Source organism: Escherichia sp. WS3063 (assembly GCF_046486595.1).
GTDB classification, from domain to species: Bacteria; Pseudomonadota; Gammaproteobacteria; order Enterobacterales; family Enterobacteriaceae; genus Escherichia; species Escherichia coli.
In genome coordinates, this window is the sequence record NZ_JBJQKY010000013.1 from 1 (window position 1) to 57,671 (window position 57,671).

53 protein-coding genes (1 of these 53 running past the window's edge) are annotated in these 57,671 nt (G+C 52.1%); 17 read left to right on the top strand and 36 right to left on the bottom strand.

The window, feature by feature from the left end:
• Positions 1-332: 332 nt before the first annotated feature.
• The 17 genes from wzxC to wza all read right to left on the bottom strand — a co-directional run bounded on the left by wzxC (position 333) and on the right by wza (position 18,985).
• Complete coding sequence (gene wzxC / locus ACJHYW_RS13925) at positions 333-1,811, bottom strand: colanic acid undecaprenyl disphosphate flippase WzxC (RefSeq protein ID WP_000058487.1); 1,479 nt, start codon at positions 1,809-1,811, stop codon at positions 333-335.
• A gap of 1 nt (position 1,812) precedes the next feature.
• A complete protein-coding gene (gene wcaJ, locus ACJHYW_RS13930) occupies positions 1,813-3,207 on the bottom strand; it encodes an undecaprenyl-phosphate glucose phosphotransferase (protein WP_000183108.1) in 1,395 nt (464 codons plus the stop codon).
• A 54-nt stretch (positions 3,208-3,261) separates the two neighbouring features.
• Positions 3,262-4,632, bottom strand: coding sequence for a colanic acid biosynthesis phosphomannomutase CpsG (gene cpsG / locus ACJHYW_RS13935; RefSeq protein ID WP_061092866.1), 1,371 nt, complete (start codon positions 4,630-4,632; stop codon positions 3,262-3,264).
• A gap of 192 nt (positions 4,633-4,824) precedes the next feature.
• The gene (gene cpsB / locus ACJHYW_RS13940; protein ID WP_000079256.1) at positions 4,825-6,261 is read right to left on the bottom strand and encodes a mannose-1-phosphate guanyltransferase; all 1,437 of its coding nucleotides are present in this window, start codon (positions 6,259-6,261) and stop codon (positions 4,825-4,827) included.
• A 2-nt stretch (positions 6,262-6,263) separates the two neighbouring features.
• On the bottom strand, positions 6,264-7,487 hold the full coding sequence (gene wcaI, locus ACJHYW_RS13945; RefSeq protein WP_000699686.1) for a colanic acid biosynthesis fucosyltransferase WcaI: 1,224 nt from the start codon (positions 7,485-7,487) through the stop codon (positions 6,264-6,266).
• Complete coding sequence (gene gmm, locus ACJHYW_RS13950) at positions 7,484-7,963, bottom strand: GDP-mannose mannosyl hydrolase (protein ID WP_012602261.1); 480 nt, start codon at positions 7,961-7,963, stop codon at positions 7,484-7,486. The genes wcaI and gmm overlap by 4 nt, the downstream gene beginning before the upstream one ends.
• Before the next feature lie 2 nt (positions 7,964-7,965).
• Positions 7,966-8,931, bottom strand: coding sequence for a GDP-L-fucose synthase (fcl, locus tag ACJHYW_RS13955; protein ID WP_000043606.1), 966 nt, complete (start codon positions 8,929-8,931; stop codon positions 7,966-7,968).
• A 2-nt stretch (positions 8,932-8,933) separates the two neighbouring features.
• A complete protein-coding gene (gmd, locus tag ACJHYW_RS13960) occupies positions 8,934-10,055 on the bottom strand; it encodes a GDP-mannose 4,6-dehydratase (RefSeq protein ID WP_000048190.1) in 1,122 nt (373 codons plus the stop codon).
• Between the two features lie 26 nt (positions 10,056-10,081).
• Positions 10,082-10,630, bottom strand: a complete 549-nt coding sequence (gene wcaF, locus ACJHYW_RS13965; protein ID WP_001153594.1) for a colanic acid biosynthesis acetyltransferase WcaF — start codon at positions 10,628-10,630, stop codon at positions 10,082-10,084.
• 15 nt (positions 10,631-10,645) lie between these two features.
• Entirely contained in the window at positions 10,646-11,392 is a 747-nt protein-coding gene (gene wcaE, locus ACJHYW_RS13970) for a colanic acid biosynthesis glycosyltransferase WcaE (protein ID WP_000927083.1), read from the bottom strand.
• A 10-nt stretch (positions 11,393-11,402) separates the two neighbouring features.
• The gene (wcaD, locus tag ACJHYW_RS13975) at positions 11,403-12,620 is read right to left on the bottom strand and encodes a colanic acid polymerase WcaD (RefSeq protein ID WP_000107778.1); all 1,218 of its coding nucleotides are present in this window, start codon (positions 12,618-12,620) and stop codon (positions 11,403-11,405) included.
• Positions 12,595-13,812 (bottom strand): colanic acid biosynthesis glycosyltransferase WcaC, encoded by a 1,218-nt coding sequence (wcaC, locus tag ACJHYW_RS13980; protein WP_001023885.1) that lies wholly within the window; start codon positions 13,810-13,812, stop codon positions 12,595-12,597. The genes wcaD and wcaC overlap by 26 nt, the downstream gene beginning before the upstream one ends.
• Positions 13,809-14,297, bottom strand: a complete 489-nt coding sequence (gene wcaB / locus ACJHYW_RS13985; protein ID WP_000888740.1) for a colanic acid biosynthesis acetyltransferase WcaB — start codon at positions 14,295-14,297, stop codon at positions 13,809-13,811. Before wcaB ends, wcaC begins: the two co-directional genes overlap by 4 nt.
• A gap of 2 nt (positions 14,298-14,299) precedes the next feature.
• Positions 14,300-15,139 (bottom strand): colanic acid biosynthesis glycosyltransferase WcaA, encoded by an 840-nt coding sequence (gene wcaA / locus ACJHYW_RS13990; RefSeq protein WP_000654489.1) that lies wholly within the window; start codon positions 15,137-15,139, stop codon positions 14,300-14,302.
• Between the two features lie 92 nt (positions 15,140-15,231).
• Entirely contained in the window at positions 15,232-17,394 is a 2,163-nt protein-coding gene (gene wzc / locus ACJHYW_RS13995; protein WP_000137179.1) for a tyrosine-protein kinase Wzc, read from the bottom strand.
• 2 nt (positions 17,395-17,396) lie between these two features.
• Complete coding sequence (wzb, locus tag ACJHYW_RS14000) at positions 17,397-17,840, bottom strand: low molecular weight protein-tyrosine-phosphatase Wzb (protein WP_000482901.1); 444 nt, start codon at positions 17,838-17,840, stop codon at positions 17,397-17,399.
• 5 nt (positions 17,841-17,845) lie between these two features.
• Entirely contained in the window at positions 17,846-18,985 is a 1,140-nt protein-coding gene (wza, locus tag ACJHYW_RS14005; protein WP_000978094.1) for a polysaccharide export protein Wza, read from the bottom strand.
• 308 nt (positions 18,986-19,293) lie between these two features.
• Between wza and ACJHYW_RS14010 the strand changes: the two genes are divergently transcribed.
• From ACJHYW_RS14010 to ACJHYW_RS14025, 4 genes are all read left to right on the top strand, one after another.
• Complete coding sequence (locus tag ACJHYW_RS14010) at positions 19,294-19,443, top strand: hypothetical protein (protein ID WP_162829205.1); 150 nt, start codon at positions 19,294-19,296, stop codon at positions 19,441-19,443.
• A gap of 200 nt (positions 19,444-19,643) precedes the next feature.
• Complete coding sequence (locus tag ACJHYW_RS14015; RefSeq protein WP_001361575.1) at positions 19,644-21,227, top strand: TerC family protein; 1,584 nt, start codon at positions 19,644-19,646, stop codon at positions 21,225-21,227.
• Between the two features lie 74 nt (positions 21,228-21,301).
• Complete coding sequence (locus ACJHYW_RS14020) at positions 21,302-21,640, top strand: type II toxin-antitoxin system RelE/ParE family toxin (RefSeq protein WP_001227700.1); 339 nt, start codon at positions 21,302-21,304, stop codon at positions 21,638-21,640.
• On the top strand, positions 21,630-21,920 hold the full coding sequence (locus tag ACJHYW_RS14025) for a helix-turn-helix domain-containing protein (RefSeq protein WP_000687871.1): 291 nt from the start codon (positions 21,630-21,632) through the stop codon (positions 21,918-21,920). The genes ACJHYW_RS14020 and ACJHYW_RS14025 overlap by 11 nt, the downstream gene beginning before the upstream one ends.
• Before the next feature lie 52 nt (positions 21,921-21,972).
• Here the strand turns inward: ACJHYW_RS14025 and asmA are convergent, their stop codons facing one another.
• The 3 genes from asmA to udk all read right to left on the bottom strand — a co-directional run bounded on the left by asmA (position 21,973) and on the right by udk (position 25,162).
• The gene (gene asmA, locus ACJHYW_RS14030; RefSeq protein ID WP_001252295.1) at positions 21,973-23,826 is read right to left on the bottom strand and encodes an outer membrane assembly protein AsmA; all 1,854 of its coding nucleotides are present in this window, start codon (positions 23,824-23,826) and stop codon (positions 21,973-21,975) included.
• Between the two features lie 21 nt (positions 23,827-23,847).
• A complete protein-coding gene (dcd, locus tag ACJHYW_RS14035; protein ID WP_001234777.1) occupies positions 23,848-24,429 on the bottom strand; it encodes a dCTP deaminase in 582 nt (193 codons plus the stop codon).
• 91 nt (positions 24,430-24,520) lie between these two features.
• Positions 24,521-25,162, bottom strand: a complete 642-nt coding sequence (udk, locus tag ACJHYW_RS14040; protein WP_001295424.1) for a uridine kinase — start codon at positions 25,160-25,162, stop codon at positions 24,521-24,523.
• 317 nt (positions 25,163-25,479) lie between these two features.
• Between udk and ACJHYW_RS14045 the strand changes: the two genes are divergently transcribed.
• On the top strand, positions 25,480-28,797 hold the full coding sequence (locus ACJHYW_RS14045) for a diguanylate cyclase (protein ID WP_000043669.1): 3,318 nt from the start codon (positions 25,480-25,482) through the stop codon (positions 28,795-28,797).
• A gap of 37 nt (positions 28,798-28,834) precedes the next feature.
• Here the strand turns inward: ACJHYW_RS14045 and alkA are convergent, their stop codons facing one another.
• The gene (gene alkA / locus ACJHYW_RS14050; protein WP_000288344.1) at positions 28,835-29,692 is read right to left on the bottom strand and encodes a DNA-3-methyladenine glycosylase 2; all 858 of its coding nucleotides are present in this window, start codon (positions 29,690-29,692) and stop codon (positions 28,835-28,837) included.
• 133 nt (positions 29,693-29,825) lie between these two features.
• Between alkA and yegD the strand changes: the two genes are divergently transcribed.
• Positions 29,826-31,178: a molecular chaperone gene (yegD, locus tag ACJHYW_RS14055; protein WP_000469680.1), complete on the top strand. Its 1,353-nt coding sequence runs from the start codon at positions 29,826-29,828 to the stop codon at positions 31,176-31,178.
• 12 nt (positions 31,179-31,190) lie between these two features.
• Here yegD and yegI read toward each other — a convergent pair whose 3' ends face one another.
• The 7 genes from yegI to ACJHYW_RS14090 form a co-directional block, all read right to left on the bottom strand.
• Positions 31,191-33,131: a protein kinase YegI gene (gene yegI / locus ACJHYW_RS14060; RefSeq protein WP_061092865.1), complete on the bottom strand. Its 1,941-nt coding sequence runs from the start codon at positions 33,129-33,131 to the stop codon at positions 31,191-31,193.
• Positions 33,128-33,889: a protein-serine/threonine phosphatase PphC gene (pphC, locus tag ACJHYW_RS14065; protein ID WP_000119093.1), complete on the bottom strand. Its 762-nt coding sequence runs from the start codon at positions 33,887-33,889 to the stop codon at positions 33,128-33,130. The genes yegI and pphC overlap by 4 nt, the downstream gene beginning before the upstream one ends.
• Complete coding sequence (locus ACJHYW_RS14070; RefSeq protein ID WP_000003164.1) at positions 33,886-34,545, bottom strand: vWA domain-containing protein; 660 nt, start codon at positions 34,543-34,545, stop codon at positions 33,886-33,888. Before ACJHYW_RS14070 ends, pphC begins: the two co-directional genes overlap by 4 nt.
• A gap of 220 nt (positions 34,546-34,765) precedes the next feature.
• A complete protein-coding gene (gene ibsA, locus ACJHYW_RS14075) occupies positions 34,766-34,825 on the bottom strand; it encodes a type I toxin-antitoxin system toxin IbsA (protein WP_010723109.1) in 60 nt (19 codons plus the stop codon).
• A 272-nt stretch (positions 34,826-35,097) separates the two neighbouring features.
• Entirely contained in the window at positions 35,098-35,154 is a 57-nt protein-coding gene (locus tag ACJHYW_RS14080; RefSeq protein WP_100792650.1) for a type I toxin-antitoxin system Ibs family toxin, read from the bottom strand.
• A gap of 271 nt (positions 35,155-35,425) precedes the next feature.
• Positions 35,426-35,482, bottom strand: coding sequence for a type I toxin-antitoxin system Ibs family toxin (locus ACJHYW_RS14085; RefSeq protein WP_012767741.1), 57 nt, complete (start codon positions 35,480-35,482; stop codon positions 35,426-35,428).
• A gap of 271 nt (positions 35,483-35,753) precedes the next feature.
• Positions 35,754-35,810, bottom strand: coding sequence for a type I toxin-antitoxin system Ibs family toxin (locus ACJHYW_RS14090; protein WP_001386901.1), 57 nt, complete (start codon positions 35,808-35,810; stop codon positions 35,754-35,756).
• Positions 35,811-36,088: 278 nt separating this feature from the next.
• Between ACJHYW_RS14090 and mdtA the strand changes: the two genes are divergently transcribed.
• The 10 genes from mdtA to yegQ all read left to right on the top strand — a co-directional run bounded on the left by mdtA (position 36,089) and on the right by yegQ (position 49,850).
• Positions 36,089-37,336, top strand: a complete 1,248-nt coding sequence (mdtA, locus tag ACJHYW_RS14095) for a multidrug efflux RND transporter subunit MdtA (protein WP_000679017.1) — start codon at positions 36,089-36,091, stop codon at positions 37,334-37,336.
• Positions 37,336-40,458, top strand: coding sequence for a multidrug efflux RND transporter permease subunit MdtB (gene mdtB, locus ACJHYW_RS14100; RefSeq protein ID WP_061092864.1), 3,123 nt, complete (start codon positions 37,336-37,338; stop codon positions 40,456-40,458). The genes mdtA and mdtB overlap by 1 nt, the downstream gene beginning before the upstream one ends.
• Entirely contained in the window at positions 40,459-43,536 is a 3,078-nt protein-coding gene (gene mdtC, locus ACJHYW_RS14105) for a multidrug efflux RND transporter permease subunit MdtC (protein WP_061092863.1), read from the top strand.
• Complete coding sequence (locus ACJHYW_RS14110; RefSeq protein WP_000130881.1) at positions 43,537-44,952, top strand: MFS transporter; 1,416 nt, start codon at positions 43,537-43,539, stop codon at positions 44,950-44,952.
• The gene (gene baeS, locus ACJHYW_RS14115) at positions 44,949-46,352 is read left to right on the top strand and encodes a two-component system sensor histidine kinase BaeS (protein WP_000675162.1); all 1,404 of its coding nucleotides are present in this window, start codon (positions 44,949-44,951) and stop codon (positions 46,350-46,352) included. The genes ACJHYW_RS14110 and baeS overlap by 4 nt, the downstream gene beginning before the upstream one ends.
• The gene (gene baeR, locus ACJHYW_RS14120; protein ID WP_000137877.1) at positions 46,349-47,071 is read left to right on the top strand and encodes a two-component system response regulator BaeR; all 723 of its coding nucleotides are present in this window, start codon (positions 46,349-46,351) and stop codon (positions 47,069-47,071) included. Before baeS ends, baeR begins: the two co-directional genes overlap by 4 nt.
• Before the next feature lie 179 nt (positions 47,072-47,250).
• Positions 47,251-47,583, top strand: a complete 333-nt coding sequence (locus ACJHYW_RS14125) for a YegP family protein (RefSeq protein WP_000929408.1) — start codon at positions 47,251-47,253, stop codon at positions 47,581-47,583.
• A gap of 208 nt (positions 47,584-47,791) precedes the next feature.
• Entirely contained in the window at positions 47,792-48,088 is a 297-nt protein-coding gene (locus tag ACJHYW_RS14130) for a type II toxin-antitoxin system ParD family antitoxin (protein ID WP_001329834.1), read from the top strand.
• Position 48,089: 1 nt separating this feature from the next.
• On the top strand, positions 48,090-48,386 hold the full coding sequence (locus ACJHYW_RS14135) for a type II toxin-antitoxin system RelE/ParE family toxin (protein ID WP_001259171.1): 297 nt from the start codon (positions 48,090-48,092) through the stop codon (positions 48,384-48,386).
• Positions 48,387-48,488: 102 nt separating this feature from the next.
• Positions 48,489-49,850: a tRNA 5-hydroxyuridine modification protein YegQ gene (gene yegQ / locus ACJHYW_RS14140; RefSeq protein WP_000476012.1), complete on the top strand. Its 1,362-nt coding sequence runs from the start codon at positions 48,489-48,491 to the stop codon at positions 49,848-49,850.
• 329 nt (positions 49,851-50,179) lie between these two features.
• Here yegQ and yegR read toward each other — a convergent pair whose 3' ends face one another.
• Positions 50,180-50,497, bottom strand: a complete 318-nt coding sequence (yegR, locus tag ACJHYW_RS14145) for a protein YegR (protein ID WP_001361579.1) — start codon at positions 50,495-50,497, stop codon at positions 50,180-50,182.
• Between the two features lie 415 nt (positions 50,498-50,912).
• On the opposite strand from yegR, the gene yegS reads away from it, so the two are divergent.
• Positions 50,913-51,812 carry a lipid kinase YegS gene (gene yegS / locus ACJHYW_RS14150; RefSeq protein ID WP_000807362.1) on the top strand — a complete coding sequence of 300 codons (900 nt, stop codon included), beginning with the start codon at positions 50,913-50,915 and terminating at the stop codon, positions 51,810-51,812.
• An 81-nt stretch (positions 51,813-51,893) separates the two neighbouring features.
• On the opposite strand, the gene ACJHYW_RS14155 is transcribed toward yegS, so the two are convergent.
• The 7 genes from ACJHYW_RS14155 to gatY all read right to left on the bottom strand — a co-directional run.
• The gene (locus ACJHYW_RS14155) at positions 51,894-52,667 is read right to left on the bottom strand and encodes a DeoR/GlpR family DNA-binding transcription regulator (protein WP_001295426.1); all 774 of its coding nucleotides are present in this window, start codon (positions 52,665-52,667) and stop codon (positions 51,894-51,896) included.
• Between the two features lie 105 nt (positions 52,668-52,772).
• Positions 52,773-53,813 carry a galactitol-1-phosphate 5-dehydrogenase gene (gene gatD, locus ACJHYW_RS14160; RefSeq protein ID WP_000844229.1) on the bottom strand — a complete coding sequence of 347 codons (1,041 nt, stop codon included), beginning with the start codon at positions 53,811-53,813 and terminating at the stop codon, positions 52,773-52,775.
• Between the two features lie 47 nt (positions 53,814-53,860).
• Positions 53,861-55,216, bottom strand: coding sequence for a PTS galactitol transporter subunit IIC (locus tag ACJHYW_RS14165; protein ID WP_000490678.1), 1,356 nt, complete (start codon positions 55,214-55,216; stop codon positions 53,861-53,863).
• Positions 55,217-55,219: 3 nt separating this feature from the next.
• Positions 55,220-55,504 (bottom strand): PTS galactitol transporter subunit IIB, encoded by a 285-nt coding sequence (gene gatB / locus ACJHYW_RS14170; RefSeq protein ID WP_000823289.1) that lies wholly within the window; start codon positions 55,502-55,504, stop codon positions 55,220-55,222.
• A gap of 30 nt (positions 55,505-55,534) precedes the next feature.
• Positions 55,535-55,987 (bottom strand): PTS galactitol transporter subunit IIA, encoded by a 453-nt coding sequence (gene gatA, locus ACJHYW_RS14175; RefSeq protein ID WP_000182899.1) that lies wholly within the window; start codon positions 55,985-55,987, stop codon positions 55,535-55,537.
• Between the two features lie 9 nt (positions 55,988-55,996).
• The gene (gene gatZ, locus ACJHYW_RS14180; protein WP_000853841.1) at positions 55,997-57,259 is read right to left on the bottom strand and encodes a tagatose-bisphosphate aldolase subunit GatZ; all 1,263 of its coding nucleotides are present in this window, start codon (positions 57,257-57,259) and stop codon (positions 55,997-55,999) included.
• A 28-nt stretch (positions 57,260-57,287) separates the two neighbouring features.
• A protein-coding gene (gatY, locus tag ACJHYW_RS14185; protein WP_000289802.1) for a tagatose-bisphosphate aldolase subunit GatY crosses the window boundary here: on the bottom strand, positions 57,288-57,671 show its end. The gene runs 471 nt beyond the window's last position; the window shows 384 of its 855 coding nt (coding positions 472-855); its start codon lies off the right edge, out of view; the stop codon is at positions 57,288-57,290.

The following is a 57,671-nucleotide window of genomic DNA, read 5'->3' on the forward strand; positions in this document are numbered from 1 at the left end:
CGCCGCATCCGGCATTCAGTGCCTGATGCGACGCTGGCGCGTCTTATCAGGCCTACAAGACCCGAGCACAGCCCCCCAGGACGGATAAGGCGTTTTACGCCGCATCCGGCATTCAGTGCCTGATGCGACGCTGACGCGTCTTATCAAGCCTACAAGATCCGAGCACAGAACCGTAGGCCGGATAAGGCGTTTTACGCCGCATCCGGCATTCAGTGCCTGATGCGACGCTGGCGCGTCTTATCAGGCCTACAAGACCCGAGCACAGCCCCCCAGGACGGATAAGGCGTTTTACGCCGCATCCGGCAACCGTTGCCGGAACCGAAAACAGCCATTCACCCCGCCCGTAAAAGCATTTTCATTTTTTCGCTGCGACAAAACTGACGCTTCACTTCCACTACCAGCGGATGGCGTGACAGCACAATCATCACCACAAACGCCAGCACGCCCGCGGCTATTTGCACCGCCAGCAGCATGCCCAGAGCCATTTGCCCTTTCAGTACAATGCCCAGCGCATAACTGACCACCAGCGTCGGCAGCGAGAGATAAAACGGCAGCCATAAACTGAGGATGTACTGGCGATAACTGGAACCAAGAACCGGTTTAATCATCACGAAGTAACTCAGAATGGTGTTGATAATCTGCACCAGCAGGAAACCGAGCGTGACGCCGATTGCGCCCGCCATCTGCCCACCAATAACAATCGCCGGAATAAACAGAAAGGTTTTGAATACGTTGAATTTAAAGCTGATATCGACCCGCGCTTTCGCCATCAGCAGCGAACCAATCGGGTTCCCTACTGAGCGCAGCAGCCCCACCACACACAGCAATTGCAGCACCGGAATAATGCTGCTCCACTTCTCACCAAAGACCAGCGGTACAAAGTTATTCGACACCACCATCAGCCCCAGCAGCGCCGGAAAGTTGATAATCCCCACCACCGACAGCAGCTTGTAGAAGTTGATGCGCAGCTTTTCGGTGTCGTCCTGAATTTTGGCAAATGCCGGAAACAACACGCGGGTGATGATCGGATTCAGCTTCATCGGCGGCACAACGGCCACGTTGTACGCCAGGTTGTATCCCCCTGCCACGCCCGCACCGAGAATACGCGCCAGCACCAGCGTTGAAAGGTTGGTGTTGAGATAGTTGATGATGCTGTCCGCCGTCAGCCAGGCACCAAAGCGTAAGTTCGGTGCCACCGACGCCAGCGAGAAGTGCAGACCGGGGCGATAAATTTTGCGGCCAAAGTAGCCAAACAGCAGCGTTCTTACCGCACTATTGACCAGATAACCGAGGATCGCGGTCATCGCCAGTGGCCAGAAATGGGCGCTAACCACCGTAAAAGTGAAGCCCGCCAGCACCGCGCTGGTTTCGATCATGCCGATTTTGTTGAACTCCAGCTCTTTTTGCATCAACGCGCGGAACTGCTGCCCGTGGGGGATCACCACAAACGCCAGCGACAATGTTTTAATCAACGGTGCCAGGTCTGGGTTGTTCAGCACGTCACCAATGAGATCACTCAACAAAAACACCGCCACGCACACCACAAGCCCCAGCCCGACGTTCAGCCAGTACAACGTGGTAAGTTCCAGGTGACTGATTTCTTTTCGCTGAATAATCGAGTTAGCGATACCGAAGTCAGAAAGCGTATCTGCCAGCGCGATGATCACCAGCGACACGGTAAGCAAACCGAACTGGTGGTTGTCGATAATCCGCGCCAGCACGGTCATCTGCACCAGCCCGAGGCCGATGATGATCACCGTGGCAATCGCCGACCACTTCGCGCCGCTGATGGTTTTTTCACGTAAGCTCATATCAATATGCCGCTTTGTTAACGAAGCCCTTGAATACCGTCAGGAAAACGATTTTGATATCGAACCAGACGCTCCATTCGCGGATGTACTCAAGGTCGAACTCGACGCGTTTTTCCATTTTCTCCAGCGTGTCGGTTTCGCCGCGCCAGCCGTTAATCTGCGCCCAACCGGTAATGCCCGGTTTCACTTTATGGCGCAGCATGTAGCCTTCAATGAGCTGGCGATACTGTTCGTTATGCGCCACCGCGTGCGGACGTGGACCGACAATCGACATCCCCCCGGTCAGCACATTGATAAACTGCGGCAATTCATCCAGCGAGGTGCGGCGCAGAAAGTTCCCCACTTTGGTGACGCGCGGATCGTTCTGCGTCGCCTGGGTCACCACTTTGTCGTTCTCCATCACTTTCATGGAACGGAACTTCCACACTTTGATCGGCTTGCCATCCATGCCGTAGCGAGTCTGGCGAAAAATAACCGGCCCTGGTGAACTGAGTTTTACCGCCAGCGCAATACAGCACAGCACCGGGGAGATCAGCAGCAGAATAAGCGTTGCCAGCACAATATCTTCCGCACGTTTGAGCAGGCGGTTTACCCCGGAAAGTGGCGTGTCATACAGCGGCACCACCGGAACGCCGTTCATCTCTTCGAGACGTGAATGGAGAATGTTGAAGGTAAAGACATCGGGGATCAGCAGCACCGAACAGGTGGTGTCCGCCAGTTGATGGACCAGTTTTTTTACTCGTGCGCCGTCGCACATCTGCATCGCGATATAGACGTTATGAATCTTGCCCGCTTTCGCATCCTCGACCAGCTGTTGCAGATTGCCCGCCCAGTCGTTAGAAACGCCGCCCGGTTTTGGGTCGTGGTAAACGCCCACCACTTCAAACCCTAACCACGGCTGATTACGGAAGCTCTCAAGCAGCATTTGTCCGGCGGCTAAATCCCCCGCCACCGCGACCATGCGCTTGTTATAGCCATGATTACGCAGCCAGCCCGCCCCAATGCGAATACATGAACGGCAAACCACCAGTCCGATACTGGTCAGCCCATACCACGCCAGCCAGATTTTCAGTTGCGTGTCGAAATCATTGTTGAACGCCACCAGTCCAGCGCTGAAAATCACGCTTAAGGTCCAGTTTTGTAGCAACAGGGCAAATTCTGTCGCTGCCCGAACACCGCGCCATGAGCGATAAAAATCGGTGATGCCGCCCAGCATCTGGAACACCACCAGCGTAATCAGTGCCACCAACAGGTGCATGTAGAGGAATGACAGTCCGCTGACTTCGCAAACCAGCCATAGTCCGGCAAACATGATGGTGATATCTGAAAAGCGTTGCACCATAGAGATTAACGATGCATTGGTTTTCGCTCGCTCGCGCTTTTTTAGATTTGTCATCGTTGTTCCTGTTATTAGCCCCTTACCCGCAGTGTGGTAAGGGAAGATCCGACATTACTCGTTCAGCAACGTCAGCAGAGTTCGCGTTCGCGCTTCCATCAGCGGCACATCACCGCGCGATTCCACATTCAACCGCACCACCGGTTCGGTGTTGGAGGAGCGCAGGTTAAAGCGCCAGTCGGCAAAGGTCATGCTGATGCCATCGGTGCGATCCACCGCCAGCGCCTCACGGCTAAAATGCTGTTCCACGCGGTTAATCGCCTCAACGGGTTGCGCCAGTTTGCTGTTGATCTCACCGCTTGCCGGAAACGCGGCCATCCGGTCGCGCACCAGTTCGCCCAGCGTTTTTCCTTTCAGGCACACCAGTTCGGCGACCAGCAGCCACGGGATCATGCCGCTGTCGCAGTAAGCGAAATCACGGAAATAGTGGTGGGCGCTCATTTCGCCACCGTAGATGGCGTCTTCCTTGCGCATCCGTTCTTTAATAAAGGCGTGTCCGGTTTTCGACATTACCGGCGTACCGCCTGCGGCAGTCACCACATCAACGGTGTTCCAGGAGAGACGTGGATCGTGGATGATCTTCGCGCCGGGATTTTTTTCGAGGAACGCTTCTGCCAGCAAACCGACAATGTAGTAACCCTCGATAAACTGCCCTTTTTCGTCAAACAGGAAACAGCGGTCAAAATCGCCATCAAAAGCAATGCCCATATCCGCGCCGTGTTTGATGACCGCATTGCGGGTGTCGTCGCGACATTCTGGCAGCAGCGGGTTAGGAATACCGTTGGGGAAATTGCCGTCCGGCGTGTTGTGCACTTTGATCAATTCCACAGGTGCGCCGAGGGCGTTAAAGCGGGCTTCGATGGCGTCCACCACCGGACCCGCCGCTCCGTTCCCGGAGTTAATCACCAGCTTGAGCGGCGTGAGGTTTTTGACGTTGATATAACCGAACAGGTGATCAACGTAAGCGTCACGCAGATTGATTTGCTGATAGCGACCGCGTTTGGTTTCATCGACGGGAGGGAAGTCGTTGGCTTCTGCCAGACGCTGGACATCGCGCAGTCCGGTATCACCGCTGATCGGGCGGGCCCCCTCGCGCACCAGCTTCATGCCGTTATAATCCATCGGGTTATGGCTGGCAGTAACTTCAATGCCACCATCCACACCAAGATGGAACGTGGCGAAATAGATCTCTTCGGTGCCGGACATACCAATATCCAGCACGTCGACGCCCGCATCCTGTAAACCTTTCGCCAGCGCCAGTTTTAAGGTTTCGCTGGTGAGGCGGACATCACCGCCTAACACAATGGTTTTCGGTTTGAGAAATTCGCCATAAGCGCGACCAATGCGCCAGGCAATATCCTCATTCAGTTCTTCGCCTAATTTCCCGCGAATATCATAGGCTTTAAAGCAGGTTAATTTTTTCATATCGTTACCCTTTTTCAGGCAATAGTTGGCCCTGACCGAAACGGCCAATTTTGTTTTTGTCGTTATTTACATCGCGGTTTCGCATTCATTGCCTGATGCGACGCTGCCGCGTCTTATCAGGCCTACAAACCCGAACCGTAGGTCGGATAAGGCGTTCACGCCGCATCCGACAAACAGCGCCTGATGCGAGGTTTACACCCGTCCGTAGCGATCCGCGAAGCGCACCACATCATCCTCTTCGAGATAAGAGCCGGAGCGCACTTCAATTAAATCGAGCGGAATTTTCCCCGGGTTTTCCAGGCAGTGCGTCGCCCCCAGCGGAATATAAATGGACTCGTTTTCACCAAGCAGCTTGATATCACCGTCGATGGTGACTTTTGCCGTTCCTGCGACCACTACCCAGTGTTCCGCGCGGTGATGGTGCATCTGTACCGACAAACCTTCGCCCGGTTTCACGGTGATGCGTTTCACCTGATAGCGGTCGCCCGCGTCGATAGAGTCATATTTGCCCCACGGACGATACACTTCGCGATGCACCCGATGCTCATGGCGACCATCAGCTTTGATCTGCTCGACCACTTTTTTCACATCCTGCACCGCATTACGGTCGGCAATCAGCACCGCATCTTTGGTCTGCACTACCACCAAATCTTTCACCCCGACGGTGGTGACCAGGCCAGATTCGGCATACACATAGCTGTTTTCAGTTTTGTGATTAATCACATCGCCATGGCAAACGTTGCCCTCGGCGGTGTGGGCGCTGATCTCCCATAAAGAGGACCAGGAGCCGACATCGCTCCAGCCTGCATCCATCGGCACCACAACGGCATCTGCCGTGCGTTCCATGACCGCGTAATCCACCGACTCTTCCGGGCAGGCCAGAAACGCTTCTTCATCCACACGAATAAAATCGAGATCCGGATCGACGGCGCTCATCGCTTTTTCGCAGGCATCGAGAATATCCGGGCGATATTTTTTCAGTTCTTCGAGATAGCGTCCGGCACGGAACAGGAACATACCGCTGTTCCAGTAATATTCGCCACTTGCCACATAGGCCTGGGCGGTTTCCAGATTCGGTTTTTCGACAAACTGCGCCACTTCAAAGGCCACCGCATCCTGCTCACCCGCCGACACTTCACCGCGACGAATATAGCCATATCCGGTTTCAGGTAGATCCGGCACAATGCCGAAGGTCACCAGCTTGCCCGCTTCGGCATACGGCATGGCATTACGCACGGCGGCACGGAACGCGTCTTCATCGGCAATCACATGATCCGCCGCCAGCACCAGCATTAATGGGTCGTTCTCCGGGCTATGACGTTTTGCCGCCAGCGCCGCCAGCGCAATGGCCGGTGCAGTGTTACGCCCTGCCGGTTCGAGAATAATGTTCTCGGTGAGTTTGTTCAGTTGACGCAGCTGTTCCGCGACAATAAAGCGGTGCTGCTCATTGCAAATCACCACCGGGCTTTCGCACTCCACGCCGTTCAGGCGGCAGATGGTGGTTTGCAGCATGGTGAGATCGCCTTTCAGGCATAAAAACTGCTTGGGGTAAAGTACGCGGGAAAGCGGCCATAAGCGGCTACCGGAGCCACCTGCCATCACAACTGGATAGAGTTTCGACTGCGCCATAATTATCCCCGAATATCATTTATAAATTGACGTAACACGTTCTCTTTATCGAGCGTGCGTTCGGCATATTCACGTGCCACCGTGTTGTGTTTGGGCAGCAGGAGCGCCTGACGAATCCCCGCCACCAGCGCCTCGACCGATTCCGGTTCCACGCAAACCGCAATGCCCGGAAAGGTTTCGCAAAGCTGTCCCAGTTCTGTGTGGGCTTCAGCAGTAATCACCGCGTTACCGCCTACCGCCAGAATATTGGTCAGTTTCGACGGCAATACGGCATCTGCCGCGCCGCGTTTTTGCACCACCAGATGGCAATCCCCCATCTTCAGCAGTGCGGGTAAAGCGTCATATGATTGCAGCGGAAAAAATTGCATGTTGCGCAGTCCACGCTGCTGCGCCATTTTTTCCAGCCGCGCTTTGCCGCCGCCCTGCCCGACAATGGCAAAAATAAGCGGTTCATCGCGCAGGCGATCGGCAGCTTCAATAACGTTTTCCAGCCCCTGCTTTTCACCAATATTGCCGGAGTAAAGAACGATTTTTTTGTTATCCGGCAGGGCAAGCTGGTTACGAAGGTCGTCAACATCGGCGTCTGCAACATGTTGAAAACGGGCGATTTCCGACCAGTTGGGGAAGAAGATGACGTTTTCCGCCGCCACGCCTTTTTCGATAGCTTTATTCATCATCGAGCGCGAAATCGTGGAGACGTTATCGACGTTATGCAGTCCGCTACGTTCGAACGCCGTCGCCAGCTGTGCCACTTTGCCGCCTTTACTTTTTCCGGCAAGGCCCAGCCCCAGCATGGCGTCCACTTCGTAATCCTGAATATGCAGCACCGTGCGCGCACCAGACAGTTTCGCCAGCAGGCGCATTCCCGGCGTGCAAAACAGCGTTGGCACCACGCCGATAATGCGATCCGGCTTCCAGCGACGTTGCGCCATCAGCGGAAAGAAACTGCTGGCGGCAAAACTGCCGAGATGCAACAGGCGTTTCAGGGTGCTCGGCTGTTTTGGCACGTACAGCGGGCAGCGCCACACCGTGGCGGCCCCCTCTTCTCGTTTGTACCGCCAGGCGGAATAGTTCTCGCCCACCTGCCATTGCGGGTAGTAAGGCGGTGCGGTAATAACCCGCACCTCATGACCTTGTGCCGCCAGCCATTCCACCATCTCGCCGGTGTACTTGCCGATGCCGGTTAACTCCGGCGAGTAGTTAATGCCGTAGACCAGTATTTTCATAATCCGGGTACTCCGGCACGCTTCTCAGCGAGAAAATAGGCGCGGCTGTTAGCGTGAACATTGTCACTGGCGAGCAACGCGTCCGGCGTCAGCCAGCGGTAATCGTCATGCTGCTCATCCGGCAGTAACAGATCTTCTTCAGCGACTCTGAAGCGAAAACCGAGCACCACATAGTGAGTGGTGAAATCCGTGTCGGAGAAGTTATCGTCATAAAAGTGCTGCCAGACACCGTAAAACTGGCCTACTGTTATCGGCAGACGCAGCCCCAGTTCCTCCATCGTCAGCCGCTCAAATGCGGCTTCCAGCGTTTCGTCTTTCTGCACGCGCCCTCCCGGCACAAACCAGTAACCCTGCGCCGGGCGGTTGGTTCTTTTGCCAAGCAGAAACTCGCCGCGACTGTTCTCGACAATAAAGTCGAGAGAGACAAGCGGAGTAGAGCGCACTACCGTGGCAAAGTCTTCCTGACGTAAAAACATCATTACCCCCGAAAGCGGTCTTGATTCTCAAGGAACCACTGGTAAGTGCTGGCGAGCCCCGCTTCCAGTGAGATTTCGTGATACCAGCCAAGCTGATGCAGGCGTGTCACATCCAGCAGTTTGCGCGGTGTACCATCCGGTTTACTGGCATCAAAAACCACCCGACCTTTGTAACCCACCACTTTGGCGATGGTTTGCGCCAGCTCGCGGATAGTGCAGTCAACGCCCGTGCCGACGTTAATGTGCGACAGCATCGGTTGGGTGTTCTCCAGCCAGACTTCGTGCGCCAGCTCCATCACATGAATGCTCGCCGCCGCCATATCATCGACGTGCAGAAATTCGCGCATCGGTGTACCGCTGCCCCACACCACCACGTCCGGTGCATTCTGTGCCGTCGCCTCGTGGAAGCGACGCAGCAATGCAGGGATCACATGCGAATTACTCGGGTGGAAGTTGTCATGCGGGCCATACAGGTTGGTCGGCATGACCGAGCGATAATCGCGTCCATACTGGCGGTTGTAAGATTCGCACAGTTTGATCCCGGCGATTTTGGCAATAGCATAAGGCTCGTTAGTCGGCTCCAGCGTACCCTGCAATAACTCGCTTTCTGCCATCGGCTGTTTTGCCAGTTTCGGGTAGATACAGGACGATCCGAGAAACAGCAGTTTGTTCACGTCGTTCTGATGCGCGGCGTGAATGATGTTGCTCTCAATCATCATGTTCTGGTAGATGAAATCTGCCGGATAGGTGTTGTTGGCAACAATGCCGCCCACTTTCGCCGCCGCCAGATAGACCTGGTCAATACGTTCGCTGGCAAAGAAATCATGCACCGCGCGGCTGTCCAGCAGGTTCAGCTCGTCGCGGGTGCGTAATACCAGTTCCACATCACCGCGCTGTTCGAGCTGCCGCCTGATGGCGGAACCGACCATCCCGCGATGGCCAGCGATAAAAATGCGTTGTTTACTCATGCTTATGACTCCAGCGCGATCGCCACGTCGTAGCCGTGAGATTTCAGCAGAGAGTGTTTTTTCGCCGCTTCAAGGTCATTAGCCACCATTTCAGACACCATCTCTCTGAGGGTGATTTCCGGTTTCCAGCCCAGTTTTTCGTGCGCTTTGGTCGGGTCGCCGAGCAGCGTTTCAACTTCAGCCGGACGGAAGTAACGCGGATCAACGGCGATAATCACATCACCCGGTTTAACGCCCGGCGCGTCATGCCCGGTGACGGAAACCACAATGCCCTTCTCTTCAACGCCCGTACCTTCAAAGCGCAGTTTGATGCCCAGTTGTGCTGCCGCCATTTCCACGAACTGACGCACGGAGTACTGAACGCCGGTGGCAATAACGAAATCTTCCGGTTGTTCCTGTTGCAGCATCATCCACTGCATTTTTACGTAGTCTTTGGCATGGCCCCAGTCACGCAGGGAATCCATATTGCCGAGGTACAGGCACGATTCCAGCCCCTGGGCGATGTTGGCGATTGCGCGGGTGATTTTGCGGGTAACGAAGGTTTCGCCGCGGCGCGGGGATTCATGGTTGAAGAGAATACCGTTACAGGCGTACATGCCGTAGGATTCGCGGTAGTTAACGGTGATCCAGTAGGCGTACAGTTTGGCGACCGCATACGGAGAGCGTGGATAGAACGGCGTGGTTTCTTTCTGCGGAATTTCCTGCACCAGACCATACAGTTCAGAGGTGGAAGCCTGATAGAAACGGGTTTTCTTTTCCAGACCGAGGAAGCGGATCGCCTCCAGCAGACGCAGCGTACCCATCGCGTCGACGTCAGCGGTATATTCCGGTGACTCAAAAGAAACCGCAACGTGGCTCATTGCGCCCAGGTTGTACACTTCATCCGGCTGCACTTCACGCAAAATGCGCGTCAGGTTGGAGGTATCACTCAGGTCGCCATAATGCAGATGGAATTTCGGGTTGCAGGTGTGCGGATCCTGATAAATGTGATCCACGCGCTCGGTGTTGAATGACGATGCGCGACGCTTAATACCATGCACCTCGTAACCTTTTTCCAGCAGAAACTCTGCCAGGTAAGAACCGTCTTGTCCGGTTACGCCGGTGATGAGAGCGACTTTTGACATGTCTTATTCCTCTGTATTTTTTGAATTTATTCAGTTTCAACGCGTTTGCGTATCACCACTGCGGGGTTCCCCCGGCAAACCACATTTGCCGGAAGCGATTTAAAAACACTGCTTCGCGCACCCACGACGGTGCCGTTGCCGATCGTGACGCCAGGGGCAACAAAAACATCTGTCGCCAGCCAGCATTTCTCGCCAATCACAATAGGCGTGGCGTTAATGGTGAAATGTTGACTTGCATGGTCGTGGCTCCCGGTGCATAAATAACTTTTTTGCGATATCACCGAATGTGCGCCAATGGTTATTTCACCGAGGGTATATAAATTGACCTCATCGCCGACCCACGCGTAATCACCTAAGGTTAATTTCCACGGATAGGTAATTTTTACTGACGGACGAATAACTACGTTTTTTCCTATTTTTGCGCCGAATAAACGTAATAAAAATGCCCGCCAGCGATACAATACTTGTGGCGACCAGGCAAATATTGTTGCCTGTACCGCCCACCATAATTGCACTTTAATAGCATTGCTGCCCCGGAACCCTTTCGGCACCGAGAACCCACTTAAATCCTGCATCGTTTTCCCTTATATTCAGCTTTTGTTATATAAGGCTTTCGTCTTTGAGGTAGTACGCTGGCGTAAATGCCAGGATAATTCTGCCCAGAAGCCAGGCACATGTAATATTTGCCGTTGGACTTTTTTGGCATCAGCACACAATTCCATATTATTGGTGGTAGATACCCCACCCATGGAAAATTCAGACACCAGGCCATTGAGTTTTTTAAATGCATAACCGGCTTTATACATTTTGGCCGCCAGCGCGTAGTCGGAAGAAACTTTATATTCCAGGTCATAACGCCATTTCTTCAAGCCGGACACCGGGAAAAATATCGCCTGATGACTGGCGGGCAGGCTGTGGTAAATATACCAGCCCGGTTTGGCGCTACGTTTAATTTTATGCCCGTCGCCAAAATCCAGCAGCGCATCGCCGGTGATCATCACGTTATCTTTTTGCACTTTTAACTTACGGACAAAATTTGCGGCATCCTGATGAAAAATATCGCCCGAGTTGAGAAACAACGCGAACTTGCCTTGTGCCATCGCAATGCCCTTGTTCATGGCGTCGTAGATACCGTTATCTGGCTCGCTGACAAAGCGTAGGTTATAGATACCCTTGAGATTTTCCAGATACTCACGGGTACCGTCGTTGGAACCGCCATCGACAACAATCCATTCGAAGCTGATATCGTCCACCTGCGCTAGATGCGCCAGCGAGGCATGTGTTTTGACTATCCCTTCGAGGTTACGAAACGCGACAGTGATTATGCTAAGCAACATGTTCTTATTCTTACCTCGTAATATTTAACGCTTTTCGCAAAATAAACGGACAGACGATTAAAAATGCATATTCCGGGCTAAATATCGAACCGGTAAAAAACAGCGATACCGGAGTAAAAAGATATAATTGCACGCGAAAATTGCGGTTATCACCAAAAGCGTTGATCATCATTTTTATCACTTTCCCCATGTACCACAGCGATAAAAACACTGCGAACCAGGAAAAATAAATAATCAGCAGATACAAACCATTGTCTATGGTTTTTCCGACATCCGCACCGTTAAATATTCCGAATGATGCGACATATTCATAAAGTGAGCCAAATCTGACTACACCGTCAATATGGGTCAAAGAATAACCGACCATCACCAGCGGACCGACAATACGATAATACGATGACGAACCTTCCGTGCCTAAATCACCCAGACGGGTGGAAATATAAGGAAACGCGATTACCACACCAACCAGGAATACAGCCAGAGAAACCAATGCTAACGGTAACTTTTTCTTAATCGCCTCTTTATTCAGATATTGAAATGCCCACTCCAGCAAATAAAAAAGGATAAAGGTCATAACCCCTGAAAACGATCCGGATAATATTATCCCTGCGAGAATCATAGCATCGGTTTTAGGCGTTTTGATACCAAACTGTTTGATGCTGAGCCAAATTGAGATTAATGCCAGAGCGAAAAATGCCGGTTCGAAATAAAGTGCTGTCGTGCGCTTGCCGCCGAATTTAATGAAATTCAGCACATAGCTGTTGCTGTAAATCAGATATTTCGAAATCGACTCCATAATACTGCTACCGCCGGTGAGGATAATTTGCGCCATCTCCACCGCCGCCAGCGCCACCACCAGCCCGACCACCAGATAAAAGAAACGTAATATCTTGCGATGGTTGTGTGGCGAAATTGTTTTAAAACGAATACTCCACACCATGCCAATAATGATCACAATATAGACAAACAGCATGGTTGAAGTGACGTATTTACTGGCATCCAACGACTGACCAAACAGGTAGTTAAACGCCGTGAGTCCCGCACCAACCCCTAAGGCAATCATCAATTTTTTAACGTTGATGCGCTCTAAAAACAGCAGTAACAAGACGGGTAAAAAAGTGACGATGGTAATGGGGAAACTTTCGCCAAGCTGGGCGATTTTGACGTTAACCAGCAGGTAAATCAGCGGCAGCAGTAGGTAGCTACAGATTCTGATAGAAGTTGACATACTCCTCCAGCATCTGTTGTCCACTGTAGGCGGCGCGGCTGCGTTGGCTAAACCCAGCCAGCGTGGTACCAAATATCGCCTGCGCGATTTCCGGTTTGCTTAACTGCACCAGTTGCAGCACGTCTTCTTCGCTGACGGTTTTACCGCCGGATTTTTGCAGAACTTCCCGCGCCGCGTCGCTATGGGTGGCAATCACCGGCACGCCAATCGATAGCGCCTCACACAAAATCAGCGGGTAGTTATCGACGCGAGAACTGAATACCAGCGCATCCATCTGATTGAGCGCGCTCATCAACTTGCGCTTGTCAGTTTCAAAGCCGTGATTAACCACGTTGCCAGCGGTGAACGGCGAGAACTTACCAAAGGTATGCAGTTCAATTTTGTCGCCCAGCGCCATCATCTCACGTACCAGTTGCTGGTTAGTTTTGCCGTCGTAACGCAGATCATGCGCCACCACCGCGATTTTCGGCTTGTCCTGGGTTTCGCGCACCGGAGGCAAGTCCGCCAGAATCGCTTCGGTTGCCATATCAATACCGTTATTGATAATCCGGCAACGCCCTGGACCGTACAGACTATTGAAAGCATCAGCCACATGCTGGCTGGGGGAAATAAACTGACAGCCCAGTGCCAGCATCTCGCGGAATAACTGGCGTTTACCCGCCACCAGCTGGTGCGCGCGATCAATCTTCACCGGTGGATAGTTATTTAAGGTCGGGCATTTCTGGCAGCCCGTTTTCCAGCCTTCGCAACCGTCGGTAAAGGCGCAGCGTCCGGTAACGCTCCAGTGATCGTGTAACGTCCAGACCAGAGTGATATCCGGTTTATGGTTTTTCACTTTTTCGCAAAAGCGCACCACGCTCTTAAGATTCAACCAGTAGCTGTGCAGCACATGAAAATGCAGGACCACCGGACCCGGTGTGCGAGTAATGGTGCGATATAACTCATTGAAATTGCCGAACAGATCGCGATTAAACAGACGAAACAACGCAATGTTCGCCATCGCGGTCATCCGCGGCGTATGTTTGATGACCTGCGGATAGTTTTGATGACTGACGCTCTCTTTGCCGCCTTTGCCGTAGCCGTAGACAAAATGTGACGCCAGCCCCTGTTGCAGCGCGCGCTGGTGGAGATCTAACGCCACACCTGCTGCCCCGCCTTCCGCCAGTCGCACATTGAATTGCAGAATATTCATTTAATTACCTTCACTCGCGCTTTTTCTCCCACCACCAGCGCGTTGTCCGGGACAGAGTCGAGCACCACGCTGCCCGCGCCCACGGTGACGTTGTTACCAAGCGTGATATCACCAAGAATAATGACGTTGGCACCGAGTTCGACGCCGTTGCCAATGTGTGGACATGCCATGTTATCGGCACCACGATTGCCGATAGTGACGCCGTGACGAATGGTGAAATCATCCCCCGCGACCACGTTTTTATTGATCACCACGGCGTAACCGTGATGGATAGTGAAACGGCGGCCAATGGTCGCGGCGGCCTGGATTTCATAACCGAAAAAGCATTCGGTGATAATGCGATACAGCACCAGCAGCGGGGCCGCCCACAGATTGTTGAGGACGTTCTTTTTGCGCCACACCGAACAAAAATGAGCGACGCGATAGGCAAGAACCATGCAGCACGGACGTAAACTCCAGCTGTTGGCGCGCAGATCTTCCAGCATCTTTAGCGCCCCCGAATACCATCAGCCAGACGTTTGCCGTTACGCACCGACAGCAGCGTCAGCAAAGTGCGCCAGGTCATGCGTTTATTGCGGATCTGGTAGAGGGTAAACAGCTGATATTTTTTGCTGGCGCGGTCGAATTTGTCTTTGTGCTTGCGGTAAAAGTGGAAGTATCCGGAGAATTTTTTCGGTGACGATGTGATCTGCATTTCACCATGATTGATATGCAGGATCTGCGTCGCCTCTTCCACTTTCCACGGTTCGCCGTACTCCACCACCATCCGCAGGAAGATGTCGTAATCCTGTGCCGCTTTCAGTTTGGTATCGAACAAGCACTCTTTGAAACGCCACGCCCAGGTAAAGACCTGATTGCCAATAATATTGCGTTTGTAGAACAGGCGGCGTGAATACGGCGATTTGGGATACAGCGGCAAGCTTGCCGGTTGGGAATAGACTTCGCCCTGGCAAACGTAGTCGTTAGCGTACAAAAAGGCGTGAGTGACCAGTTGCTGTTTATGGGCGAGGAAGACGCTCAGGCGGTTGGGTGTCCATTCATCATCATCATCGATCCCGGTGATGTATTCCCCTTGCGCCAGCATAATCGCCTGGTTACGTACCGCGCACGCCCCGCTGTTAATGTCGTTGTGAATGTAGGTAATACGCGGATCGTTGAGGGCGGTGACGTATTGTTGTAGTTGTTCCCAGGAGGTGGAGCAATCATCCACGATAATCATCTCCCAGTTGTTGTAGTCCTGGCGCAGGACCGATTTTATCGCCCGAATAGCCAGTTGTTGGCGGTTCCAGGTCGGCATATAGATTGAAATCAGCGGATTGTCTTTCATAGGTTGTTCTCCCGGCTTATGAGCTGGTTTGCTTGCCGGATGCGGCGTGAACGCCTTATCCGGCCTACGGGGCGGTGCGAATGCAGGCGTCGTTATTTCGCATCCGACTTATATTCGTATTCGTAATAGCCATAATCCTGATACGCGCTGGCGCGGCGGAAGATGGAGTTCAAAATCACCCCTTTCACCGGAATACCGTTTTGCTCAAAGCGGCTCAGACTGGTTTCCACTTCTTTCAAGGTGTTGACCGCATAACGCGCCACCATTAACGTGGTTTCGACATGACGACCAACAATTGCCGCATCGGTCACTGCCAGAATCGGCGGCGTATCAATCAACACCAGGTCATAGTTTTTACTCGCCCACTTCACCAGTTCGGCAAAGCGTTCGCTCATTAACAGTTCTGAAGGATTTGGCGGCACCTGACCGCGCGGGATCAGGTCAAATTTGGCAATAGAGGTCGGTTTAGCAGCGGTAGTAATATCGCCCTGTCCAATCAGAATTTCCGACAGGCCATTAACGTTATTAGTGCCCAACAGCTCGTGGGTGTAGCCTTTGCGCATATCGCAGTCGATCAACAACACCCGTTTATTGGTCTGGCTAATCACCGCCGCCAGGTTGGCGCAGACAAAGGTTTTACCGATTGACGGGCTAACCCCGGTCATCATCAACACATTGTTCTGCGCCTGCATCATCGCGAAGTGCAGACTGGTACGCAGACTGCGGATGGCTTCAATCGCCAGATCGGTTGGATTCCCCACCGCCAGTAGCTGGCTCTGTTTATAGCGTTTAATCCCTTTGATGGTTTTGACGCTATCGCGCGCTTTCTGCCATTCCGACAACGGGATGCTGGCATAGACACTGATACCGTGTTCTTCCAGCACCTGCGGGCTTTCGATGCCGCGATTAAACAACGAGCGCAGCAGCACACCCACGATAGAGAGCATCAGGCCAAGGATAATCGCGCCGAGGATAATCAGCCCTTTCTTCGGTTTTAGCACGCCAGGCTGGGTGATTGCCGGGTCAACAATGCGCACATCGCCGACGGTGCTGGCTTCGGTGATTTTCAGCTCCTGCTCTTTATTCAGCAGTTGCATATAGACCTGTTGACCAGACTCGACATCGCGGGTCAGACGGACAATTTCCTGCTGGGTTTTCGGCATCGCCGTTACGCGACCGTTAAGTTTGGCTTTCTCTTCTTCCAGCGCCTGCCGTTTCTCCAGCAGCGTGCGATACGCCGGGTGAACTTTGGTGTACAGCTTGGAGATTTCCGCTTCTTTAAAGGTCAGTTCGTTCAACTGCGCGTCGATGTTCACCATCGAATCGAGCACCGCTTTTGCTTCCAGCGGCAGATCAACAGAATCTTTATCCTGACGGAAGGCATTCAGTTTGTTTTCGGCAACATCGAGGCGGCTACGTACTTCCGGTAACTGTTGCGCGAGGAAAGCGAGGCTTTTCGACGCTTCCGCCGATTTGCGCTCAATATTTTGTTCCTGATAGTTACGGGCGATGCTGTTAAGAATGTCGCGGATCTGTTCGCGATCTTCACCGGTATAAGTCAGGCTCAGTACGCCTGCGTCTTTGCCGTTCTCCGTTACCGTCAGGCTGTTTTGCAGTTGGTTGATCATCCCCAGCGTGGAGTATTTGGTGACGGTAAACTCACTGCCCGGGCTGGCGTGAATGGCTTCAACCATCAGCGTGACGCCTTCTTTTTTCAGCATCTGGCCCGCTTGCCCACGGGCGCTAAAGCCGCCGTCGCTGCTCAGAGTGTAGTTTTTATCGTCCAGCACATTAAGCGTAAACACCTGATCCGCCATCTCTTTCGGGCGGTTAAAGGTGGTCACTTTTACCGTCTCGTTCTGGCGTCCCATCAGGCGATCCCAGCCCGCACCGAAAATAGGGAACGTGTTTTTGCTCACTGCAATATCGAGGTCGAGATCGTCCACCGTTTTACCAAGCACCAGACGCGAACGAATCAACTGGATCTCGGCGTCCGATGCTGGCGGTTTGTTGGCTAATGCCGAACCAATGTCCTGCACTAACGAATTGCCGCTGTTTTGCTCGATTTGTACCAGTGCGTCGGCACTATAAATCGGCGTGGCTAAGAAGGTGTAAACCACGGCACAGAGGGCAAATACGGCGGTGATGCCAATTACCCACCAGCGCGCTTCAATGACGGTGCCGACCAGGCGACCAATATCGATTTCATCACTGCCCGTTACCGGAGCGGCATGTTGTTTTACTTTTTCTGTCATTCTTATACCTGCTCTGCGTTCAATGCCTGCGCCCACTGGCGGGCAGACCGTTCAAGTAATGTGTACACCGCTGCAAACGTTTCCCGGCTTTTGCGATACGGATCGGGGATTTCACATTCGTTATCCCAGTGACCAAACAGCATCACTTTGCCGCGCATCTCAGGTGCCATCTCGCATAAGCGTTCGATATGGCGCTTTTCCATGGTCAAAATCAGGTCGTAGTTGCGACACAGACGGCGGCTGATTTGCCGTGCACAGTGACCTTCCAGAGACAGTTGATGTTCTGCGGCGACGCTGATAGCAGTAGGGTCAGCGCCCTTACCGACCAGCGCGCCGAGTCCAGCGGACTCCACTTTCAGCTCCGGGTGATAACGTTGCAGTAAGCGTTCCGCCGTCGGGGAGCGGCAAATATTGCCGACACAGACAACTAAGATGTTGTTAAACATGACGATTACCAGTTATGAATGTCGCTGGCTGTATCCGTCATGTAACGGACACCGCTAATAGTTGGCAGCAACTGATTGATCAGACGGTTCCAGCGGGAAACCGGGGCGGTGGTGACATACACCACGTCATAAGGTTGCAGGCGGAATTCTGTCGCCATCACCAGCGACGTGGCATCGGACATATCCAGCTGGTAGATATTGGCAATCTTGCCGTTACGCCCGCCCTCGCCTTTCAGCGGACGAATGACAAAGATGCCGCTGGCGTTGGAGGTGGTCATGTCGATGCCTTCAGCATTGCCCAGGGCTTCAGTCAGGGTCATGCCGCTAAAGTCCATTTTCAGGGTGCTCTGTTTCTTCACTTCACCCATCACAAACACTTTCAGATCATCATTACGTGGCACGTAAAGAATATCGCCGGGGTAAAGCAGTCGGTTCTGATTGAGGTCGCCGTTTTGCATCAGCGCCTGCAAAGAAATGCGTTCTTCACGACCATTGTGTGTTAGCACTACGTTGCGCCAGTCAGCGGTGTCGGTCAGGCCACCTGCGGCGTTGATGGCGTCGAGAATGGTCAGTGGCACGTTGGTGATCGCCTGTTGACCGGATTTATTCACCTGACCGGAGATATAGGCTTTTTGCGAGCGGAAGGCGGCGATATTAACGTCCACCTGCGGGTCAGCGATGTACGTCGCTAAGCGCCCGGTAATATCACTGCGGATTTCAGCGAGCGTTTTCCCCACGACGTGAACCTTGCCGATATACGGGTAGAACATGGTGCCGTCAGGCTGTACCCAGTTGCCGGTGTCGCTGGAGCTGCGGTACTGACCGGCTGGCGTGGTGAGTTCCGGGTGATCCCAGACGGTGACATTAAGAACGTCCCCCGGCCCGACGCGATACTGATAATTCGCGATCTCACTTTCCAGCGTCATATTGGGGCGCGCTACATTCGGGCGTGGGCGTAATTGATCAATCAGGCGCGGGGTCAACGGATAAACATTCACCATTTTGTCGAGATCGAAATCAGCGTCCTGCTGTTTGATGACGTCTTTCCCCATCGTCGACATATTGCTGCCCGGAAGTACTGTGCAACCGCTTATCAAGGTTACTGACACCAATAATGGCATCAATTTCATTTTGGATTTCATCATTGTTTATTTATCACTTTGGCAGAGTAATTATCCTGTGCACTATTAATAGCAATGTCGCCATGCACATTTACCTTGCAGTTAATTGAATAAAAATTTAACTGGCATCAGTCCTAAAAAAATTGATTTCATCCGCAAGCTATTGACAGAATAATTCAGACTGGTCTTTCAGGCATCCAGACACGCTACCGCCCCTGGCTTTTTAGCTACCAATACACTGATTTAGCTTAATTTTTAAAACCCTCTCAACATACAGTCGTTGATGAGAAAGGGTTATTGCGGAAATTAACTTCCGAATATAAGGTGACATTATGGTAATTGAATATTGGCTCTCCAATAATGCAGGAGGAAGTGTTACAGCTAACGGAATAGCAGGCAAGGTAACAATTCGGCAATTGGCTATTTTTAAGAATTATATTAAGTGTCATTCAATATGGTTTTTAGGAGTTTCTTTAGGTTGACAATATTTAATATAGTGTCTCCACATGCGATATTTCTTAAATAATGTTTTATTATTACCACTTTTAATTCAGGGATAATGTGAGGTTATAACCCTCAAATAATATGAGATAAATAGTGCTGCAACATTGCATTTTTGCCCCGATTTATCCATGATCGAATTGTGACATTTGTCATACAACGAATAGGTTTTGTACTTACTATGGAATGGATTGCCGATCCGTCTATCTGGGCTGGATTAATCACGCTGATTGTGATCGAACTGGTCCTCGGCATTGATAACCTGGTCTTTATTGCCATCCTCGCCGAAAAACTACCGCCGAAGCAGCGCGACCGCGCACGGGTTACCGGGCTGCTGCTGGCGATGTTAATGCGCCTGTTACTGCTGGCGTCAATCTCCTGGCTGGTCACCCTGACTCAACCGCTGTTCAGCTTCCGCTCGTTTACCTTTAGCGCCCGCGACTTAATCATGCTGTTTGGTGGTTTCTTCCTGCTGTTCAAAGCCACGATGGAGCTGAACGAACGGCTGGAAGGGAAAGACAGCAATAACCCCACGCAACGCAAAGGTGCGAAGTTCTGGGGGGTGGTGACACAAATTGTGGTACTGGACGCCATCTTCTCACTCGACTCGGTGATTACCGCCGTCGGGATGGTCGACCATTTACTGGTCATGATGGCCGCCGTCGTTATCGCTATCAGCCTGATGTTGATGGCCAGCAAGCCGTTAACGCAATTTGTTAACAGTCACCCGACGATCGTTATTCTCTGCTTAAGCTTCCTGTTGATGATTGGCTTTAGCCTGGTGGCAGAAGGTTTCGGCTTCGTCATTCCGAAAGGCTACCTGTACGCTGCTATTGGTTTCTCGGTGATGATCGAGGCGCTCAATCAGTTGGCTATCTTTAACCGGCGACGTTTTCTTTCCGCTAACCAGACGCTGCGCCAGCGAACTACCGAAGCGGTAATGCGCCTGTTAAGCGGGCAAAAAGAAGATGCGGAACTGGATGCCGAAACCGCGTCTATGCTGGTGGATCATGATAATCAGCAAATCTTTAATCCGCAGGAACGGCGGATGATTGAGCGGGTACTTAATCTTAACCAGCGTACCGTCAGCAGCATTATGACGTCGCGCCACGATATTGAGCATATCGATCTCAACGCACCGGAAGAAGAAATCCGCCAGTTGCTGGAGCGAAATCAGCACACGCGACTGGTGGTTACTGATGGCGATGACGCGGAAGATTTGCTCGGTGTTGTTCACGTTATCGACCTGTTACAACAGTCACTGCGCGGCGAACCGCTCAACCTGCGGGTGTTGATTCGCCAGCCGCTGGTGTTCCCGGAAACCTTGCCGTTGTTACCTGCCCTGGAGCAGTTCCGTAATGCCCGCACACACTTTGCTTTTGTAGTGGATGAGTTTGGCTCGGTGGAAGGGATTGTGACATTAAGTGACGTCACAGAAACCATTGCCGGTAACTTACCGAATGAAGTGGAAGAGATCGACGCCCGCCATGATATTCAGAAGAATGCCGACGGTTCCTGGACGGCGAATGGTCATATGCCGCTGGAAGATCTGGTGCAATATGTGCCGCTGCCGCTGGATGAAAAACGTGAATATCACACCATTGCCGGGCTATTGATGGAATATTTGCAGCGTATTCCAAAACCTGGCGAAGAAGTTCAGGTGGGGGATTATTTGCTTAAAACGTTGCAGGTGGAAAGCCATCGCGTGCAGAAGGTGCAAATTATTCCGCTACGTAAGGATGGCGAGATGGAGTACGAAGTGTGATAAAACATCAAATGCGCAGGTTCAAACTGCGCATTTGATTTATACAAAATTTAGTATAATCTAAGGATGGAGTAATGAGAAAAAAGCTGGCTTTTCTTGATACCAGTCTTGACGATTTACGCGCATTTCCAGAATCGTCTCGACAGGAAATTGGCTATCAACTCGACAGGATCCAACAAGGGTTAAACCCATACGACTGGAAACCTTTTTCAACTATCGGCCCTGGTGTGCGAGAGATTCGTACTCGCGATGCTGATGGGATCTATCGCGTCATGTATATCGCAAAATTTGAAGAAGCGGTTTACGTATTGCATTGTTTTCAAAAGAAAACACAGACTACCAGTCAATCGGATGTTGATTTAGCCAAACGACGCTATAAAGAACTTGTTCAGGAGCGGAAAAATGAAAATTGAAACCTTTGATAGTGTGTGGGATGCGGTGAGTGACACCCCTGAACAAGCGGAAAATATGCGGATCCGTGCCGAACTTGTAACGATCATTAATAACTGGATTGAACAACAAGGGTTTAGCCAGGCTCAGGCAGCGTCTGCTTTAGGGGTCACTCAACCTCGCATATCTGAACTTGCCAGAGGTAAGATCCAGATCTTTAGTATCGATAAATTGATCACCATGATGGCTCATGCAGGATTGCATATTCAACGTATTGAAATTCAATATCCACATGCTGCTTAGTGCTATAAACACAGATGGCGACAAATTGACGCCGCCATCTGCATAACTTGTCTTACATCTTCTCCAGCAACTTCTTCACATCTTTGCCATTGCGGGAATCTTTATTCCGCTCGGCCCAGTCATTCAGGCGACGTTTCGCTTCATCCTGTAGATGTTTGCGCAGTAACTGATCCACTTGCAGGCTGTAATTGAGTTGCTGCCAGTTGCCATAAACCCGCAGCGGTACTGGCGTTTCTTTGAGGAAATCAATCAGTTTGCTTTCTCCGTTCCAGCCACCAATCACACGAATGTCAAACTGGGTGTCGCAGGTTTGATCTGCCAGATTCAACATGCCTTCCCCTGTCAGCGCCAGCACTGGCGATTGACCTTGCATGTCGTTTAACGTCACGACGCCATCCTTCAACGTCAAATCGGTGGTAAAGCGGTCAAGACGCGTTACGTTATCGAAGTTTTCAGCGGCCTTCACATCACCACCATTACGTTCTACCGCTTGCTGAATCATCTGCTGGAAGTTCATCCCTTCCATGCGCGTGTCGGTCATTTCGACATGTGCCTGTCCTTGCCAGTTATGGCGGAATGCGTCGGCATCTATGTCAGCACCGGAGAAATCACCAGCCAGTGACATCTTTCCGGTCAACGAAATCGGATAGTTAAACGCCTTCAGAATGGTACCAATCTCAACGTTTTCCAGCCGTGGCTGGAAGTTTATCCGCGGATTTATTGATGTCGCGTCCAGCGTGCCCGGCAGCGAAACCTGTCCACCGTTAAGCTTGCCCTGCAGTTGAGTAATTTCCAGCAAACCCGACTTGTTGGTCATTTGCGTGGCAACGTCTGTAAAATTCATTCCGCGCCAGCGCACGTTACTGGCCTGCAACAAAATATCAGCCGTAAAGCCATGCAATCCCTGATAGGCCGGTTCATCAATACGCGAAGAAATGACCGGGCGCGGCAACGTGGATTGGCTCTGCCCTTGCTGCGCGGCACCGTTTTCACCGTTCGCTGTTTCTTTAAGCGGGATGAGGTTGTCAAGATTCAGTTGCGGGAATTGCAGTCTCAACTGCCATTCCGGTTTCTCTGTCAACGTGACCTGTGCTTGCCCGCTCAGCGTACTGTCATTGGCGGTCAAACTAATTTGGTTAAATGAAAGGCGTTTATGTGACTCCTGCCACTGGGCCTGGAAACTCCCCTGCCCCTGAATACCTTGTTTTGGTAAATCGGCACCCTGCAACTGCCAGTTAATTTGTTCAATAGCCGCCGTTAAATCATGCGGATAATCAGAAGCATCTACCGTACCGTTAAGGGATATCGTGAGGTCGCGCTGATCGCGATTAACCCGCCCGGAGAACTCAAATGAGCCACGATGTTGGGGATCTTGTTCCATTTGCAGGCGGATATTGCGGATTGTCACCTGCTCGTCATCTTCATGCTGGAACACCAGCACGCTGTCCGCCATCTTAAGACTGGATATATCAAACGACCATCCGCGATCGTCTGACAGATCCGGCAAGGTATTGTCGCGCGGTGCAACCGGAGCGTCTTCACTGCGCACCGCTTCCGTCTGCGGCGTCAGTTGGATCACAGCCCCTTTTAGCATCACCTGCTTAACGCTCAGTTGATGACTCAGTAGTGGTAAAAGCGCCACGTCCAGACGCATGTTGTCGGCGCGAACCAGTGGCTGGCTCGCGCCCTGGGCGGTGAGAGACATTCGCCCGGAGAGGATACTAAGCTGCGGCCAGACGTGCCAACGCAGTGGCCCGTCGAGCTGCAATTGATAACCGCTACGTGCAGCAACTTGCTTGACCATATAGTCGCGGAAATCATTCGGATTCACCAGCAACACTAACGCAGATAACCCGGCCACCAGCACGACCAGGAGTATCATCAGCGTCGTCAGAAATCGTCTCATGGTATCCTCAATGGGCCTGAATTAGTCTTTATCGATTCGGCTGGCTACCGCGCCCTGCTGGTTGCGATATTTCGCATCTTCACGGCGGTTGTAAGGTCGCGCCGCCGGGCCGGAAAGCGGCTCAAAGCTCAGCGCACCAATTAACATGCCCGGACGCAGCGCCAGCGGCAGCTTACCGGAGTTGTAGAACTCCAGCACAATGCAGCCAGACCAGCCCGGATCGATGCGGTGCGCGGTGACGTGCACCATCAGCCCCAGACGCGCCAATGAGGAACGCCCGTCCAGCCAGCCCACCAGATCGGCTGGCAGCGTCACCGACTCCAGCGTCACCGCCAGCGCCAGCTCTCCTGGGTGAAGATAGAACGCCTCGCTTTCATCGAGAACGATCTCATCGCTCATCACGCGGTCAAGCGCGGCGCTCACTTCATCTTTGGGACCGCTCAGATCGATAAACGCTGCCGTGTGACCACGGAAGGTACGAAATTTATTGCCCAGGCGCACATCCACCGTCGCGCCGTTAATACGCTCCACTGGCGGACGTGGGTTGATCGACAAACGGCCTTCATCAAGCCAGGCTTCAATATCTCGGTCACACAGACGCATGGCATTTTCTCCTTTCGAGCATCACTCCCTTAACGCCAATTACGTCAAGGGCATACCAGGTTATCACTGAACGGTACACAATTTATCAAGCTTATTCAAAGAACTGACTTATTTTCGCTTTCAATATATCGATCGCGATGCGGTTTTTCCCGCCGCGCGGCACGATAATGTCCGCATATTGTTTAGAAGGCTCAATGAATTGCAGGAACATCGGGCGCACGGTTTTTTGATATTGCGCCATCACTGAATCCATTGAACGCCCACGCTCGTTAACGTCACGCTTGATGCGGCGCATCAGGCAGATATCCAGCGGGGTATCAACGAAAATGGAGAAGTTAAGTTCGTCACGCAAACGCGCATCCGTTAGCAGCAAAATGCCTTCGAGAATGATGACTTTCTTCGGCTCAACCGTCACCGTTTCTTTCATACGCGTATGTTCAACATAGCTGTAAACCGGCAGGTCAATGGCCGAGCCGCGTTTCAACGCTTGTAAATGCTCAAGCAACAGGCTGTGATCCATCGCGCTGGGATGGTCGTAGTTGGTCTTAACGCGTTCTTCCATCGACAGATGGCTTTGATCTTTGTAATAGCAGTCTTCGGGAATTACGCCGATGTGTTCATCACCGACTTGCTCACGTAATTCACGATAAAGGGTACTGGCAATAAGACTCTTGCCGGAAGCCGATGCGCCAGCGATACCGATAATGACGCACTGATGAGACTGATCAGTCATATATTTAGCGACCTGATTAACCTGGATGTTAGGAAGGGGGCGACGAAGCGCCAAACGCGGCAATTATAGGGATTTCATCCGCCTGATACCAGTCGAATAGCGTTGCCGCGCGCTCAGAGTTAATTGTTGACGAAGAATTCCCGGTGGCAAATTACGTTGATCAGTTTTATACAAGGTAAAAATTGTTATACGCAGTTGCGCAAATTATCCGCCTTTACGTCACTTTATGAGCAATTCGCATATAAAATGTAAAACTTTTGTACTAGCATAAACACAGAAACGAATACTGGCGACCTGGTCTTGCGGATAAAGCGGTAATGAGCAAACAATCACAGCATGTATTAATTGCCCTGCCCCACCCGCTGCTTCACCTGGTCAGTTTAGGTTTAGTCTCGTTTATCTTTACCCTTTTCTCGCTTGAGTTTTCGCAGTTTGGCACCCAACTCGCCCCACTGTGGTTCCCGACGTCCATCATGATGGTGGCGTTTTATCGCCATGCCGGGCGCATGTGGCCGGGGATTGCGCTGAGCTGCTCGCTGGGAAATATCGCCGCATCCATCCTGCTTTTTTCCACCAGCTCGCTGAACATGACCTGGACGACCATCAATATTGTTGAAGCCGTGGTCGGGGCAGTGCTACTGCGTAAATTGCTGCCGTGGTATAACCCATTGCAAAATCTGGCTGACTGGCTGCGTCTGGCACTCGGCAGCGCCATTGTTCCACCTCTGTTAGGGGGTGTTCTGGTTATCCTGCTGACGCCCGGAGACGATCCTCTCAGGGCATTTTTGATATGGGTACTGTCAGAATCCATCGGCGCACTGGCACTGGTGCCGCTGGGATTGTTATTTAAACCACACTATCTGCTGCGCCATCGCAACCCACGGTTGCTTTTTGAGTCGCTGCTCACGTTAGCCATCACACTGACGTTAAGCTGGCTTTCGATGCTGTATCTGCCGTGGCCTTTTACTTTCATTATTGTGCTGTTGATGTGGAGCGCCGTGCGCCTGCCACGAATGGAAGCCTTTTTGATCTTCCTTACCACGGTGATGATGGTGTCACTGATGATGGCCGCGGATCCCTCCCTGCTTGCTACGCCGCGTACATACCTGATGAGCCATATGCCGTGGCTACCGTTTTTGCTGATCCTGCTGCCCGCCAACATCATGACCATGGTGATGTATGCCTTTCGTGCGGAACGCAAACACATTTCCGAAAGCGAAACCCGTTTTCGTAATGCCATGGAATATTCCGCCATCGGCATGGCATTAGTGGGCACCGAGGGACAATGGCTGCAATCCAACAAAGCGCTCTGCCAGTTTCTCGGTTACAGTCAGGAAGAACTGCGCGGACTCACCTTTCAGCAACTGACCTGGCCGGAGGATCTCAATAAAGATCTGCAACAGGTTGAAAAGCTGATCAGCGGTGAAATAAACACCTATTCAATGGAAAAACGCTACTACAACCGCAATGGCGATGTTGTCTGGGCGTTGCTTGCCGTCTCACTGGTGCGCCACACGGATGGCACGCCGCTCTATTTTATCGCTCAGATTGAAGACATTAACGAGCTAAAACGCACCGAACAGGTGAACAAGCAACTGATGGAGCGCATCACGCTGGCTAACGAAGCGGGCGGGATTGGCATCTGGGAGTGGGAGCTAAAGCCGAATATTTTTAGCTGGGATAAGCGGATGTTCGAGCTGTATGAAATTCCTCCGCATATCAAACCGAACTGGCAGGTGTGGTACGAGTGCGTGCTGCCGGAAGATCGCCAGCACGCCGAAAAAGTGATTCGCGATTCATTGCAATCACGCTCGCCCTTTAAGCTGGAATTTCGCATTGCCGTGAAAGATGGCATCCGCCATATCCGCGCCCTCGCCAACCGGGTACTGAATAAAGAAGGCGAAGTCGAACGTCTGCTCGGCATTAATATGGATATGACCGAGGTTAAACAGCTTAACGAGGCATTGTTTCAGGAAAAAGAGCGCCTGCACATTACGCTGGATTCCATCGGTGAAGCCGTGGTCTGTATTGATATGGCGATGAAAATTACCTTTATGAATCCGGTGGCGGAGAAGATGAGCGGCTGGACGCAGGAAGAAGCGTTAGGTGTTCCACTCCTGACGGTGTTGCATATTACTTTTGGCGACAACGGACCATTAATGGAGAACATTTACAGTGCCGACACCTCACGTTCCGCGATTGAACAAGATGTGGTGTTGCACTGCCGAAGCGGCGGCAGCTACGACGTGCATTACAGTATTACGCCGTTAAGTACTCTGGACGGCAGCAATATAGGCTCGGTTCTGGTGATTCAGGACGTCACCGAATCGCGCAAAATGCTGCGCCAGCTGAGCTACAGCGCCTCCCATGATGCACTGACGCATCTCGCCAATCGCGCCAGTTTTGAGAAGCAACTGCGTATCCTGCTGCAAACGGTAAACAGTACACATCAGCGACATGCACTGGTGTTTATCGATCTTGATCGCTTTAAAGCGGTGAATGACAGCGCCGGGCACGCCGCTGGCGACGCTTTACTGCGCGAACTGGCGTCATTGATGCTGAGTATGCTGCGCTCCAGCGACGTGCTGGCGCGACTCGGTGGCGATGAATTTGGTCTGCTGCTGCCAGATTGTAATGTCGAAAGTGCGCGTTTTATCGCTACACGCATTATCAGCGCCGTGAATGACTATCACTTTATCTGGGAAGGACGAGTACATCGGGTAGGTGCCAGTGCCGGGATTACCTTGATTGATGACAACAATCATCAGGCGGCTGAAGTGATGTCGCAGGCTGATATCGCCTGTTATGCCTCCAAAAATGGTGGCCGGGGCCGGGTGACGGTTTACGAACCGCAGCAAGCTGCCGCACATAGCGAACGGGCGGCGATATCGCTTGATGAACAGAGGCGGATGATTAAAGAGAATCAGTTGATGATGATCGCCCACGGTGTCGCTTCGCCGCGGATCCCGCAAGCGCGTAATTTGTGGCTGATTTCACTTAAGCTCTGGAGTTGCGAAGGCGAGATTATTGATGAACAAACATTTCGTCGTAGCTTCAGCGATCCGGCACTTAGCCATGCTCTTGACCGACGGGTATTCCACGATTTTTTCCAGCAGGCCGCAAAAGCGATTGCCAGTAAAGGCTTAAGCATCGCCCTCCCCCTTTCCGTTGCCGGTTTGAGTAGCGCCACGCTGGTGAATGAACTAATTGAGCAGCTGGAAAATAGCCCTCTACCACCACGGTTATTACATCTGATTATTCCGGCAGACGCGATTTTAGATCACGCAGCAAGCGTGCAAAAACTGCGGCTGGCGGGATGTCGGATCGTATTCAGTCAGGTGGGCCGCGATCTGCAAATCTTCAACTCGCTGAAAGCAAATATGGCAGATTACCTGCTACTTGATGGTGAGTTATGCGCCAGCGTGCAGGGTAATTTGATGGATGAGATGCTGATTACGATTATTCAGGGGCATGCTCAGCGACTCGGGATGAAAACCATCGCCGGGCCAGTCGTTTTACCCTTAGTGATGGATACGCTTTCGGGCATCGGCGTCGATCTGATTTATGGTGATGTGATTGCCGATGCCCAACCGCTGGATTTGCTGGTGAATAGCAGTTATTTCGCGATTAACTAAGGCGTGCTTCCCCATCGACTGATGCGGCGTATCAGGCCTACAATTCGTCCGTTCCGTCTGGTTGCCAGCCTTCCGTATACCAGATATGCAACAGCGCATAAGAACGCCAGGGCTTCCAGCGTTCGGCATAACGGCGGATTTGTGCCGGTGTCATTCCCGGAAATCGCTGTTTAATCAGATAATCATCCGGCAGGAAAACATCTTTCGCCTGCCAGCCACGTAAGGCGAAATAATTCGCCGTCCAGCGCCCGATACCCGGAAAAGTTTGCAGCGTTTTCATCGCTTGTTCTACGTCGCTCGGTATTGTCATTGGTAAGGTGCCCTCCAGCGCCGCATTTGCCAGATGAATCAGTGCCTCTGCCCGTTTCAACGGCATACCTAACGCTTTTAATGCCTGCGGGTCGGCTGCAGCCAGCCGCTGAGGCGTGGGGAAGCAGACATAATCCGGAAAATCATCCAACCGTTCGCCATAAAGCTGTGCCACTCTGGCGGTCAATTTTGCCGCCATCGCCACGCTCACCAGTTGGCCTAAAATCGCCCGCACGCCCTGCTCAAAAGCATCAACACTGCCGGGTAAACGCAATCCGGGCCGCGCCGCGCCTAACTTGCCCAACGCACCGTTAACAATCTGCGGGTTACATTGCAGATCAAACAGGCGGCTCATTTTCGCCAGACACTCTGCGGCAACAGGTTCTAAACCTGCACTTAAATTTATGTGCAGAGTATGGCGGGCTATATCCGGAATAGCAGTCACCACGCCGCGATATTCGCCCATCGCCAGACTACGGGCATAATAATCGTCAGCGACCGTTTCCACACCGTTCACCGCACGGGCGGCGAGAAATCCCAACATCCACGACCAGTCATACGGCGGCTGCCAGTTCAGGGTATACATCGCATCTCCTTGTTAATCCGCTTTCAGCATAAACGTTATTCAGACGCTGCGCTTTGCTTTCATATTCCGGTTGTCGCGACGGCAACATTTCGCTAAAGTCACGCCCCTTCTTCACCGGCATGGGGATTATTTCGTGTTTATTGGTTTTGATTACGGTACAGCAAACTGTTCAGTGGCGGTCATGCGCGACGGTAAACCGCATTTGCTAAAAATGGAAAACGACAGCACGCTGCTGCCTTCAATGCTTTGCGCGCCAACGCGTGAAGCGGTAAGCGAATGGCTGTACCGCCATCATGACGTTCCGGCAGACGACGATGAAACGCAGGCGCTGCTGCGTCGGGCGATTCGTTATAACCGCGAAGAAGATATCGATGTTACGGCGAAAAGCGTGCAGTTCGGTCTTTCCTCACTGGCACAGTACATTGATGATCCAGAAGAGGTGTGGTTTGTGAAATCACCAAAATCGTTCCTCGGTGCCAGCGGCTTAAAACCGCAGCAGGTAGCGCTGTTTGAGGATCTGGTCTGCGCAATGATGCTGCACATTCGCCAGCAGGCGCAGGCGCAATTGCCAGAAGCGATTACCCAGGCGGTGATTGGTCGCCCGATCAACTTCCAGGGGCTGGGCGGCGATGAAGCAAACGCCCAGGCACAAGGGATTCTGGAGCGCGCAGCGAAGCGTGCCGGGTTTAAGGACGTGGTATTCCAGTACGAGCCGGTGGCGGCTGGGCTGGATTACGAAGCCACCTTGCAGGAAGAAAAACGGGTGCTGGTGGTGGATATTGGTGGTGGTACGACTGACTGTTCATTGCTGCTGATGGGGCCGCAGTGGCGTTCGCGTCTCGATCGTGAAGCCAGCCTGCTGGGTCACAGTGGTTGCCGTATTGGCGGTAACGATCTGGATATCGCACTGGCGTTTAAAAACCTGATGCCGTTACTGGGCATGGGTGGCGAAACCGAAAAAGGCATCGCCCTGCCGATTCTGCCGTGGTGGAATGCGGTTGCCATCAACGACGTCCCTGCGCAAAGTGATTTCTACAGTAGTGCCAACGGTCGTCTGCTTAACGATCTGGTACGCGATGCCCGCGAACCGGAAAAAGTGGCCCTGTTACAGAAAGTCTGGCGTCAGCGTTTAAGCTATCGCCTGGTACGTAGCGCAGAAGAGAGCAAAATTGCGCTTTCAAGCGTAGCGGAAACCCGCGCCTCACTGCCGTTTATCAGCGATGAACTGGCTACGCTGATTAGCCAGCAAGGGCTGGAAAGCGCCCTCAACCAGCCACTGGCGCGGATTCTGGAACAGGTGCAACTGGCGCTGGATAACGCCCAGGAAAAACCGGATGTCATCTATCTGACTGGTGGTAGCGCCCGATCGCCGCTGATTAAAAAAGCGCTGGCAGAACAGTTGCCGGGCATTCCGATTGCAGGCGGCGATGACTTTGGCTCCGTCACCGCCGGGCTGGCACGCTGGGCGGAAGTGGTGTTTCGTTAATTGAAAAATGGCTCAGTAGCGGCTTAAATCAGCCTTCGCCTGAGCCAGTTTTTCTGCCGCCTGACGTAGCTGCTCCATCAACGGCATGGTCCGTGCTGGAGCATGAAGGCGGAATCGCTGCAACTCTGTCGCACCGACAGTCAACGCCGATTCCAGCCGATGTCGTTTGGCGGTCATTTTCGCCATTACCGCTTGTCTGTCTGCTGGCGTTACCGCTTCATTCGGCCTGAAAACAAAACGGCGTTCGCAACTCGCTTTCCAGTCGATAACCGCCTGGGTCAGATGATCACCAAAACCTTTTACTTGCTTAACGCTCCGTCGGGTAACATCTGCGGCGGTTTCAATACCAAAGGACCGTAACGCCGCTTTACGCGCAGGGCCAACGCCGGGAATAGAGGCAACATCAATAAAAAATCCCTCCAGAAACTTCTGCTTCTGCCGTTCCCTTGCGGTGTCCTGAAGTGCTGCCAGATCGCGCTTTTCTTCTTCCGGTAACCCAAGAATTTCGTCCTTCATTTTTTCGAGCATCGTCCGTTTGGCGATAAAACCTTCCAGCCCGCCCAACTGTTGGATCTGGCTGACTAAATGGTCATAGTCCATTTTTGCGCGATTAAAAGCCTCTCTTTGTCGCTGGACTTCTGCTTTGTACGCTTTGCTTGTCAGGCTGCCAATAATCCAGATAGCCGCCAGCACGGGAACCAAAATGATATAACGCGGTTCTACCTGAAGGCCGCAAAGCAGCAGCGATAACGCTGACAGTGCGATCTCAATCAGAATGATGTATTCACGCCTTAACAGGCCTAAAGGAAGCGGCCTGCCAGTCGGTTGGAAATGATCGGGTAATGGCAGTTGCAATGCTGGTGGTGCTACTGACGCCATCACCATCGCCCAGACTTTCGCCAGCACAAAATCACCGCTGGTGGTAATGACCTCTTCGCCGAGATCAATAAAATAGATAACGCCTTGATTATCCAGCGCACACCACGGGCAGTCAGTCAAATGACCGGGGTAAACATGCATTGCCGAAACGGTACATTTCTTTAACTGTTGGCGTAGTAAATCAAGTGCCGCAACCCACGCTTTTGCCGTCGGACGCCCGGTTGCCACGCCACTTTCCGTGAATGCCTGCTGAAACATGGCTTCAACATCACCTGGTAACATCGACAGCGGAATAGATCGTGGCGGCGGTTTTAAACCACGTCGCTGATTATCTGACGCGTAGGCATAACGGAAATGGGCAATATCCGTCTCCAGCGCATTACCCGCATCAGAGATAAGCGGTACACCGGAATAAGGATGCCGACCACCAAACAAGACGTGAAAAATCAGCAACGCAAGGCCAAAATTATCGTGATTCGCGGTGCGTTCAAAGCCAACAAATGACGACAAGGTTTGTAGCTCTGGCGGCGTAAAATGCGACACGCCAACTTCGCATAAATGCAACGTGCCATTAGCGTTAATCTGAAAGGAGTCGCTATCAATCAACACCACTTTGCTGTCGCGACCTACCATAAAGCTGTTCTGGTTTACGTCACCCACGACGTGCCCGTGCTCGTGAATCGTAGCAAAAGATGAAGCAATATTGCGCGCAACATAGAGTAGAAAATCCCACGCACAATGAGGGTAACTCTGGCGACGATGTGCCGGGCTATAGATCATATGAATCGGTTCTTTACCTGAAACCTTCGGCATCATAAAACCGATAACCTTTCCGCCTCGTCCACCGTGAAGCGTTGCCTGCGGCCAGGCGACATAATTCAACAATTGCGCGTCAGCTGTCGCAGCCATAAAGGCAAGTTTGTCCTGTTTTAAGGCGGGTGGCGGCGTGTGATAAATCTTGGCAACGCTATCGGCAAACTCCTCGATATCATAAACCGCACCTTCACCGCCTTTGCCCAGTTCACGGCCTGGCGTAACGCACTCACCAGTAGCAGTATATAAAGTGGGTTTCATGGTAACCACATAGCCAGTGCCAACGTTTTATCATCATCCGTACGCTCGTTTACCGCCGGGCTGGACAAAAACTGCTTTAACAATTCAGGTAATAAATCGAGTTGTTCCTGCGTTGCTGACGCCAGTCCATTGAAAAACGGGGTAAAGAAAGGCACATGCGGAGAATTATCCAGCATATTTAACGCCAGTCTCTGAATACCATCCGTAAATGCTGCAACTCTATGCGCACGCTCAGTGCTGGTGAAAGTTTCCAGTCTGGAAACGGCATCTTCATCGGTAATGAAATGCGTCATGTTGGCATATTCACCCACCATCGGCGTGAGAGGCAATTGCAGACCGTGACCCAAATCTACCACCACGCCGCCATCGCCAATCTGCATAATCAAGGTGCCGTCAGGCGATGAAATCAGTCCCAGAAATGTGCAGGCAAAATCGCGAACCGCTAATTCTTTGGCTTCCGCCTCGGCAAAAAGTCGCTGACGAACGGTCAGCACAATATCCGTTGCGAGGACATCATTAAGCCCCAATTCCCCGCCCTGCACTTTTTGCATCATATAAGCCATCGCTTCATTGACGGCAAGCGTCGCACCTTCGCCACCCTGCGAAACGCTGCCTGCGCCATCAGCGACAAATACCGTCAATAATGGCTGCTGGTCTTCTAGCCAGGCAACCTGCATCTGGCAGGCATCCTGGCAAGGCAAGTCCGCGCTGATGTGCGACGTTCCAACGGTTGATGCATAGACCAGACGCCAGCTCACACTGACGTCCAGCCTTTTGGCGCTTCCAGCACAACTTCCGTTCCCGGCGTGGAGCGGGAAACCGAACGCAGCGAACTGGATAACCAGCTAAACAGTTCACGGAATTGTAATCCCTGCAGTGGCAAAGGCTGACGAACGCTGATTTGTGCCAAAGTCTTCATATCCGCCCCCTGAACACCGATGGAAAAGAAGGCAAACTTCTTATCTTCTTCCCCCTGAAACACTTTGTTGGCGGCAGCCTGCCACTCATCGGTTGGAGCGCCATCAGTGATCAGGAAAATCCACGGGCGATAATACGAAATACCATTGGCACGATACTCACGTTTGCGCTCCTCAACCATATTCAGGGCTTTGGTAATGGCAGCGCCCATTGGTGTATCGCCCTGGGCAAACAGGATGGGCGGGAAAAAATTAGCGGCGCTGGTAAAGGGTTGTTCCACATGCACCGGGCCGAACGTCACAATACCGAGTTCCACTCTTTTTAAGGCCAGCGAATCGGCAAGCAGCTCATCGCGAAAGGTAACCAATCCGGCGTTAAGTTCATTAATGGGTCTACCGTTCATAGAACCAGAAACATCCAGCAGCAAAATGCAGGGGCAACGTGGTTCCGGGTTACTGGCAAAATCGCTGGTGGCAAACGTGATTTGTTCGCTCATAAGAAATCCTTTCTTAGAGAATTATTGAGGTCCGGTATCATACCGATTGCAATAATGAAATAAGAGCAAACGAAGAAACTTTCAGAATTAGGCCCGGCGGCGCAGAAAATTTTGCTATTCGCCTCGCAAGAACGGAGAGCCGTCGATTGACACTAAGGGCGGAGTGACATAATTTCAGGAGTGAGGGTTAGGGAGAGGTTTCCCCCTCCCCCTGGTGTTCTTAGTAAGCCTGGAAGCTAATCACTAAGAGTATCACCAGTATGATGACGTGCTTCATCATAACCCTTTCCTTATTAAAAGTCCTCTTCTCCGGGAGAGGGTTTCCCGTTTCAGCGTCCCGCTGAAATCGTCGGCTTACCTCCTTTCGCCCTGAATGCAGTCTATCGCTAACGCGTGAACAAAATAGTTTCCTCTGTGATTATTGCGTAACGTCTCGCAAAGAATATTTGCTGGCAGGATCGCAGACTACAAAGCCTGCGGATTGACAATCTGATTGTGAAGGCATACTTTCAGGAGTGAGGGTAGAGCGGGGTTTCCCCCGCCCTGGTAGTCTTAGTAAGCGGGGAAGCTTATGACTAAGAGCACCACGATGATGAGTATCTTCATCATGACCCTTTCCTTATTTAAGGCCCCTTCCTCGGGAGGGGCTTTCCCGTTTCAGCGTCCCGCTGAAATCGTCGGCCTACCTCCTTTTGCCCTGAATACAGTCTATCGCTAACGCGTGAACAAAATAGTTTCCCCTGTGATTATTGCGTAACGACTCGCAAAGAATATTTGCTGGCAGGATCGCAGACTACAAAGCCTGCGGATTGACAATCTGATTGTGAAGGCATACTTTCAGGAGTGAGGGTAGAGCGGGGTTTCCCCCGCCCTGGTAGTCTTAGTAAGCCGGGAAGCTTATGACTAAGAGCACCACGATGATGATCCACTTCATCATGACCCTTTCCTTATTTAAGGCCCCTTCCTCGGGAGGGGCTTTCCCGTTTCAGCGTCCCGCTGAAATCATCGGCTTACCTCCTTTCGCCCTGAATGCAGTCTATCGCTGACTTGCGGATAAAATAGTTTCACATGTGATTATTGCGTGACGTCTCGCAAAGAATATTTGCTGGCAGGATCGCAGACTGCAAAGCCTGCGGATTGACAATCGGACCGTGAAGGCATACTTTCAGGAGTGAGGGTAGAGCGGGGTTTCCCCCGCCCTGGTAGTCTTAGTATGCTGGGTAGCTAATCACTAAGAGCACCACGATGATGAGTAGCTTCATCATGACCCTTTCCTTATTTAAGGCCCCTTCCTCGGGAGGGGCTTTCCCGTTTCAGCGTCCCGCTGAAATCATCGGCTTACCTCCTTTCGCCCTGAATGCAGTCTATCGCTAACGCGTAGATAAAATAGTTTCCTGTGTTATTACTGGATGCGTGCTCGCAAAAGTGCCTGCCATTCAGACGATTCCCGACAGTGTTTCATAATTCCTCCATTTTTCTCCCTTATTGGCTGGCTACACTAGTATCATTCCGCGAAACGTTTCAGGAAGAGAAACTCTTAACGATGAAAGGCAGTTATAAATCCCGTTGGGTAATCGTAATCGTGGTGGTTATCGCCGCCATCGCCGCATTCTGGTTCTGGCAAGGCCGCAATGACTCCCGGAGTGCAGCCTCAGGGGCGACGAAACAAGCGCAGCAATCGCCAGCGGGTGGTCGCCGTGGTATGCGTGCCGGTCCATTAGCCCCGGTTCAGGCAGCGACCGCCGTAGAACAAGCTGTGCCACGTTATCTCACCGGGCTTGGCACCATTACCGCCGCTAATACTGTTACGGTGCGCAGCCGCGTGGACGGTCAACTGATGGCGTTGCATTTCCAGGAAGGCCAGCAGGTCAAAGCTGGCGATTTACTGGCAGAAATTGACCCCAGCCAGTTCAAAGTTGCATTAGCACAAGCCCAGGGCCAACTGGCAAAAGATAAAGCCACGCTTGCCAACGCCCGCCGTGACCTGGCGCGTTATCAACAACTGGTAAAAACCAATCTCGTATCTCGTCAGGAACTGGATGCCCAACAAGCGCTGGTCAGTGAAACCGAAGGTACCATTAAGGCTGATGAAGCAAGCGTCGCCAGCGCGCAATTGCAACTCGACTGGAGCCGTATCACCGCACCAGTTGATGGTCGCGTTGGTCTCAAGCAGGTTGATGTTGGTAACCAAATCTCCAGTGGTGATACCACCGGGATTGTGGTGATCACCCAGACGCATCCTATCGATTTGCTCTTTACCCTGCCGGAAAGCGATATCGCTACCGTAGTACAGGCGCAAAAAACCGGAAAACCGCTGGTTGTTGAAGCCTGGGATCGCACCAACTCGAAGAAATTAAGTGAAGGCACGCTGTTAAGTCTCGATAACCAAATCGATGCCACTACCGGTACGATTAAAGTGAAAGCACGCTTTAATAATCAGGATGATGCGCTGTTTCCCAATCAGTTTGTTAACGCGCGTATGTTAGTCGACACCGAACAAAACGCCGTGGTGATCCCCACCGCCGCCCTGCAAATGGGCAATGAAGGCCATTTTGTCTGGGTGCTGAATAGCGAAAACAAGGTCAGCAAACATCTGGTGACGCCGGGCATTCAGGACAGTCAGAAAGTGGTGATCCGCGCAGGTATTTCTGCGGGCGATCGCGTGGTGACGGATGGCATTGATCGCCTGACCGAAGGGGCGAAAGTGGAAGTGGTGGAAGCCCAGAGCGCCACCACTTCGGAAGAGAAAGCCACCAGCCGCGAATACGCGAAAAAAGGAGCACGCTCCTGATGCAGGTGTTACCCCCGAGCAGCACAGGCGGCCCGTCGCGCCTGTTTATTATGCGTCCTGTCGCCACCACGCTGCTGATGGTGGCGATCTTACTCGCCGGGATTATCGGTTATCGAGCCCTGCCCGTTTCGGCGCTGCCGGAAGTGGACTATCCGACCATTCAGGTGGTCACGCTTTATCCAGGTGCGAGCCCGGATGTCATGACCTCTGCCGTTACCGCGCCGCTCGAACGCCAGTTCGGGCAGATGTCTGGCCTGAAACAGATGTCGTCGCAAAGTTCCGGCGGTGCGTCAGTTATCACTTTACAGTTCCAGCTAACATTACCGCTCGATGTCGCCGAGCAGGAAGTGCAGGCCGCGATTAACGCTGCGACCAACTTGTTGCCGAGCGATCTGCCTAACCCGCCGGTTTACAGCAAAGTGAATCCGGCAGATCCGCCGATCATGACGCTCGCCGTCACCTCAACCGCCATGCCGATGACCCAGGTGGAAGATATGGTGGAAACCCGCGTCGCGCAGAAAATCTCGCAGATTTCCGGCGTCGGCCTGGTGACGCTTTCCGGCGGTCAGCGTCCGGCTGTTCGTGTCAAACTTAACGCTCAGGCGATTGCCGCCCTCGGCCTGACCAGCGAAACCGTGCGCACCGCCATTACCGGCGCGAACGTTAACTCAGCGAAAGGTAGCCTCGACGGCCCTTCCCGCGCGGTCACGCTTTCCGCGAACGACCAGATGCAATCCGCCGAAGAGTATCGCCAGCTAATCATCGCCTACCAGAACGGCGCGCCGATTCGTCTGGGCGATGTCGCAACCGTAGAGCAAGGAGCAGAAAACAGCTGGCTCGGCGCGTGGGCGAACAAAGAACAGGCCATTGTGATGAATGTTCAGCGCCAGCCCGGTGCTAACATTATCTCCACCGCCGACAGCATCCGGCAGATGCTGCCACAACTCACCGAGAGTTTGCCGAAATCGGTGAAGGTGACAGTACTTTCTGACCGTACCACCAATATTCGCGCATCCGTCGATGATACTCAGTTTGAATTAATGATGGCTATCGCGCTGGTAGTCATGATTATCTACCTGTTTTTGCGCAATATTCCGGCGACCATTATTCCTGGCGTCGCAGTGCCGCTGTCGTTAATCGGCACCTTCGCAGTCATGGTGTTTCTCGATTTTTCGATCAATAACCTGACGCTGATGGCATTAACTATCGCCACCGGATTCGTGGTCGATGACGCCATCGTGGTGATCGAGAACATTTCGCGCTATATCGAAAAAGGCGAAAAACCGCTGGCGGCGGCGCTCAAGGGCGCGGGTGAAATCGGTTTTACCATTATCTCGCTGACCTTCTCGCTGATTGCAGTGCTGATCCCGCTACTGTTTATGGGCGATATCGTCGGGCGACTGTTCCGCGAGTTTGCCATTACCCTGGCGGTAGCAATTTTGATCTCCGCCGTGGTGTCGCTGACTCTGACGCCGATGATGTGCGCGCGGATGCTCAGCCAGGAGTCGCTGCGTAAACAGAATCGCTTCTCCCGAGCCTCGGAGAAAATGTTCGACAGGATAATCGCCGCCTATGGTCGTGGACTGGCGAAAGTGCTGAATCATCCGTGGCTGACCTTAAGCGTGGCGCTCAGCACGCTGCTGCTTAGCGTGCTGTTGTGGGTGTTCATTCCGAAAGGTTTCTTCCCGGTACAGGACAACGGCATTATTCAGGGCACTTTGCAGGCACCGCAATCCAGCTCCTTTACCAATATGGCCCAGCGGCAACGCCAGGTCGCGGATGTGATTTTGCAGGATCCGGCAGTGCAAAGTATGACCTCGTTTGTTGGCGTTGATGGCACTAACCCGTCGCTGAACAGTGCGCGTTTACAAATCAACCTCAAACCGTTGGATGAACGTGATGACCGGGTGCAAAAAGTCATCGCCCGTCTGCAAACGGCGGTCGATAAAGTGCCGGGCGTCGATCTCTTCCTGCAACCAACGCAGGATCTGACTATCGATACTCAGGTCAGCCGCACCCAGTACCAGTTTACCTTGCAGGCCACATCGCTGGATGCGCTCAGCACCTGGGTGCCGCAACTCGTGGAAAAACTCCAGCAGTTGCCACAGCTTTCTGATGTCTCCAGTGACTGGCAGGACAAAGGGCTGGTGGCGTATGTCAATGTTGATCGCGACAGCGCCAGCCGTCTGGGGATCAGCATGGCGGACGTCGATAACGCCCTGTACAACGCGTTTGGTCAGCGACTGATTTCCACTATTTATACTCAGGCTAACCAGTATCGCGTGGTGCTGGAACACAACACTGAAAATACCCCAGGCCTCGCGGCGCTGGATACTATCCGCCTGACCAGCAGCGACGGTGGCGTGGTGCCGCTAAGCTCAATTGCCAAAATTGAGCAGCGTTTTGCGCCGCTCTCCATCAACCATCTGAATCAGTTCCCGGTAACGACTATCTCCTTTAACGTGCCGGATAACTATTCGCTGGGCGATGCGGTGCAGGCGATTATGGACACCGAAAAAACGCTGAATCTGCCGGTGGATATCACCACGCAGTTCCAGGGTAGCACCCTCGCCTTCCAGTCGGCATTGGGCAGCACTGTCTGGCTGATTGTCGCGGCGGTGGTGGCGATGTATATCGTGCTCGGTATTCTGTATGAAAGTTTTATTCACCCGATCACCATTCTCTCGACGTTGCCAACGGCAGGTGTTGGCGCACTGCTGGCGCTAATGATTGCCGGAAGTGAGCTGGATGTGATCGCCATCATCGGCATTATTTTGCTGATCGGTATTGTGAAGAAAAACGCCATCATGATGATCGACTTCGCGCTGGCTGCTGAGCGCGAGCAAGGCATGTCGCCGCGCGAAGCTATTTACCAGGCTTGTCTGTTGCGTTTTCGTCCGATCCTGATGACCACTCTGGCGGCTCTGCTTGGCGCGCTGCCGCTGATGTTGAGTACCGGGGTCGGCGCGGAACTACGTCGTCCGTTAGGTATCGGCATGGTCGGCGGTCTGATAGTCAGCCAGGTGCTGACGCTGTTTACCACGCCGGTGATTTATTTGCTATTCGACCGCCTGGCATTGTGGACCAAAAGCCGCTTTGCCCGTCATGAAGAGGAGGCGTAAGTGAAGTTTTTTGCCCTCTTCATTTACCGCCCGGTGGCGACGATTTTACTGTCGGTCGCCATTACCCTGTGCGGCATACTGGGTTTCCGTATGCTGCCAGTCGCCTCGCTGCCGCAGGTCGATTTTCCGGTGATCATGGTCAGCGCCTCGCTGCCCGGTGCGTCACCAGAAACAATGGCGTCTTCCGTTGCCACGCCGCTGGAGCGCTCACTTGGGCGCATTGCCGGAGTCAGCGAAATGACCTCCAGCAGTTCGCTCGGCAGCACGCGCATTATTTTGCAGTTTGATTTTGACCGGGATATCAACGGCGCAGCGCGCGATGTGCAGGCGGCGATCAACGCCGCGCAAAGTCTGCTACCCAGCGGGATGCCCAGCCGTCCGACCTATCGCAAAGCGAACCCATCGGATGCGCCAATTATGATCCTCACGCTGACATCCGATACTTATTCGCAGGGTGAACTGTACGATTTCGCCTCGACACAGCTGGCTCCGACAATTTCGCAAATCGACGGTGTCGGTGATGTCGATGTCGGCGGCAGCTCACTGCCCGCCGTACGCGTCGGGCTGAATCCGCAGGCGCTGTTTAATCAGGGCGTCTCGCTGGACGACGTACGCACTGCCATCAGCAATGCCAACGTGCGTAAACCGCAGGGCGCACTGGAAGATGGCACCCACCGCTGGCAGATCCAGACCAATGACGAACTGAAAACTGCCGCTGAATATCAGCCGCTAATTATTCATTACAACAACGGCGGAGCGGTTCGTCTGGGCGATGTGGCGACGGTGACCGACTCAGTACAGGATGTGCGCAACGCCGGGATGACCAACGCCAAACCGGCTATTTTGCTGATGATCCGCAAGCTGCCGGAAGCCAATATTATCCAGACGGTAGACAGCATCCGCGCCCGTCTGCCGGAATTACAATCCACCATCCCGGCAGCAATTGATCTGCAAATTGCCCAGGATCGCTCCCCTACTATCCGCGCGTCGCTGGAAGAGGTTGAGCAGACGCTGATTATCTCGGTGGCGCTGGTGATTCTGGTGGTGTTTTTATTCCTGCGCTCGGGTCGCGCCACTATTATTCCCGCCGTTGCGGTGCCGGTTTCGCTGATTGGTACGTTTGCGGCGATGTACCTGTGCGGATTCAGTCTCAATAACCTTTCGTTAATGGCACTCACCATCGCTACTGGTTTCGTGGTGGATGACGCCATCGTGGTGCTGGAAAACATTGCCCGTCATCTGGAAGCGGGGATGAAACCGCTACAGGCCGCGCTACAAGGTACTCGCGAAGTCGGCTTTACGGTGCTGTCGATGAGTCTGTCACTGGTGGCGGTGTTCCTGCCGCTGCTGTTGATGGGCGGATTGCCGGGTCGCCTGTTACGCGAGTTTGCCGTGACGCTTTCTGTCGCCATTGGTATTTCGTTGCTGGTTTCCCTGACGTTAACGCCGATGATGTGCGGCTGGATGCTGAAAGCCAGCAAGCCGCGCGAGCAAAAGCGACTGCGTGGTTTTGGTCGCATGTTGGTAGCCCTGCAACAAGGCTATGGCAAGTCGCTGAAATGGGTGCTCAATCATACCCGTCTGGTGGGCGTGGTGCTGCTTGGCACCATTGCGCTGAATATCTGGCTGTATATCTCGATCCCGAAAACCTTCTTCCCGGAGCAGGACACAGGCGTACTGATGGGCGGGATACAGGCTGACCAGAGTATTTCGTTTCAGGCGATGCGCGGCAAGTTGCAGGACTTCATGAAAATTATCCGTGACGATCCGGCGGTGGATAATGTCACCGGCTTTACTGGCGGTTCACGGGTGAACAGTGGAATGATGTTTATCACGCTTAAACCACGCGGCGAGCGGAGCGAAACGGCCCAGCAAATTATCGACCGTCTGCGGGTAAAGCTGGCGAAAGAGCCGGGGGCGAATCTGTTCCTGATGGCGGTACAGGATATTCGCGTTGGCGGACGTCAGTCGAACGCCAGCTATCAGTACACGTTACTGTCCGACGACCTGGCGGCACTGCGCGAATGGGAGCCGAAAATTCGCAAAAAACTGGCGACGTTGCCGGAACTGGCGGACGTGAACTCCGACCAGCAGGATAACGGCGCGGAAATGAATCTGGTTTACGACCGCGACACCATGGCACGGCTGGGAATCGACGTGCAGGCCGCCAACAGCCTGTTAAATAACGCCTTCGGTCAGCGGCAAATCTCGACCATTTACCAGCCGATGAACCAGTATAAAGTGGTGATGGAAGTGGATCCGCGCTATACCCAGGACATCAGTGCGCTGGAAAAAATGTTCGTTATCAATAACGAAGGAAAAGCGATCCCGCTGTCGTATTTCGCTAAATGGCAACCGGCGAATGCCCCACTATCGGTGAATCATCAGGGATTATCGGCGGCCTCGACCATCTCGTTCAACCTGCCGACCGGGAAATCGCTCTCGGACGCCAGTGCGGCGATCGATCGCGCAATGACCCAGCTTGGTGTGCCTTCGACGGTGCGCGGCAGTTTTGCCGGCACGGCGCAGGTGTTCCAGGAGACGATGAACTCGCAGGTGATCCTGATTATCGCCGCCATCGCCACGGTGTATATCGTGCTGGGTATCCTTTACGAGAGTTACGTACATCCGCTGACGATCCTCTCCACCCTGCCCTCGGCGGGCGTTGGTGCGCTGCTGGCGCTGGAGCTGTTTAATGCCCCGTTCAGCCTAATCGCCCTGATAGGAATCATGCTATTAATCGGCATCGTGAAGAAAAACGCCATTATGATGGTCGATTTTGCGCTCGAAGCCCAACGGCACGGTAACCTGACGCCGCAGGAAGCTATTTTCCAGGCCTGTCTGCTGCGTTTTCGCCCGATTATGATGACTACCCTGGCGGCGCTGTTTGGCGCGCTGCCGCTGGTGTTGTCGGGCGGTGACGGCTCGGAGCTGCGGCAACCCCTGGGGATCACCATTGTCGGCGGTCTGGTAATGAGCCAGCTTCTGACGCTGTATACCACGCCGGTGGTGTATCTCTTTTTCGACCGTCTGCGGCTGCGTTTTTCGCGTAAACCTAAACAAACGATAACCGAGTAAATGACAGATCTTCCCGACAGCACCCGCTGGCAATTGTGGATTGTGGCTTTCGGCTTCTTTATGCAGTCGCTGGACACCACCATCGTAAACACTGCCCTTCCCTCAATGGCGCAAAGCCTCGGGGAAAGTCCGTTGCATATGCACATGGTCATTGTCTCTTATGTGCTGACCGTGGCGGTGATGCTGCCCGCCAGCGGCTGGCTGGCGGACAAAGTCGGCGTGCGCAATATTTTCTTTACCGCCATCGTGCTGTTTACTCTCGGTTCACTGTTTTGCGCACTTTCCGGCACGCTGAACGAACTGTTGCTGGCACGCGCGTTACAGGGCGTTGGCGGTGCGATGATGGTGCCGGTCGGCAGGTTGACGGTGATGAAAATCGTACCGCGCGAGCAATATATGGCGGCGATGACCTTTGTCACGTTACCCGGTCAGGTCGGGCCGCTGCTCGGTCCGGCACTCGGCGGCCTGCTGGTGGAGTACGCCTCCTGGCACTGGATCTTTTTGATCAACATTCCGGTGGGGATTATCGGTGCGATCGCCACACTGATGTTAATGCCGAACTACACCATGCAGACGCGGCGCTTTGATCTCTCCGGCTTTTTATTGCTGGCGGTTGGCATGGCGGTATTAACCCTGGCGCTGGACGGCAGTAAAGGTACAGGTTTATCGCCGCTGGCGATTGCTGGCCTGGTCACAGTTGGTGTGGTGGCACTGGTGCTTTATCTGCTGCACGCCAGAAATAACAACCGCGCTCTTTTCAGTCTGAAACTGTTCCGCACTCGTACCTTTTCACTGGGCCTGGCGGGGAGCTTTGCCGGACGTATCGGTAGCGGCATGTTGCCCTTTATGACGCCGGTTTTCCTGCAAATTGGCCTCGGTTTCTCGCCTTTTCATGCCGGACTGATGATGATCCCGATGGTGCTTGGCAGCATGGGAATGAAGCGAATTGTGGTACAGGTGGTGAATCGCTTTGGTTATCGTCGGGTACTGGTAGCGACCACGCTGGGTCTGTCGCTGGTCACCATGTTGTTTATGACCACCGCGCTGCTGGGCTGGTACTACGTTTTACCGTTCGTCCTGTTTTTACAAGGAATGGTCAACTCAACGCGTTTCTCCTCCATGAACACCCTGACGCTGAAAGATCTCCCGGACAATCTGGCGAGCAGCGGAAACAGCCTGCTGTCGATGATTATGCAATTGTCGATGAGTATCGGCGTCACTATCGCCGGGCTGTTGCTGGGACTTTTTGGTTCACAGCATGTCAGCGTCGACAGCGGCACCACACAAACCGTCTTTATGTACACCTGGCTTAGCATGGCGTTTATCATCGCCCTTCCGGCGTTCATCTTTGCCAGAGTGCCGAACGATACGCATCAAAATGTCGCTATTTCGCGGCGAAAAAGGAGCGCGCAATGAAGTTCTGGCGACCCGGTATTACCGGCAAACTGTTTCTGGCGATTTTCGCCACCTGCATTGTCTTGCTGATCAGTATGCACTGGGCGGTGCGTATCAGTTTTGAGCGTGGCTTTATTGATTACATCAAGCATGGTAATGAACAACGGCTGCAAATGCTCGGCGATGCGCTTGGTGAGCAGTACGCCCAGCACGGGAACTGGCGCTTCCTGCGTAATAACGATCGCTTTGTATTTCAGATCCTACGTTCGCTGGAGCATGATAACAACGAAGATAAGCCCGGCCCCGGTATGCCGCCACACGGCTGGCGCACGCAATTCTGGGTGGTTGATCAAAACAACAAAGTGCTGGTTGGCCCGCGAGCACCGATTCCACCAGACGGCACACGGCGGCCCATTATGGTCAATGGGGCGGAAGTGGGTGCGGTGATCGCCTCCCCTGTTGAACGACTGACCCGCAATACCGATATCAATTTTGACAGACAACAGAGGCAAACCAGTTGGCTGATTGTCGCTTTATCTACCTTGTTAGCGGCGCTGGCGACATTCCCACTGGCGCGCGGTTTGCTGGCTCCGGTCAAACGACTGGTGGACGGTACACACAAACTGGCAGCGGGCGATTTCACTACTCGCGTAGCCCCCACCAGCGAAGATGAGTTGGGCAGACTGGCAGAGGATTTCAATCAACTCGCCAGCACACTGGAGAAAAACCAGCAGATGCGCCGCGATTTTATGGCCGATATCTCCCACGAGCTGCGCACGCCTTTAGCGGTACTGCGCGGCGAACTGGAAGCTATTCAGGATGGCGTGCGTAAATTCACGCCGGAGACGGTGGCTTCTTTACAGGCAGAGGTCGGTACACTGACCAAACTGGTGGATGATCTTCATCAATTGTCGATGTCTGATGAAGGCGCTCTCGCCTATCAAAAAGCACCGGTAGATTTGATCCCACTGCTGGAAGTGGCGGGCGGCGCATTTCGCGAACGATTCGCCAGCCGTGGCCTGAAACTGCAATTTTCCCTGCCAGACAGTATTACCGTATTTGGCGATCGCGACCGTTTAATGCAGTTATTCAATAACTTACTGGAAAACAGCCTGCGCTACACTGATAGCGGCGGTAGCCTGAAAATCTCTGCCGAGCAGCACGACAAAACGGTGCGCCTGACCTTTGCCGACAGTGCACCGGGCGTTAGTGACGATCAACTGCAAAAATTGTTTGAGCGTTTTTATCGCACCGAAGGTTCCCGCAACCGTGCCAGCGGCGGTTCCGGCTTGGGGCTGGCGATTTGTCTTAACATTGTTGAAGCACATAATGGTCGCATTGTTGCCGCTCATTCGCCTTTTGGCGGGGTAAGCATTACAGTAGAGTTACCGCTGGAACGGGATTTACAGAGAGAAGTATGACCGAGTTACCAATCGACGAAAACACGCCACGTATTTTGATCGTGGAAGATGAACCGAAGCTGGGGCAGTTGCTTATTGATTATCTGCGTGCTGCGAGCTATGCGCCGACGCTTATCAGCCACGGCGATCAGGTACTGCCATATGTGCGCCAGACACCACCGGATCTGATCCTGTTGGATCTGATGCTCCCTGGCACCGATGGCCTGACGTTGTGTCGGGAGATTCGTCGTTTTTCTGACATTCCGATCGTGATGGTGACAGCAAAAATCGAAGAGATCGACCGCCTGCTCGGGCTGGAGATTGGCGCAGATGATTATATCTGTAAGCCGTACAGCCCACGGGAAGTGGTAGCGCGCGTCAAAACCATTTTGCGCCGTTGCAAACCGCAGCGCGAGTTGCAGCAACAGGATGCTGAAAGCCCGTTGATTATCGACGAAGGTCGTTTTCAGGCTTCATGGCGCGGAAAAATGCTTGACCTGACGCCTGCGGAATTTCGTCTGCTGAAAACGCTCTCTCATGAACCAGGAAAAGTGTTCTCCCGCGAGCAATTGCTCAATCATCTTTATGACGACTACCGCGTAGTAACCGACCGCACCATCGACAGCCACATTAAAAACCTGCGCCGCAAGCTGGAATCTCTCGACGCCGAACAGTCATTTATCCGCGCCGTTTACGGCGTCGGTTACCGCTGGGAAGCCGACGCCTGCCGCATCGTTTAATATTTTTACCTGCCGGAGAAGGCATTCACGCCGCATCCGGCAACATTATCCCATGCATTGTCGGCTATCTGACATTATCTCTCCGCCCTGGCAAGCACCTGAAAATCGCTCATACTTTAATCGGCAAACAGTCCTTTTAGATGCTGTTTTCGATACGCAATTTCAATCAAGGAGTCATTATGGCTGGTTGGTTTGAACTCAGTAAGAGCAGTGATAATCAGTTCCGGTTTGTGCTAAAAGCGGGCAATGGTGAGACTATCCTCACCAGCGAGCTGTATACCTCAAAAGCCTCTGCGGAAAAGGGCATCGCGTCGGTACGTAGCAACAGCCCGCAAGAAGAACGCTATGAGAAAAAAACGGCAAGCAACGGCAAATTCTATTTCAATCTGAAAGCCGCCAATCATCAAATTATCGGCTCCAGCCAGATGTACGCCACCGCGCAATCTCGTGAAACCGGAATTGCCTCCGTTAAAGCCAATGGCACAAGCCAGACGGTAAAAGACAATACGTAATTACGATGCCGGGCGTGGGTTGTTGGCGTCCGGCTTTATATCAAAACAACTCTTAGTTATTGATAATTAAGATTAACCTCCGCCATTAAAATAGTGGGCACTGACGAGCACTCGTTGTGCTTTCTTTGTTTACCATCCCATACTTATCTTCCTGAACATGTTCATATGCCAAAATATCTTCTAATACTTTCGTGACGCTATCCGGTTTATGAAATACACTGATGTAAGATTTTTACTTACAGGCGGGTGTAAAATGGCCAGAACGATGACGGTTGATCTCGGCGATGAGTTGCGTGAATTTATCGAGTCCTTAATTGAATCCGGCGACTATCGCACCCAAAGCGAAGTGATCCGTGAGTCGCTGCGCTTACTTCGAGAAAAGCAAGCAGAGTCTCGCCTGCAAGCGTTACGTGACATGCTCGCTGAAGGGTTGAGTAGTGGTGAAGCTCAGCCGTGGGAAAAGGACGCGTTTTTACGGAAGGTGAAAGCAGGGATAAGGAAATAATGTGCGTACTATAAAACTCATGCCAAAAGCCAATGAGGATTTAGAAGGCATCTGGTATTACAGCTATCACCATTTCGGCGAACCACAAGCCGACAGATATGTGGAACATCTTTCAGACGTTCTCCAGATTCTGAGTAACAATAATATAGGTACGCCCAGACCTGAATTAGGCGAAGGTATTTTTGTTCTTCCTTTTGAACGCCACGTAATTTATTTCCTGCAATCGCCAGAGGAAATTATCGTCATTCGTATCCTTAACCAAAACCAGGACGCCTCCAGACATTTACACTGGAGCTAAACCCGCCGATTGCGCTACAATGCCCGCCCTTAAAGTGGGGGCACTCCCCTAACCGCTTCATCAGGTGAAGCGGATCTGACCTGTCATCAGAACGAGAGAATTATGTTTAAACCGGAACTCCTTTCCCCGGCGGGAACGCTGAAAAATATGCGTTACGCTTTCGCTTATGGCGCAGATGCTGTTTATGCGGGCCAGCCGCGTTACTCCCTGCGTGTGCGCAACAACGAATTCAACCACGAAAATCTCCAGCTCGGCATCAATGAAGCCCACGCGCTGGGGAAAAAGTTTTATGTCGTGGTCAACATTGCACCGCACAACGCCAAGCTGAAAACCTTTATCCGTGACCTGAAACCGGTGGTGGAGATGGGGCCGGATGCGCTGATTATGTCCGATCCAGGGCTGATTATGCTGGTGCGCGAGCACTTCCCTGAAATGCCGATCCACCTCTCGGTGCAGGCTAACGCCGTGAACTGGGCGACGGTGAAATTCTGGCAGCAAATGGGACTGACCCGCGTGATCCTCTCTCGCGAGCTGTCGCTGGAAGAGATTGAAGAGATCCGTAATCAGGTGCCGGATATGGAGATCGAGATCTTCGTTCACGGTGCGCTGTGCATGGCCTACTCCGGTCGCTGCCTGCTCTCTGGCTATATCAACAAGCGCGACCCGAACCAGGGCACCTGCACCAACGCCTGCCGCTGGGAGTACAACGTCCAGGAAGGGAAAGAAGATGACGTTGGCAACATCGTGCACAAGTACGAGCCGATTCCGGTGCAAAATGTTGAGCCGACGCTGGGCATCGGCGCGCCAACCGACAAAGTGTTTATGATCGAAGAAGCTCAGCGTCCGGGCGAGTATATGACTGCGTTTGAAGATGAGCACGGCACTTACATCATGAACTCGAAAGATCTGCGCGCTATCGCCCACGTTGAACGCCTGACCAAAATGGGCGTGCATTCGCTGAAAATCGAAGGTCGTACAAAATCTTTCTACTATTGCGCACGCACCGCGCAGGTTTACCGTAAAGCTATCGATGACGCAGCTGCGGGAAAACCATTCGATACCAGCCTGCTGGAAACTCTGGAAGGTCTGGCGCATCGTGGCTATACCGAAGGTTTCCTGCGTCGTCATACTCACGACGATTATCAGAACTACGAATACGGTTATTCAGTTTCTGACCGCCAGCAGTTTGTTGGTGAGTTTACCGGTGAGCGCAAGGGCGACCTCGCGGCGGTAGCGGTGAAAAATAAATTCTCCGTTGGCGACAGCCTTGAGCTGATGACGCCGCAAGGGAACATTAACTTTACCCTTGAGCATATGGAAAACGCCAAAGGCGAAGCAATGCCGGTCGCACCGGGCGATGGTTATACTGTGTGGATCCCGGTGCCGCAGGATCTTGAGCTAAATTACGCGCTGCTGATGCGTAATTTCTCCGGGGAAACCACGCGTAACCCCCACGGTAAGTGATTAATTTCGATTATTTTTCCCGGATGGAAAATTCTTAGAAACCGATCACATACAGCTGCATTTATTAAGGTTATCATCCGTTTCGCTGAAAAACATAACCCATAAAATGCTAGCTGTACCAGGAACCACCTCCTTAGCCTGTGTAATCTCCCTTACACGGGCTTATTTTTTATGCATAAGCCCTATCTCTGGTAACCGTCTTCCATTGACCACATCGATAGAATCTCCCTTCATAGCACGATGCCTTTCACTTATTGGCATCGTGCTCGCACAGGTTCCGGTTACGCACAGCCAGAACGCGCATGTTTGACGCTTACCAAAAAATATTCTCACTCTCCACATTTGAATGTCAGACGAGCGACGCCATGTAATCCTGCACCTTCTGTCTTCAATTTAACTATCTGCATTTTTTTGCCCTGTGTAACACAGAAATGAACTGCATCATTTTTTACTATATTTTCTGCACCAGATATTCTACCCCTGGCTAAAGAAGCTTCGGCTTCGGTGTAGTATTGGTTATCGAGTTTACGCTGAATATTACTTTTATATGCAAGACCAAATTTACCGATACTTGTCTCATCATTATGTACAGCACACCCAGACATAAGAAAAACACTAATTAATGATATAGCAGCTATCTTTTTCATCTTACCTTCCCCCATTAAATACCAACGACACGCTCTGGTGTTTAAATATAATAATGGCATGATTATTATAATTGAATAGGATTATAATAAATGTTCTGTACAACATTTCCTACATAAGTAGGAATTACATACACGGATGCCCTTCCGGGTAACCCCATGGGGGGGGGGTAATATATTTTTAATAGTAGATTGAAGATGCCACTGTTTAGTTGAATATTAGGTATATGCTCTTTTTTGAAATTTATCGGTGGCTGCCGTTAATATTCGCTGTTCCCATTGCAAGCTCCTGGTGGTAACCACTGAATCCCCATACCTGAACTGACTTTTTATCCTCCGACTTTCATCCTGTTCTGACTCCACCTTTTCTTTTCTGCTCTACACTATCTACAGACCAATCATAAAGGCACATACGATCATGGCAGAATTTCCCGCCAGCTTACTGATTCTTAATGGCAAAAGTACTGACAATCTACCCTTGCGCGAAGCAATTATGCTGTTGCGTGAGGAAGGAATGACGATCCATGTGCGGGTCACCTGGGAGAAAGGCGATGCCGCACGATATGTAGAGGAGGCCCGGAAGTTGGGCGTCGCAACGGTGATTGCCGGTGGTGGCGATGGCACCATTAATGAAGTTTCTACGGCGTTGATTCAGTGTGAGGGGGATGACATACCCGCGCTGGGAATTTTGCCATTAGGAACCGCCAATGATTTTGCCACCAGTGTAGGGATTCCTGAGGCACTGGATAAGGCGCTGAAACTGGCAATTGCCGGTAACGCCATTGCAATAGATATGGCGCAGGTCAACAAACAAACCTGTTTTATTAATATGGCGACAGGCGGATTTGGGACGCGTATTACCACAGAAACGCCGGAAAAATTAAAAGCCGCGCTGGGTGGCGTCTCTTACATCATTCATGGCTTAATGCGCATGGATACTCTGCAACCGGACCGTTGTGAAATCCGCGGTGAAAACTTTCACTGGCAAGGTGACGCCCTGGTCATTGGTATTGGTAACGGGCGTCAGGCTGGTGGCGGTCAGCAATTGTGCCCGAACGCGTTAATTAACGATGGCTTGCTGCAACTGCGCATTTTTACCGGCGATGAAATTCTTCCGGCTCTCGTATCAACCTTAAAATCTGACGAAGATAACCCGAATATTATCGAAGGCGCTTCGTCGTGGTTTGATATACAAGCCCCACACGAAATCACTTTTAATCTTGATGGCGAACCGTTGAGCGGACAAAACTTTCATATTGAAATACTTCCGGCGGCGTTGCGTTGTCGATTACCACCGGATTGTCCATTATTGCGTTAATCAAACTATTCTCTCTTGAACCAGGGAAAATCCGTAATGCCGGATGCGGTGTAAACAACTTATCCGGCATACAGAACAATACTACACCGTAATTAATTTCACTCGTGTCTTCTGCAATGCCAGTTTATCCACCTCTGACACAGCATCGTCGGTAATAATAATGTCAATTTTTTCGATTGGCAGTACCTGATTAAAACCGCGACGATTAAATTTCGATGAATCGAGAACGGCAATCACTTTATTTGCGGCTGTGACCATCGCCCCGCTAATCGAATAGCCTTCATTAAAGGTCGTAATACCATTAACCGCATCAATACCATCAGCACCGACAAACATTAAATCGGCATTAATATCCTGCAATGAACGCTCAGCAATGGAGCCATGCATCGAGCGCGTTTTATGGCGGACCGTGCCACCGCAGACGACCAGAGTAATGTCTTTATTTTCGGAAAGGGCAAATGCTGCCGGGAGACTGTTGGTAATCACCGTGATATTTTTGGCGGTCATTAATCCTTCGGCGATAAGCATTGTCGTACTTCCGCTGTCGAGAATAACGGTCATCCCTTCGTGGATCATTTTGACTGCCGCCTGCGCTATTCTGTTTTTTGGCGCGCTGGCGAGCTGAAATCGCTCTTTAAACCCGACTTCCTGGGTCTCGGTTTCACTATTACCGGACATTATTTTCGCCGCACCGCCATGAAAGCGCGTAACCACGCCTTTTTGTTCGAGAAAGCGCAAATCGGCACGGATTGTCGCTTCCGAGGCAGCAAATACTCCCGCCAGATCCTGAACAAGCACGGTTCCCTGTTCATTCACTAATTGGATGATCTTATTCCTTCGCTCGAATGAATTCATCGTCATTTACCCATATTCAATTGTGGCTAGTGTAAACGAAGGGGGACCATTGGTGAATGATCTGTTTTGCACAATACCGGGCCAGCATCACGCTGGCCCGCGGTTTCAGGGAATGAGCAACACTTTGCCCGGCATAGCATTACGAGCGATGTCACGCACCGCCTGGGCGAAGCTTTCAAAGCTTCCACGGTGAGCGATTAATGGCTCCAGGCTTAACTTACGTTCTGTCAGCAACCGACTCGCCGTTTCCCACTCCTGCCCCGGCCAAGGGCTGGAGTAGTTCATCCAACTGCCGATAACCGTCAGCTCTTTACGTAATATTTTGCCAAACGTTGTCGATGTTAAATGCAGATCCTGATGCAACGTGCCCACCAGCGTCAGCTGGGCATGAGGCCCGGCAATCTCTACCGCCAGTTCGACGGTTTGCGGGACGCCAGCCGTCTCGAGGATAAGCTGATTAAAGCGCAGCTCGCGTAAAACGCCCTGCATTTGCGGCGCGCTCATTTCAAGGCTGTTAAATGTTTGCATCGCACCGAAAGATTTTGCCAGTGCCAGTTTTTCTGAGCTAATGTCGATTGCCGTCACACTCTTTGCTCCCAGCGCGACAGCGCACTGAATGGCCAGCAGGCCAATGGTTCCGGCACCAATAATAATAACGTTTTTATTCTCACATCCTTGCGCTAAATGGAACGCATGCAGGCCAACGGTAATCGGTTCAATAAAAGCGCCATCCTCAATAGGCATATCCGCAGGTAGTGCAAAGACATTGTTTCGCTTAACGACAATATATTCGGCAAATCCACCATCACGCCGTGAGCCAATAAAATCATATTTTGCGCACTGGGAATAAAACCCTTTCAGACACTCTGGACAAGTAAAACAGGGTAATAACGGCACACAGGCAACCGCATCGCCGGGGTGTAAATCATCAACACCGGATCCCACCGCATCAATATAGCCGCTAAATTCATGGCCTAACGTTATTGGATAATAATGTGCACCATTTTTAAATATCCTGGGTAAATCGGAACCACATAAGCCCGAGCTTGCAATTTTTACCCGCACCTCATCCTGATGTTTAATTTCAGGAATGACGCTTTCTGCAACGCGCACGATACCATCAGTATCATTCACCACTGATTTCATAAAAACTCCTGATTGTTAAGGGGGATTACCTCCCCCTCAGGTAAAAATTATTCTGCGAGAACGGCTTTCTCTTGTTTAATAAAACCACGCGCTCTACGCCAGGTCATGAAAATACCGGTCAGATAAATTGCGCCGATAATAATGAAACCGGGAATATTTTGCGGGGAGAAAACCTGAATCAGTAACCAGGTAATGGGAGAACCGCCCTGATCCATTGAAGCCACCATACCCCCGGCTTTTAACGCGCCCGCATTAGCCGCCAGTTGGGTGTGCAAACCAATAGTTTGCGTAGCGATCCACAGGGTGATGCTCATAATGATGACACCCGAGATTAAGGTGCGGAACAGATTTCCACGATGCACCGCGACCGCCATCGCCACAAAGAAGCCGATGGTGGCAAGGTCGCCAAACGGCAGCACCTGATTACCCGGCACACAAACAGCAATTAAAATGGTGAGCGGGATAAAAATCAGGCTTGCCGATACCACTGCCGTATGCCCCAGCAACAACGCCGGATCAAGGCCAATCAGGAACTCCTGACCGCCGAACTTCGCCTGTAAACGACTACGGGCCTGCTTAGCGATGGGCGTTAAACCATCCATGATAGGTTTAATCACCCGTGGCATCAGCAGCATAACTGCCGCCGTTTTTACCGCCAGCTGCAATACACCTTTGACATCGTAACCCGCAAGGATGCCGATAATCAGCCCCATCACAAAACCCACGGTGACCGGTTCGCCAAAAGGGCCAAATTTGCGCTGAATATCATCGGCGCTAAATTTAATTCGGTTAACGCCTGGGATTTTCTCGATGATAGCATCGACCAGCACCGCAATCGGCCCCATATACGCCGACGTACCGTGCGGAATAGCAATGCCTTCCAGCTCAAAGAAATTTCGGGTATCGCGGGCAAACCAGTCGCCGAGCTTATAAACAAACGCCGCGTGAATTACCACACCCGCCATCCCTATCATCCATGAACCGGTTGCCAGATGCAGCAACGCGCCGGTGAAGGTCATATGCCAGATATTCCAGATATCAACATTTACCACCCGCGTCATACGGGTCAGTAACATCGCCACGTTAACCAGAATCGCAATCGGAATCGCCACCAGCGCAATTTGCGACGCCCAGGTCATGGGTGAAGAGCCCGGCCAGCCGACATCGACCACATGCAGATTCAGGTCGAAATTTTCCGCCATCGCTTTCGCCGCCGGACCAATGGAATCCAGCATTAAGCCAATCACAAGGCCAATGCCAACAAAGCCAATCCCGATATGCAGACCCGCTTTAAAGCAATCGCCTGCCTTCATGCCTAATATTTTAGAAAAAATAATGATGACAATCGGCAGCATCACCGTAGGGCCGAGGTCGAGAATATAACGCATGACTTCTGAAAACATAGGTCACCCCTGTAAGATAGTCAGAATTTTATTTTGTAATGCTTCGATACCGACACCAGAAACAAAAGGCATGCCGTGAACTAACGGAATATTGCCAAAACTACGATCTACCCTGGCAGTGGTGCATATCAAATGCACGCCATCCATATAGGTTTCTATTTCATTAACCCGACACTGGATTAATTCAACAGGAATATTATGACTCTGACACAACTCTTTAATTTCTTCCGCCGCCATCGTAGAGGTCGCAACCGCACCTCCGCAAGCGACAATAATTTTGCGTTTCATAAATAGTCCTTTTTATTGTTACAGAGGGATTTATTCGTCTGAATCTAAAACATACTTTGTGAAGTATTCCTTTAACTGGGTTTCAGGAAGAGTGATTAGTGTCTCGACGATATCGGGCTGTTGTAACTTGCCAAATAAACAGCGTAAAAGTTTCAATTGCTGCTGCGGATTTTCCACAATCAACGCAATAACCAACGATACCGCCACGTCGTTATCATCATCCGCTTGCTGAAAATGAACTTTATTTGTTGGCCTTAACAGATAAATGGCTGACGACTTAGCATGAATCGCCTCACAATGTGGTATTGCAATGGCGTGCTGCTCAAGCATTATCCCGGTAGGGAATTCTGCTTCTCTGGCAATTAATGCCTGTGGCCAGGTATCATGAACCACACCTTTCGCGAGCATCTCATTACCGATATGGGTTAAAACTTCGCTACGATCGACAAAAGAAATTCCGCTACGAACAAACAGGTTAGTCATATACCGTCCTTATTCCGCACAGCCGTAGCGATAGGCGCGCAAAACATCATAAATTTTATCCATAATCAACTGATGCGGTATTGCTGATAATTCCCCGGACTGAATGCGTTCAAATTGTTTAGGAAGATACTGACTAATCATGCCCAGAGGGATTTCCATGCCTTCCAGATTCACCATCATCGTTTCGACGCTATTTTTAATCCGGCTATGCGGCCAGTAATAACGAATACGATCCGACAGGCTGTAACGAATATCCAGTAATGAATCGTGAAAACCCGGGCGATAATATTTCTTCCAGTACTGCGGTTCGTCGAGCATTACTTCTTCAATTACCGCCAGGCAACCGCTGCGATTTTCGGGGGCGATAAGTTCCTGCTCAATTTGTGCCAGCGCAAATACCGCCTCACGTAAAGCAAAGGTTAATGCGGGACCGACTTTCAATATTGCAAAGTGATCGCGGACTAATTCCCGATAGGCCGCCTGAGTCTGGTAATCGGTGGAATGCGCTTCATAAACCATTTTGGTTTTTTCTATCCATTGCGCCAGCGCCTGAGCTTCTTGCGCCTGATAATGAATAATATTGCTATGGTCAAATTCCACACCAGGCTGCACCACGATGGCAATCACGCGTGTTAACGCCTCTGCCAGACCACGGGCAATAAAGGCCTTTTGATGCGTGCGTAAAGTATTGGCGGCATCTTCAACCTGGGTGATGTGTACTGACTGAATGGCGCTGGCCTCACCACCCGGAACCGGAACTTCGGTGCCAATGACATAGCTCAGTTGCTCACGCTGGCAATCTGTCGCCACACTTTCCGCCGCCAGACAAAGCACAGCAGCTCGTTCAGCAACCGTTTCTGGGGCTAACGGTATAGGATCCCCCGCGCAGGACATTGACGCATCAAGATGAATTTTACTGAAGCCGGCACGAACATATGCCTTTACCAGCTCGACGGATTTTTCCATCGCCGCATCCGCATTTTCTTGCTGCCAGCAGTTTGGCCCCAGATGATCGCCGCCGAGAATAATGCGTTCGCGTGCAAACCCAACTTTATCGGCAATCGCAAAAACAAATTCGCGAAAGTCTGCCGGTGTCATTCCGGTATAACCGCCAAATTGATTGACCTGGTTTGACGTTGCTTCAATCAGCACTTTGCGCGTGCTGTTGCGATCAAATGCCAGCGCCGCTTCGATAACCAACGGATGGGCAGAACAGACTGAACATATGCCGATATGTTCACCAGCTTTATGCCGGGCAATTAACGTTTTCATGTTTTTTCCTTGTTAAATGGCAGGTGCGTTATGCCCTGCCTTCGCAACCACAATCGGCAATCACTTTGCTCACCACATCGCGCATTGCGGATTTAGCCGACTGCAAATAATCCCGGGGATCGGTCGCTTCGGGGTGCTCGGTCAGGTAATTTTTTAACGCCTGCGAGAAGGCATTTTTCAGCTCCGTTGCAACGTTGATTTTGCATATCCCCAGTTTGATGGTTTGCTGAATATCCTTAGTCGATAATCCTGACGCGCCATGCAGCACCAGCGGTAAATTCACCCACTGACGAATGTTCTCCAGTCGAGAAAAATCAAGCGCCGGTGCTCTGGCATACATACCGTGAGCCGTGCCGATGGCGACCGCCAGGGAATCAATCCCGGTTGCCTCGGCAAATTCACGCGCCTGAAC

Bases quoted from the DNA above. Each gene is read 5' to 3' on its own strand.
- gatD (WP_000844229.1), bottom strand. From the start codon at position 53,813: ATGAAATCAGTGGTGAATGATACTGATGGTATCGTGCGCGTTGCAGAA.
- gmd (WP_000048190.1), bottom strand. From the start codon at position 10,055: ATGTCAAAAGTCGCTCTCATCACCGGCGTAACCGGACAAGACGGTTCT.
- ACJHYW_RS14125 (WP_000929408.1), top strand. From the start codon at position 47,251: ATGGCTGGTTGGTTTGAACTCAGTAAGAGCAGTGATAATCAGTTCCGG.
- dcd (WP_001234777.1), bottom strand. From the start codon at position 24,429: ATGCGTCTGTGTGACCGAGATATTGAAGCCTGGCTTGATGAAGGCCGT.
- gatZ (WP_000853841.1), bottom strand. From the start codon at position 57,259: ATGAAAACGTTAATTGCCCGGCATAAAGCTGGTGAACATATCGGCATA.
- wcaJ (WP_000183108.1), bottom strand. From the start codon at position 3,207: ATGACAAATCTAAAAAAGCGCGAGCGAGCGAAAACCAATGCATCGTTA.
- yegQ (WP_000476012.1), top strand. From the start codon at position 48,489: ATGTTTAAACCGGAACTCCTTTCCCCGGCGGGAACGCTGAAAAATATG.
- gmm (WP_012602261.1), bottom strand. From the start codon at position 7,963: ATGTTTTTACGTCAGGAAGACTTTGCCACGGTAGTGCGCTCTACTCCG.
- wcaC (WP_001023885.1), bottom strand. From the start codon at position 13,812: ATGAATATTCTGCAATTCAATGTGCGACTGGCGGAAGGCGGGGCAGCA.
- alkA (WP_000288344.1), bottom strand. From the start codon at position 29,692: ATGTATACCCTGAACTGGCAGCCGCCGTATGACTGGTCGTGGATGTTG.
- yegR (WP_001361579.1), bottom strand. From the start codon at position 50,497: ATGAAAAAGATAGCTGCTATATCATTAATTAGTGTTTTTCTTATGTCT.
- ACJHYW_RS14110 (WP_000130881.1), top strand. From the start codon at position 43,537: ATGACAGATCTTCCCGACAGCACCCGCTGGCAATTGTGGATTGTGGCT.
- ACJHYW_RS14015 (WP_001361575.1), top strand. From the start codon at position 19,644: ATGGAATGGATTGCCGATCCGTCTATCTGGGCTGGATTAATCACGCTG.
- gatA (WP_000182899.1), bottom strand. From the start codon at position 55,987: ATGACTAACCTGTTTGTTCGTAGCGGAATTTCTTTTGTCGATCGTAGC.
- baeR (WP_000137877.1), top strand. From the start codon at position 46,349: ATGACCGAGTTACCAATCGACGAAAACACGCCACGTATTTTGATCGTG.
- wzc (WP_000137179.1), bottom strand. From the start codon at position 17,394: ATGACAGAAAAAGTAAAACAACATGCCGCTCCGGTAACGGGCAGTGAT.
- wcaF (WP_001153594.1), bottom strand. From the start codon at position 10,630: ATGCAGGATTTAAGTGGGTTCTCGGTGCCGAAAGGGTTCCGGGGCAGC.
- wcaB (WP_000888740.1), bottom strand. From the start codon at position 14,297: ATGCTGGAAGATCTGCGCGCCAACAGCTGGAGTTTACGTCCGTGCTGC.
- wza (WP_000978094.1), bottom strand. From the start codon at position 18,985: ATGATGAAATCCAAAATGAAATTGATGCCATTATTGGTGTCAGTAACC.
- ACJHYW_RS14165 (WP_000490678.1), bottom strand. From the start codon at position 55,216: ATGTTTTCAGAAGTCATGCGTTATATTCTCGACCTCGGCCCTACGGTG.
- cpsB (WP_000079256.1), bottom strand. From the start codon at position 6,261: ATGGCGCAGTCGAAACTCTATCCAGTTGTGATGGCAGGTGGCTCCGGT.
- ACJHYW_RS14025 (WP_000687871.1), top strand. From the start codon at position 21,630: ATGAAAATTGAAACCTTTGATAGTGTGTGGGATGCGGTGAGTGACACC.
- yegS (WP_000807362.1), top strand. From the start codon at position 50,913: ATGGCAGAATTTCCCGCCAGCTTACTGATTCTTAATGGCAAAAGTACT.
- wcaE (WP_000927083.1), bottom strand. From the start codon at position 11,392: ATGTTGCTTAGCATAATCACTGTCGCGTTTCGTAACCTCGAAGGGATA.
- asmA (WP_001252295.1), bottom strand. From the start codon at position 23,826: ATGAGACGATTTCTGACGACGCTGATGATACTCCTGGTCGTGCTGGTG.
- wzb (WP_000482901.1), bottom strand. From the start codon at position 17,840: ATGTTTAACAACATCTTAGTTGTCTGTGTCGGCAATATTTGCCGCTCC.
- wzxC (WP_000058487.1), bottom strand. From the start codon at position 1,811: ATGAGCTTACGTGAAAAAACCATCAGCGGCGCGAAGTGGTCGGCGATT.
- wcaD (WP_000107778.1), bottom strand. From the start codon at position 12,620: ATGTCAACTTCTATCAGAATCTGTAGCTACCTACTGCTGCCGCTGATT.
- ACJHYW_RS14130 (WP_001329834.1), top strand. From the start codon at position 47,792: ATGAAATACACTGATGTAAGATTTTTACTTACAGGCGGGTGTAAAATG.
- baeS (WP_000675162.1), top strand. From the start codon at position 44,949: ATGAAGTTCTGGCGACCCGGTATTACCGGCAAACTGTTTCTGGCGATT.
- ACJHYW_RS14020 (WP_001227700.1), top strand. From the start codon at position 21,302: ATGAGAAAAAAGCTGGCTTTTCTTGATACCAGTCTTGACGATTTACGC.
- wcaA (WP_000654489.1), bottom strand. From the start codon at position 15,139: ATGAAAGACAATCCGCTGATTTCAATCTATATGCCGACCTGGAACCGC.
- wcaI (WP_000699686.1), bottom strand. From the start codon at position 7,487: ATGAAAATACTGGTCTACGGCATTAACTACTCGCCGGAGTTAACCGGC.
- ACJHYW_RS14070 (WP_000003164.1), bottom strand. From the start codon at position 34,545: ATGAGCGAACAAATCACGTTTGCCACCAGCGATTTTGCCAGTAACCCG.
- fcl (WP_000043606.1), bottom strand. From the start codon at position 8,931: ATGAGTAAACAACGCATTTTTATCGCTGGCCATCGCGGGATGGTCGGT.
- udk (WP_001295424.1), bottom strand. From the start codon at position 25,162: ATGACTGATCAGTCTCATCAGTGCGTCATTATCGGTATCGCTGGCGCA.
- mdtB (WP_061092864.1), top strand. From the start codon at position 37,336: ATGCAGGTGTTACCCCCGAGCAGCACAGGCGGCCCGTCGCGCCTGTTT.
- mdtA (WP_000679017.1), top strand. From the start codon at position 36,089: ATGAAAGGCAGTTATAAATCCCGTTGGGTAATCGTAATCGTGGTGGTT.
- cpsG (WP_061092866.1), bottom strand. From the start codon at position 4,632: ATGAAAAAATTAACCTGCTTTAAAGCCTATGATATTCGCGGGAAATTA.
- gatB (WP_000823289.1), bottom strand. From the start codon at position 55,504: ATGAAACGCAAAATTATTGTCGCTTGCGGAGGTGCGGTTGCGACCTCT.
- ACJHYW_RS14010 (WP_162829205.1), top strand. From the start codon at position 19,294: ATGGTAATTGAATATTGGCTCTCCAATAATGCAGGAGGAAGTGTTACA.
- ACJHYW_RS14045 (WP_000043669.1), top strand. From the start codon at position 25,480: ATGAGCAAACAATCACAGCATGTATTAATTGCCCTGCCCCACCCGCTG.
- ACJHYW_RS14155 (WP_001295426.1), bottom strand. From the start codon at position 52,667: ATGAATTCATTCGAGCGAAGGAATAAGATCATCCAATTAGTGAATGAA.
- yegI (WP_061092865.1), bottom strand. From the start codon at position 33,131: ATGAAACCCACTTTATATACTGCTACTGGTGAGTGCGTTACGCCAGGC.